52 protein-coding genes and 1 tRNA gene (2 of these 53 cut by a window edge) are annotated in these 56160 nt (G+C 69.9%); 18 read left to right on the top strand and 35 right to left on the bottom strand.

Annotated features, from left to right (window positions below):
• Window positions 1-245, bottom strand: the 5' portion of a protein-coding gene (locus FJ657_RS07865; protein WP_141163135.1) for a hypothetical protein. 55 nt of this gene lie to the left of the window's left edge; only the first 245 of its 300 coding nucleotides appear in the window; the start codon lies at window positions 243-245; its stop codon lies off the left edge, out of view.
• 64 nt (window positions 246-309) lie between these two features.
• Between FJ657_RS07865 and FJ657_RS07860 the strand changes: the two genes are divergently transcribed.
• Together FJ657_RS07860 and greA are read left to right on the top strand one after the other, a co-directional pair.
• Window positions 310-804, top strand: a complete 495-nt coding sequence (locus FJ657_RS07860; protein WP_181408911.1) for a DUF4307 domain-containing protein — start codon at window positions 310-312, stop codon at window positions 802-804.
• Window positions 805-911: 107 nt separating this feature from the next.
• Window positions 912-1403: a transcription elongation factor GreA gene (gene greA, locus FJ657_RS07855; protein ID WP_141163133.1), complete on the top strand. Its 492-nt coding sequence runs from the start codon at window positions 912-914 to the stop codon at window positions 1401-1403.
• A gap of 98 nt (window positions 1404-1501) precedes the next feature.
• On the opposite strand, the gene ilvA is transcribed toward greA, so the two are convergent.
• From ilvA to FJ657_RS07825, 6 genes are all read right to left on the bottom strand, one after another.
• Window positions 1502-2779, bottom strand: coding sequence for a threonine ammonia-lyase (gene ilvA / locus FJ657_RS07850; protein ID WP_141163132.1), 1278 nt, complete (start codon window positions 2777-2779; stop codon window positions 1502-1504).
• The gene (locus tag FJ657_RS07845; RefSeq protein ID WP_141163131.1) at window positions 2769-3929 is read right to left on the bottom strand and encodes an AI-2E family transporter; all 1161 of its coding nucleotides are present in this window, start codon (window positions 3927-3929) and stop codon (window positions 2769-2771) included. Before FJ657_RS07845 ends, ilvA begins: the two co-directional genes overlap by 11 nt.
• 156 nt (window positions 3930-4085) lie before the next feature.
• On the bottom strand, window positions 4086-5171 hold the full coding sequence (locus FJ657_RS07840; RefSeq protein WP_141163130.1) for an ABC transporter ATP-binding protein: 1086 nt from the start codon (window positions 5169-5171) through the stop codon (window positions 4086-4088).
• Window positions 5168-6007 carry an ABC transporter permease gene (locus FJ657_RS07835; RefSeq protein ID WP_255447210.1) on the bottom strand — a complete coding sequence of 280 codons (840 nt, stop codon included), beginning with the start codon at window positions 6005-6007 and terminating at the stop codon, window positions 5168-5170. The genes FJ657_RS07840 and FJ657_RS07835 overlap by 4 nt, the downstream gene beginning before the upstream one ends.
• Window positions 6004-6948, bottom strand: coding sequence for an ABC transporter permease (locus FJ657_RS07830; protein ID WP_255447209.1), 945 nt, complete (start codon window positions 6946-6948; stop codon window positions 6004-6006). Before FJ657_RS07830 ends, FJ657_RS07835 begins: the two co-directional genes overlap by 4 nt.
• A 34-nt stretch (window positions 6949-6982) precedes the next feature.
• The gene (locus FJ657_RS07825) at window positions 6983-8119 is read right to left on the bottom strand and encodes an ABC transporter substrate-binding protein (RefSeq protein WP_141163129.1); all 1137 of its coding nucleotides are present in this window, start codon (window positions 8117-8119) and stop codon (window positions 6983-6985) included.
• A 171-nt stretch (window positions 8120-8290) separates the two neighbouring features.
• On the opposite strand from FJ657_RS07825, the gene FJ657_RS07820 reads away from it, so the two are divergent.
• Complete coding sequence (locus FJ657_RS07820; protein ID WP_141163128.1) at window positions 8291-9514, top strand: winged helix-turn-helix domain-containing protein; 1224 nt, start codon at window positions 8291-8293, stop codon at window positions 9512-9514.
• A 3-nt stretch (window positions 9515-9517) separates the two neighbouring features.
• Here the strand turns inward: FJ657_RS07820 and FJ657_RS07815 are convergent, their stop codons facing one another.
• The 3 genes from FJ657_RS07815 to FJ657_RS07805 all read right to left on the bottom strand — a co-directional run bounded on the left by FJ657_RS07815 (window position 9518) and on the right by FJ657_RS07805 (window position 11809).
• The gene (locus tag FJ657_RS07815; protein ID WP_141163127.1) at window positions 9518-10426 is read right to left on the bottom strand and encodes a M48 family metalloprotease; all 909 of its coding nucleotides are present in this window, start codon (window positions 10424-10426) and stop codon (window positions 9518-9520) included.
• Between the two features lie 128 nt (window positions 10427-10554).
• On the bottom strand, window positions 10555-11127 hold the full coding sequence (locus tag FJ657_RS07810) for a LemA family protein (protein ID WP_141163126.1): 573 nt from the start codon (window positions 11125-11127) through the stop codon (window positions 10555-10557).
• Between the two features lie 73 nt (window positions 11128-11200).
• On the bottom strand, window positions 11201-11809 hold the full coding sequence (locus FJ657_RS07805; RefSeq protein ID WP_141163125.1) for a TetR/AcrR family transcriptional regulator: 609 nt from the start codon (window positions 11807-11809) through the stop codon (window positions 11201-11203).
• 118 nt (window positions 11810-11927) lie between these two features.
• Between FJ657_RS07805 and FJ657_RS07800 the strand changes: the two genes are divergently transcribed.
• The 3 genes from FJ657_RS07800 to FJ657_RS07790 all read left to right on the top strand — a co-directional run bounded on the left by FJ657_RS07800 (window position 11928) and on the right by FJ657_RS07790 (window position 14926).
• Window positions 11928-14264 (top strand): hypothetical protein, encoded by a 2337-nt coding sequence (locus FJ657_RS07800; RefSeq protein ID WP_141163124.1) that lies wholly within the window; start codon window positions 11928-11930, stop codon window positions 14262-14264.
• Window positions 14265-14324: 60 nt separating this feature from the next.
• Window positions 14325-14398 (top strand) — tRNA-Leu (locus tag FJ657_RS07795).
• Window positions 14399-14443: 45 nt separating this feature from the next.
• Window positions 14444-14926, top strand: coding sequence for a GNAT family N-acetyltransferase (locus FJ657_RS07790; protein ID WP_141163123.1), 483 nt, complete (start codon window positions 14444-14446; stop codon window positions 14924-14926).
• A gap of 259 nt (window positions 14927-15185) precedes the next feature.
• On the opposite strand, the gene FJ657_RS07785 is transcribed toward FJ657_RS07790, so the two are convergent.
• Entirely contained in the window at window positions 15186-16367 is a 1182-nt protein-coding gene (locus FJ657_RS07785; protein WP_141163122.1) for an RtcB family protein, read from the bottom strand.
• Window positions 16368-17102: 735 nt separating this feature from the next.
• Between FJ657_RS07785 and FJ657_RS07780 the strand changes: the two genes are divergently transcribed.
• The gene (locus FJ657_RS07780) at window positions 17103-17411 is read left to right on the top strand and encodes a hypothetical protein (RefSeq protein ID WP_141163121.1); all 309 of its coding nucleotides are present in this window, start codon (window positions 17103-17105) and stop codon (window positions 17409-17411) included.
• 57 nt (window positions 17412-17468) lie between these two features.
• On the opposite strand, the gene FJ657_RS07775 is transcribed toward FJ657_RS07780, so the two are convergent.
• The 3 genes from FJ657_RS07775 to FJ657_RS07765 all read right to left on the bottom strand — a co-directional run bounded on the left by FJ657_RS07775 (window position 17469) and on the right by FJ657_RS07765 (window position 21592).
• Complete coding sequence (locus FJ657_RS07775) at window positions 17469-19826, bottom strand: ATP-binding cassette domain-containing protein (RefSeq protein WP_141163120.1); 2358 nt, start codon at window positions 19824-19826, stop codon at window positions 17469-17471.
• Window positions 19827-19944: 118 nt separating this feature from the next.
• Complete coding sequence (locus FJ657_RS07770) at window positions 19945-20328, bottom strand: nuclear transport factor 2 family protein (RefSeq protein ID WP_141163119.1); 384 nt, start codon at window positions 20326-20328, stop codon at window positions 19945-19947.
• Window positions 20329-20392: 64 nt separating this feature from the next.
• On the bottom strand, window positions 20393-21592 hold the full coding sequence (locus FJ657_RS07765; RefSeq protein WP_141163118.1) for a trans-sulfuration enzyme family protein: 1200 nt from the start codon (window positions 21590-21592) through the stop codon (window positions 20393-20395).
• 137 nt (window positions 21593-21729) lie between these two features.
• Here FJ657_RS07765 and FJ657_RS07760 point away from each other — a divergent pair, with 137 nt between their 5' ends.
• Genes FJ657_RS07760 through FJ657_RS07750 form a run of 3 tightly spaced genes read left to right on the top strand, consistent with a single transcriptional unit; the run spans window position 21730 to window position 24186 of the window.
• Window positions 21730-22572, top strand: coding sequence for an ABC transporter substrate-binding protein (locus FJ657_RS07760; protein ID WP_141163117.1), 843 nt, complete (start codon window positions 21730-21732; stop codon window positions 22570-22572).
• A 4-nt stretch (window positions 22573-22576) separates the two neighbouring features.
• On the top strand, window positions 22577-23446 hold the full coding sequence (locus FJ657_RS07755) for an amino acid ABC transporter permease (RefSeq protein ID WP_141163116.1): 870 nt from the start codon (window positions 22577-22579) through the stop codon (window positions 23444-23446).
• On the top strand, window positions 23443-24186 hold the full coding sequence (locus FJ657_RS07750; protein WP_141163115.1) for an amino acid ABC transporter ATP-binding protein: 744 nt from the start codon (window positions 23443-23445) through the stop codon (window positions 24184-24186). The genes FJ657_RS07755 and FJ657_RS07750 overlap by 4 nt, the downstream gene beginning before the upstream one ends.
• 113 nt (window positions 24187-24299) lie before the next feature.
• Here FJ657_RS07750 and FJ657_RS07745 read toward each other — a convergent pair whose 3' ends face one another.
• From FJ657_RS07745 to FJ657_RS07710, 8 genes are all read right to left on the bottom strand, one after another.
• Window positions 24300-25634: an NAD(P)/FAD-dependent oxidoreductase gene (locus FJ657_RS07745; RefSeq protein WP_141163929.1), complete on the bottom strand. Its 1335-nt coding sequence runs from the start codon at window positions 25632-25634 to the stop codon at window positions 24300-24302.
• Window positions 25635-25671: 37 nt separating this feature from the next.
• Window positions 25672-26985 (bottom strand): S8 family peptidase, encoded by a 1314-nt coding sequence (locus FJ657_RS07740; RefSeq protein ID WP_141163114.1) that lies wholly within the window; start codon window positions 26983-26985, stop codon window positions 25672-25674.
• The gene (locus FJ657_RS07735; RefSeq protein WP_141163113.1) at window positions 26943-27473 is read right to left on the bottom strand and encodes a DUF501 domain-containing protein; all 531 of its coding nucleotides are present in this window, start codon (window positions 27471-27473) and stop codon (window positions 26943-26945) included. The genes FJ657_RS07740 and FJ657_RS07735 overlap by 43 nt, the downstream gene beginning before the upstream one ends.
• The gene (locus FJ657_RS07730) at window positions 27470-27985 is read right to left on the bottom strand and encodes an FtsB family cell division protein (RefSeq protein WP_255447206.1); all 516 of its coding nucleotides are present in this window, start codon (window positions 27983-27985) and stop codon (window positions 27470-27472) included. Before FJ657_RS07730 ends, FJ657_RS07735 begins: the two co-directional genes overlap by 4 nt.
• A 117-nt stretch (window positions 27986-28102) precedes the next feature.
• On the bottom strand, window positions 28103-29383 hold the full coding sequence (eno, locus tag FJ657_RS07725; protein ID WP_141163112.1) for a phosphopyruvate hydratase: 1281 nt from the start codon (window positions 29381-29383) through the stop codon (window positions 28103-28105).
• A gap of 67 nt (window positions 29384-29450) precedes the next feature.
• Entirely contained in the window at window positions 29451-30773 is a 1323-nt protein-coding gene (locus FJ657_RS07720; RefSeq protein ID WP_141163927.1) for a histidine--tRNA ligase, read from the bottom strand.
• Window positions 30774-30845: 72 nt separating this feature from the next.
• Complete coding sequence (locus tag FJ657_RS07715) at window positions 30846-31892, bottom strand: EamA family transporter (protein WP_141163111.1); 1047 nt, start codon at window positions 31890-31892, stop codon at window positions 30846-30848.
• Window positions 31889-33079 carry an EamA family transporter gene (locus FJ657_RS07710; protein WP_219995887.1) on the bottom strand — a complete coding sequence of 397 codons (1191 nt, stop codon included), beginning with the start codon at window positions 33077-33079 and terminating at the stop codon, window positions 31889-31891. The genes FJ657_RS07715 and FJ657_RS07710 overlap by 4 nt, the downstream gene beginning before the upstream one ends.
• 111 nt (window positions 33080-33190) lie before the next feature.
• Between FJ657_RS07710 and FJ657_RS07705 the strand changes: the two genes are divergently transcribed.
• Genes FJ657_RS07705 through FJ657_RS07695 form a run of 3 tightly spaced genes read left to right on the top strand, consistent with a single transcriptional unit; the run spans window position 33191 to window position 35919 of the window.
• Window positions 33191-33751: a CGNR zinc finger domain-containing protein gene (locus tag FJ657_RS07705; RefSeq protein WP_141163110.1), complete on the top strand. Its 561-nt coding sequence runs from the start codon at window positions 33191-33193 to the stop codon at window positions 33749-33751.
• Window positions 33752-33778: 27 nt separating this feature from the next.
• Window positions 33779-34864: an ABC transporter ATP-binding protein gene (locus FJ657_RS07700; RefSeq protein WP_141163109.1), complete on the top strand. Its 1086-nt coding sequence runs from the start codon at window positions 33779-33781 to the stop codon at window positions 34862-34864.
• Window positions 34861-35919 (top strand): ABC transporter permease, encoded by a 1059-nt coding sequence (locus tag FJ657_RS07695; RefSeq protein ID WP_255447205.1) that lies wholly within the window; start codon window positions 34861-34863, stop codon window positions 35917-35919. The genes FJ657_RS07700 and FJ657_RS07695 overlap by 4 nt, the downstream gene beginning before the upstream one ends.
• A 9-nt stretch (window positions 35920-35928) precedes the next feature.
• Here FJ657_RS07695 and FJ657_RS07690 read toward each other — a convergent pair whose 3' ends face one another.
• Window positions 35929-36489 (bottom strand): TetR/AcrR family transcriptional regulator, encoded by a 561-nt coding sequence (locus FJ657_RS07690; RefSeq protein WP_141163108.1) that lies wholly within the window; start codon window positions 36487-36489, stop codon window positions 35929-35931.
• Between the two features lie 102 nt (window positions 36490-36591).
• Between FJ657_RS07690 and FJ657_RS07685 the strand changes: the two genes are divergently transcribed.
• Entirely contained in the window at window positions 36592-37491 is a 900-nt protein-coding gene (locus FJ657_RS07685; protein WP_141163107.1) for an SDR family oxidoreductase, read from the top strand.
• A gap of 72 nt (window positions 37492-37563) precedes the next feature.
• Here FJ657_RS07685 and FJ657_RS07680 read toward each other — a convergent pair whose 3' ends face one another.
• A complete protein-coding gene (locus tag FJ657_RS07680; RefSeq protein ID WP_181408910.1) occupies window positions 37564-38214 on the bottom strand; it encodes a TetR/AcrR family transcriptional regulator in 651 nt (216 codons plus the stop codon).
• Between the two features lie 407 nt (window positions 38215-38621).
• Window positions 38622-39320, bottom strand: coding sequence for a nucleoside triphosphate pyrophosphohydrolase (locus FJ657_RS07675; RefSeq protein ID WP_141163105.1), 699 nt, complete (start codon window positions 39318-39320; stop codon window positions 38622-38624).
• 78 nt (window positions 39321-39398) lie between these two features.
• Here FJ657_RS07675 and FJ657_RS07670 point away from each other — a divergent pair, with 78 nt between their 5' ends.
• On the top strand, window positions 39399-39782 hold the full coding sequence (locus tag FJ657_RS07670) for a RidA family protein (RefSeq protein ID WP_141163104.1): 384 nt from the start codon (window positions 39399-39401) through the stop codon (window positions 39780-39782).
• A 112-nt stretch (window positions 39783-39894) separates the two neighbouring features.
• Here the strand turns inward: FJ657_RS07670 and FJ657_RS07665 are convergent, their stop codons facing one another.
• Entirely contained in the window at window positions 39895-41286 is a 1392-nt protein-coding gene (locus FJ657_RS07665) for an MFS transporter (protein ID WP_255447305.1), read from the bottom strand.
• Window positions 41287-41554: 268 nt separating this feature from the next.
• Here FJ657_RS07665 and FJ657_RS07660 point away from each other — a divergent pair, with 268 nt between their 5' ends.
• Entirely contained in the window at window positions 41555-42331 is a 777-nt protein-coding gene (locus tag FJ657_RS07660; protein WP_181408909.1) for a CPBP family intramembrane glutamic endopeptidase, read from the top strand.
• Between the two features lie 58 nt (window positions 42332-42389).
• On the opposite strand, the gene FJ657_RS07655 is transcribed toward FJ657_RS07660, so the two are convergent.
• Window positions 42390-43409, bottom strand: coding sequence for a GNAT family N-acetyltransferase (locus tag FJ657_RS07655; RefSeq protein WP_141163101.1), 1020 nt, complete (start codon window positions 43407-43409; stop codon window positions 42390-42392).
• Window positions 43394-43978 (bottom strand): TetR/AcrR family transcriptional regulator, encoded by a 585-nt coding sequence (locus tag FJ657_RS07650; RefSeq protein WP_181408908.1) that lies wholly within the window; start codon window positions 43976-43978, stop codon window positions 43394-43396. Before FJ657_RS07650 ends, FJ657_RS07655 begins: the two co-directional genes overlap by 16 nt.
• 221 nt (window positions 43979-44199) lie before the next feature.
• On the opposite strand from FJ657_RS07650, the gene FJ657_RS07645 reads away from it, so the two are divergent.
• Window positions 44200-44955 carry an SDR family NAD(P)-dependent oxidoreductase gene (locus tag FJ657_RS07645; RefSeq protein WP_141163099.1) on the top strand — a complete coding sequence of 252 codons (756 nt, stop codon included), beginning with the start codon at window positions 44200-44202 and terminating at the stop codon, window positions 44953-44955.
• A gap of 101 nt (window positions 44956-45056) precedes the next feature.
• Here the strand turns inward: FJ657_RS07645 and FJ657_RS17500 are convergent, their stop codons facing one another.
• Together FJ657_RS17500 and FJ657_RS07635 are read right to left on the bottom strand one after the other, a co-directional pair.
• On the bottom strand, window positions 45057-47240 hold the full coding sequence (locus FJ657_RS17500) for a protein kinase domain-containing protein (protein ID WP_141163098.1): 2184 nt from the start codon (window positions 47238-47240) through the stop codon (window positions 45057-45059).
• A 188-nt stretch (window positions 47241-47428) separates the two neighbouring features.
• Window positions 47429-48112 carry a DedA family protein gene (locus tag FJ657_RS07635; protein ID WP_141163097.1) on the bottom strand — a complete coding sequence of 228 codons (684 nt, stop codon included), beginning with the start codon at window positions 48110-48112 and terminating at the stop codon, window positions 47429-47431.
• An 85-nt stretch (window positions 48113-48197) separates the two neighbouring features.
• Here FJ657_RS07635 and FJ657_RS07630 point away from each other — a divergent pair, with 85 nt between their 5' ends.
• Window positions 48198-48611, top strand: coding sequence for a very short patch repair endonuclease (locus tag FJ657_RS07630; RefSeq protein WP_219995886.1), 414 nt, complete (start codon window positions 48198-48200; stop codon window positions 48609-48611).
• Here FJ657_RS07630 and FJ657_RS07625 read toward each other — a convergent pair.
• The 5 genes in view from FJ657_RS07625 to FJ657_RS07605 are tightly spaced (each overlapping or abutting the next) and all read right to left on the bottom strand, a layout consistent with a single transcriptional unit that may run on beyond the window.
• Window positions 48608-50695 (bottom strand): AIPR family protein, encoded by a 2088-nt coding sequence (locus FJ657_RS07625; protein ID WP_141163095.1) that lies wholly within the window; start codon window positions 50693-50695, stop codon window positions 48608-48610. The two genes, FJ657_RS07630 and FJ657_RS07625, sit on opposite strands and share 4 nt — an antisense overlap.
• Complete coding sequence (locus FJ657_RS07620) at window positions 50692-51651, bottom strand: PD-(D/E)XK motif protein (protein ID WP_141163094.1); 960 nt, start codon at window positions 51649-51651, stop codon at window positions 50692-50694. Before FJ657_RS07620 ends, FJ657_RS07625 begins: the two co-directional genes overlap by 4 nt.
• Window positions 51648-54380: a Z1 domain-containing protein gene (locus FJ657_RS07615; RefSeq protein ID WP_141163093.1), complete on the bottom strand. Its 2733-nt coding sequence runs from the start codon at window positions 54378-54380 to the stop codon at window positions 51648-51650. Before FJ657_RS07615 ends, FJ657_RS07620 begins: the two co-directional genes overlap by 4 nt.
• Window positions 54364-55893 carry an ATP-binding protein gene (locus tag FJ657_RS07610; RefSeq protein WP_255447204.1) on the bottom strand — a complete coding sequence of 510 codons (1530 nt, stop codon included), beginning with the start codon at window positions 55891-55893 and terminating at the stop codon, window positions 54364-54366. The genes FJ657_RS07615 and FJ657_RS07610 overlap by 17 nt, the downstream gene beginning before the upstream one ends.
• A protein-coding gene (locus FJ657_RS07605) for a DNA cytosine methyltransferase (RefSeq protein WP_219995885.1) crosses the window boundary here: on the bottom strand, window positions 55874-56160 show its 3' end. It continues 823 nt past the right edge of the window; only the last 287 of its 1110 coding nucleotides appear in the window; the start codon falls outside the window, past its right edge; it ends in the stop codon at window positions 55874-55876. The genes FJ657_RS07610 and FJ657_RS07605 overlap by 20 nt, the downstream gene beginning before the upstream one ends.

Genomic DNA, 56160 nt, shown 5'->3' with positions numbered 1-56160 from the left:
TCAGCGAGATCCGGGTCGACCGCCTCGCCGGCGGCGGCGGCGCGCTCGGCCTCGAGCTTCTCGCGGATCTCGACGCGGTAGCGCAGGCGTCGCGTGCGCCGCACCATGTCGAGGATCAGCAGGATCGCGGCGATCGCGATGCCCGCGATGGCGATGAAGCCCCACGGTCCCGGGGTGACGAGGACGTCCGGCGGGCCCGACGGGGACGGTGAGGGCGCGACCGCCGTGAGCAGAGCCAGGTGCACCGTGGATGTTCCCCTCGAGCCGAACGAATAACCTGGGTTCCAGCGTAGTCGGACGGAGTTGGACGTGAGCACGGAGCAGGGCGCAGCCGCCGACACCTCGGCGACCCGCACATCCACCCCGTCGGCACCCGCTACGGACGCATCCGCCCGGCCGGCTTCGCCCGCATTCGCGGCCGCCCTCGACGCCCGCTACGGCCGGAGTCCGAACCGACGGACGAACCGCCGCATCCTCGCGATCGTCGGCGGTGTCGTGCTCGCCGTGCTCGTCGTGTCGTGGGTGCTGTGGACGGGCATCCTCGGCGCGAAGGCCCAGCTCGAAGCCACCGACCTCGGCCACGACACCACCGCGACCGAGACGACCGTGCGGTGGTCGCTCACCGCCCCCGTGAACACCGAGGTCAGCTGCGCCGTCGAAGCCCAGAACGACAACCACGGCATCGTCGGCTGGAAGATCGTGCGACTGCCCGCGAGCGATCAGCAGGTGCGGCAGTTCAGCGAGACCGTACGCACCTCCGAGCGGGCTGTGACGGGCTTGATCAACCGCTGCTGGCTCTCCTAGACTGACGCGAATTCAGAGACCGGCCCGCTCGGCCGGTCTCTTGGTTTTGTCAGGGGTGTTCCGCGCACGGCACGGACCCGACACCCCGGTACCAAGGGAGTACTCCTATGACCGACACGGCTCCGACCACCTGGCTCACCCAGGAGGCCTACGACCGTCTCTCCGCCGAGCTCGCCGAGCTGAGCGGACCCGCCCGCGCCGACATCGCCAAGAAGATCGAGGCGGCGCGCGAGGAGGGCGACCTCAAGGAGAACGGCGGCTACCACGCCGCCAAGGACGAGCAGGGCAAGATCGAGGCGCGCATCCGCTCGCTGACGGCGCTGCTGAAGGATGCGACCGTCGGTGACGCGCCCGAAAGCCACGGCGTCGTCGAGAACGGCACCGTCGTGACCGCGAAGATCGCCGGCGACGAGTCGAAGTTCCTGCTCGGCAGCCGCGAGATCGCCGACGACGGCGCCGACCTCGACGTCTACCCGCAGACCAGCGCCCTCGGCCAGGCCATCCTCGGTCTCAAGATCGGCGACAAGGCCAGCTACACCGCGCCGAACGGCCGCGAGATCAGCGTCGAGATCGTCGACGTCGAGACCTACCGGGGCTGAGCCCCCGCGGGGCTTCCCGCACGAACGCGAACGGCGGTCATCCGAGAGGATGGCCGCCGTTCGAGTATGTCCGAACCGCCAGCGAGAGCGAGAGCGACTCAGGCGTCTTCGACGTACGGCCGATATCCGGCCTCGCGCAGCGTCTGCAGCACCTGCTCGGCGTGCTCCTGCCCGCGGGTCTCCATGTGGATCTCGATCGAGACCTCGCTGATCTGCAGACCGAGTCCGTGCCGCGTGTGCAGCACCTCGACGACATTCGCGTTCGCCTCGGCGATGAGCGCCGAGATCGTCGAGAGCTGGCCGGGGCGGTCGGGCAGCGGGATGCGCACCTTGAGATAGCGGGCCGAGGCGGCGAGTCCGCGGCCGATCACGCGCTCCATGACCATCGGGTCGATGTTGCCGCCGCTGAGCAGGAACACGGTCGTGCCCTCGATGCCGCGCAGCGCCCCGGAGAGGGCGGCGCCGACGCCGACGGCGCCCGCCGGCTCGACGACGAGCTTCGCCCGCTCGAGCAGCACCAGCAGGGCGCGGGCTGTGTCGTCGTCGTCGACCGTCACGACCGTGTCGACCGTGCGCTGCACGAGGTCGAAGTTGAGGCGACCGGGGCGGGCGACGTGGATGCCGTCGGCGATCGTCGGCGAGGTGATGATCGTCACCGGCTCCCCCGCCGACAACGAGGGCGGGTATGCGGCGGCGTTGGCGGCCTGCACGCCGATCACACGCACGCGACGACCGATCTCGGGCTCGAGCTGGGCGAAGGCGGTCGCGACGCCGGCGATGAGTCCGCCGCCGCCGATCGGCACGACCACGTTGGCGACGTCGGGCACCTGCTCGAGGATCTCGTAGGCGAGCGTACCCTGGCCGGCCACGACATCCGGGTGATCGAAGGGCGGGATGATGACCGCGCCGGTGCGATCGGCGAACTCGGCCGCCGCGGCGAGCGTCTCGTCGACGACGTGGCCGTGCAGCACGACATCGGCGCCGTAGCCGCGGGTGGCCTGCAGCTTCGGCAGGGCGACGCCGATCGGCATGAAGATCGTGGCCTTGATGCCGAGCTCGCGGGCCGCGAGGGCGACGCCCTGCGCGTGGTTGCCGGCCGAGGCTGCGACGACCCCGCGATCGCGCTCCTCCGGCGAGAGCTGCGAGAGCCGGTTGAAGGCGCCGCGGATCTTGTACGAGCCGGTGCGCTGCAGGTTCTCGGCCTTGAGCCGCACCTTCACGCCGAGCAGATCGTCGAGGAACCGCGAGCCCTGGATCGGCGTCGTCTCGACGACGCCGGCGAGACGCTCGCGCGCGGCGCGGATGTCGACGAGAGTCGGTCCGGGCAGCGGCACCTCGACGGCTGCGGGGTCGACGGCGGCGCGGCTATCGGACATCCGTGGTCACGTCTCTCAGATCGGGGTGGGGGTTCGTGCGCCATTCTCCTCTGGCCACGTACCCGATCATGACGTTGAGCGTGGCGATGGCCGGCACGGCGAAGAAGGCGCCGGGGATGCCCGCGATGAAGCCGCCGGCCGCGACGCCGAGCACGACGGCGAGCGGGTGCACCTTGACCGCGGTTCCCATGACGAAGGGCTGCAGCACGTGGCCCTCGATCTGCTGAACGAGGATCACGATGCCGAGCATGATGATCGCCGGAACCGGCCCGAGAAAGACGAGGGCGACGAAGACGGCGAGAACGCCGGAGACGACCGCGCCGACGACGGGGATGAACGACCCCAGGAACACGGCGACCGCAATTGGGATCACGAGCGGGAAGCCGCCGGTGAACAACCCCAGGATGAAGGCGCCGAGGCCGATGCCCACCGCATCCACGAAGGCGACGAAGATCTGCACTTTCACGAAGCGAGTCAGCGTCAGCCAACCGGACTCGCCGGCACCGCGCACCGCGTCGCGCGCCTTCTTCGGGAACAGGCGCACGAGCCAGTGGAAGATGCGCTTGCCGTCGATGAGGATGAACAGTGTCGAGAAGAGCACGATGAGTATGCCGGCGAGGAAGTGTCCCGCGGTCGATCCGATGTCGAGGGCGCCGGAGAGCAGGTTCGAGGAGTCAGCCTGAATCGCTTTCCAGGCCTGGTCGAGGTACCCGGCGATGTCTTTATCGCTGAGGTTGAACGGCGGCCCGTGCAACCAGTCCGTCAGCGCGTCGTACTGGGACTTCGTGCGCTTCTCGAGCGCCGGATACCCCGATCGGATCTGCAGCACGACGAGCGTGAGCAGACCTCCGATGATCGCGATCACGCCGATCTCGCTGACCGCGACCGCGAGACCCTTCGGCCAGCCGTGCCGCTGCAGCCAGTTCTTGAACGGCACGAGCAGTGCCGCGAGCACGACGGCCACGAGGAGCGGGACCACGATCATGCGCAGCTGCACGATCAGGAACCCGAGCAGGGCGAGGGCAGCGGCGACGACGAGGATGCGCCACGACCAGGCCGCGGCGATCCTCATGCCGGGGCTCACCGAGTCGAGGGTCTCCCGGCGGAGCGCGTCGTTGCGGCGTTCATCACGCGAGCGGAATACGGCCATGCGCACGAGTCTAGGGCCGCGCCCGGCAGCCTCCCCGGCCGCACCGGCGCGCCTCTCGGCGGGCTCGGTGCGCACGCGCGGCGGGCGTCCAGTCAGCCGGAGACCCGGCGCCCGCCGCACCAGGGAGCGGCAGATCGCAGCGCGAGCCGCGAGCCGTCAGACGACGGTGCGTGCCGCCACGCTGACCGGTCGCGCCTCGAGCTGCAGGTGCACGGTCTCGCCCTGCTGCGGCACCGTGCTCACCTCGTGCTGCACCTGCACGAGCGTGCCGTCGTCGAGGCGCAGCTGAGTGCGGCGCAGCGAGCCGAGGAAGCTCGACACGACGACCGTCGCCGGGATGCCGGAGTCGGCGAAGCGGATGTCCTCCGGGCGCACATAGGCGGTGACGGGGCCGTCGGCGGGCCCGGTGCCGAGCAGCGGCAACTCGGTGCCGAGCAGGCGCACGGTCGAGCCGGCGAGCTCGGCGTCGATCGGGTTGCTGAGACCCACGAAGGTCGCGACGAACGACGTCGCGGGCCGCGTGTAGAGGTCTTCGGGGCTGCCGATCTGCTCGATGTTGCCCTCGCGCATGACGGCGACGCGGTCGGCGACGGCGAGCGCCTCCTCCTGGTCGTGCGTCACGAAGAGGGTCGTGATGCCCAGCTCGGTCTGGATGCGGCGGATCTCGTCGCGCAGCGACACGCGCACCTTCGCGTCCAGCGCCGACAGCGGCTCGTCGAGCAGCAGCACGCGGGGACGGGTGACGAGAGCGCGGGCGAGGGCGACGCGCTGCTGCTGGCCGCCCGACATCTGGTGCGCGAAGCGCTCCCCCAGATGCCCGAGGCCGACCATCTCGAGCGCCTCGGCGGCGCGGGTGCGACGCTCGGCTGCGGCGACCTTGCGCATCCGCAGCCCGTACTCGACGTTCTGCTGCGCGGTCATGTGCGGGAAGAGCGAGTAGGCCTGGAACACCATGCCGATGTCGCGCTTGTTCACCGGAACCGGAGCGACATCCACGCCGTCGATGAGGATGCGGCCCTCGGTGATGCTCTCCAGCCCCGAGAGCGCGCGCAGCACCGTGGTCTTGCCGCAGCCGCTCGGGCCGAGCAGGGCGATGAACTCCCCGGGCTCCATGGTGAGGTTCACGCCGGTGAGAGCGCGATGACCCGCGTAGTCCTTGATCACGCCGCGCAGCTCGACACGGGCGCCGCTGCCGGCGGCGATCGCGGTCTCGGTGGCGGGGGTGCCGGTCTCGATGGTCATGCGGTCCTCCGGGTTCGGCGTTCGCGCCGGGTTCCGACCGCGCCCACGCGGCCGATGACGAGCAGGAGCACGAATCCGAACAGCAGCGCCAGCACGGCGAAGATGACGGAGACGTAGGAGTCGGTGTGGTTGATCAGCACGAGCGCGGTCTGGAAGGTGTTCTGCGCCAGGAACGCGGCGATCGTGTACTCGCCGAGCACGACGGCGATCGTGATGAAGCAGGAGGCGAGGATGCCGCGGCGCAGGTTCGGCAGGATCACCGAGAACAGCGTGCGCCCCCATCCGGCCCCGAGCGAGCGGCTGGCCTCGCTGAGCACCGTGAGCTCGACGCCCGCCATGTTCGCCGCGATCGGGCGGTAGGCGTAGGGCAGTACGATGATCCCGGCGGCGAAGGCGATCGTCCACGGCACGCTGCCGAAGATCTGCGCCACGACGCCGTAGACCGGCACGTAGCCGACGACGAGCACGATCGCGGGGATCGTGATCGGGATGATGCAGATGAACTCGAGCACGCGGCGCAGCTTCGGGAAGCGCAGCTCGACGAGGATCATGACCGGCAGCAGCAGCACGAGCACGATCACGACCGTGAGCAGGCAGATCAGCAGCGAGTTGCCGATGCCCTCGAGCAGCCCCTGGTACTTGAAGGAGTTCGCCGGGTCGAAGACGCCCTGCCAGTGCTGCGGGCCGTAGTTCTGCACGCCGTCGACGCGCTGGCCCTGCCGGAACGAGAACTCGAGCATCGCCACGATCGGCAGCAGGAAGAGCACGGCGGCGGCGATGAGTATGATCGAGCTCGTCGCGCGCGACGGCTCGGCGGCGAAGCGGGGCGCGCTCACGAGCGGCCTCCGTTCTGCCAGCGCCCGGTGCGGCGCTGGAGCGCGGCGTAGGCGGTCATCAGCACGACCATGACGATCACCATGACGAGAGCGAGCACGCCGGCGACGTTCGAGACGCCGAGCACGGTCTCGCTCGTCAGCTGCTGGCGGATCGCGAGGGGCACGATGCCGCCCTGCGACACGAGCGCCGCGGCGGTCGCGTACGAGGAGAAGGAGTTGGCGAACAGCAGGATGAGGCTGCCGAGGAAGGCGGGCAGCAGCACGGGTCCGCCGATGCGCAGCCAGTACTGCAGGCGGGTGCCGCCGAGGGTGGCGTTCGCCTCGGCCCAGGTGCCCTTGAGTCCCTGCAGCGCGGGCAGGAAGGTCAACACCATGAGCGGGATCTGGAAGTAGAGGTAGACCACGACGAGGCCGGGGATCTGGTAGATCATGACGCCGCCGCCGTTGAAGCTGTTGAGCGGGTTCTCGATCCACCCCCAGTCCTTGAGCAGGCTCGTGATCAGGCCGTTCGCGCCGATCGTGGCGATGAACGCGAAGGCGAGCATGACGCCGCCGAACTGCGCGAGCACACTGGATGCCGAGTCGACGATCGAGCGCACGGCGCCGTCCGGCTTCATGGCGAGCAGGGCGTAGCAGATCAGCGCGCCGATGACGCCGCCGATGATCGCGGTGACGGCGGAGATCCAGATGGATGCCCACAGTCCCTGCAGGATGTTCGGGTCCGCCAGTGCGGCGAAGTTGGCGAAGGTGAAGCGCCCCTCGTTGTCGGCGAAACCGCTGGTGACAGCGAGGATCGCCGGCACGGCGAGGAACAGCAGCACGTAGACGCCGAAGGGCGCGAGCCCCAGCCACGCCGGGCCGCGGCGCCGGAGGCGGGTGGTGCTGCCTCCGACGCCGCGGTCGGTCACGGCCGGAGCGGTCTGCTCAGCCAGTGCGGTCATACGCGTGATGTGTCTCCGGTGAGGGGTGCGGTGATCAGGAGATCGCCGCGGCCCACTTGGCCGCGAGCACCTTGCCGGCCTCGGTGGCCTGATCGGAGGTGAACTCGACGAGATCCTCCGGCTGTCCGCCGGCGGCCTCGAGGGCCTTCTCGTCGACCTTGCCGCTCTTCACGAGGGCGTCGAGCTCGACCGGGAGGGCACCCGAGCGCAGGCGCACGTTCTCCATGTCGACCGAGTGGATCCACTCCTGCCAGAGTCGCGCCGCCGCGGGGTGCGGGGCGTCGGCGCTGACGGCCTGGATGTAGTAGCTGCCGATCGAGGTGCCCTTGAGCACGACGGTCGTGAAGTTGGGGTTGTTCTCGCCGCCCCACGCCGTGTTGTTGTAGTTCCACTGCAGCACGACCGGGGTCTCGCCCGAGGCGACGGTGGCCTGGGTCGGCGTGACGGCCTGGAAGTTGCCGGCCTTCTTCAGGTCGGAGAAGAAGTCGATGCCCTTGCTGATGTCGTCAGCCGAGCCGCCCTTCTGCACAGCGGCCCAGTAGACGGCCGCGGCGGCCTGGTTGGCCTGGGTCGGGTCGCCGACGATCGCGACCTTGCCCTTGTACTCCGAGCCGAGCAGGTCGTCGATCTTCGTCGGGGCCTTCTTGATGACCGAGCTGTCGTAGCCGATCGACATCACGCCGGTGTAGCCGGCGGCGTAGAGGCCGTCGGAGTCCTTGCGCTCGTCGGGGATGTCATCCCAGGCCTGCACCTTGTAGGGGGTGAGCAGGCTCTTGTTGTCGTCGGCCTCGAGCACGGCCAGGCCCACGTCGAGCACGTCGGGGGCGGTGGACTGACCCTTCTGGGCGCGCACGGCGGCGAACTCCTCGGCGCTCGAGCCGTCGGGGTTGGCCGAGTTGATCTTGATGCCGTACTTCTTGGTGAAGCCCGACAGCATCTCGCCGTAGTTGGCCCAGCTCTCGGGCGTGGCGATCACGTTGAGCTGCCCCTCGGCCTTGGCGGCCTTGACCAGGCCGTCGAAGCCGCCGAAGTCCTCGACGCTCGTCGCCTTGGCGGCGTCGGCCTTGCTGATGCCCGCGGCATCGGTGCTGGTGCCGCCGCTGGCGCAGGCGGAGAGAGAGACGGCGACGGCGGCCGCGATGGCGACGCCGGCGAGAGAGCGGATCTTCATCCTCGGGTTTCCCTTTCGTGCCGCCGGCCGCCTGTGCTGTGGACAGGCGGTCGCCGGAGGCGACGAGGGGCAGGATGGCGCTGTGGGGTATCCCGTTCCGAGCCGCCCGGTGAACACGGGGTGTCCTGGGCCTCTCCACTGTGTCGGGGGCCGTCAGTAGTGTCGGGATCCATGGCTGACGAGATCTCCCCCGCGCTCGCGCGCCGCATCGCCCTCGCCGCGCAGGGCTTCGGCCGCCCGCATCCGCCCGCCGTCGGCACGCGTCAGCTCAACGGGGTGATCGACCGCCTCGGACTGCTGCAGATCGACTCGGTCAACGTCTTCGAGCGCAGCCACTACCTGCCGGTCTTCGCCCGCGTCGGCGCCTACGACAAGGAGCTGCTCGACCGTCTCACGCTCACGCCGCGCGGCACCCGCGCGCAGTACTTCGAGTACTGGGCGCACGAGGCGGCGCTGCTGCCGGTCAGCGCGCTGCCGCTCGTTCAGTGGCGCATGCAGGAGTACCGCGAGCGCTCGCATCGGGAGTCGGACACCTGGGCTCAGGCGAACACGGCGATGCTCGACTTCATCCGCGCCGAGCTCGCCGAGAAGGGTCCGCTCGCCGCCAGCGAGATCGAGCACGACGCGAACAAGCGCAACGGACCGTGGTGGGGCTGGTCGGATGTGAAGCTCGGCCTGGAGGTGCTGTTCCGCTGGGGCGAGGTGTTCTCGGCCGGGCGCACCCGGTTCGAGCGGCGCTACGGATTGCCCGAGCAGACGCTCCCGGCCGGGGCGCTCGACGCCCCGCTGTCCCGCGAGGACGCGACGCGCGAGCTCGTGCGCCGCTCGCTCGTGGCCCACGGCGTCGGAACCGCGAAGGACATCGCCGACTACTACCGGCTCAAGGTCGAGCCGACGAAGCAGGCGCTGCGCGAGCTGGCGGAGGCCGGCCTGGCGACCCCGGTGACCGTGCCCGGCTGGTCGAAGCAGGCTTGGCTCGATCCCACCGCCCGCCGACCGCGCCGCATCGAGGCGACCGCGCTGCTGTCGCCGTTCGATCCCGTCGTCTGGGAGCGCACGCGCACCGAGAAGCTGTTCGGCTTCCACTACCGCATCGAGATCTACACCCCGGCGCCGCAGCGACGCTTCGGCTACTACACGCTGCCGCTGCTCGTCGACGAGCAGATCGCCGGCCGCATCGACCTGAAGAGCGACCGCGCGCGCGGCGTGCTCAAGGTGCAGTCGGGGTGGACCGAGCCCGACGCCCCGGCGGAGGTCGAGCAGCGGGTCGTGCCGCTGCTGCAGTCGATCGCCTCCTGGCAGGGGCTGGATGCGGGAGTCGAGGTGAGCGACTGGGGTGACCTCGCGCCGCGGATCGCCGGGGCGCTCGGCACGCCGCTGCTGCCGCGGAGCTGAGCGTCAGAACTTCGTCGAGTTCTCCAGCAGGCGCTGGATGCGGTCGGGGATCGGCGGGTGCGTCGAGAACAGCCGCGCCATCATGCCGGGCTTGTTCGGGTCGCTGATCCAGAGGTGCGACAGGCTCGTGTTGGTGCGCTGCACCGGGCGGCCGTACTCCTGCAGCTTGTTCAGCGCGCTCGCGAGCGCCTGCGGGTGCCGCGTCGTGAGCGCACCCGTCGCATCCGCCAGGTACTCGCGCTGCCGTGACACGGCGGCCTGTACGACCCCGGCGACGAGCGGCGCGAGGATCGCGGCGGCGATGCCGATCACGAGGAAGATGATCGCCGCGGGTCCGCCGCCGTTGCTGTCGCTGCGATTGCGTCCGCCGCCGGTGAAGAACATCATCCGCAGCAGGATGTCGGCGATGAGCCCGATCGCGACGACGAGGCCGAAGACGATGAGCGAGACGCGGATGTCGTAGTTCTTGACGTGCCCCATCTCGTGCGCCATGACGCCTTCGAGCTCCGAGTCGTCCATGATGTCGAGCAGGCCCGTCGTCGCCGCGACGAGCGCGTGCTGCGGATCGCGCCCGGTGGCAAAGGCGTTCGGCGCCGCGTCCTCGATCACGTAGACCTTCGGCATCGGCAGCCCCTCGGTGATGGAGAGGTTCTCGACCGTGCGGTAGAGCCTGTCGAGCTGCGGGTGCATCCCCTTCTTCACCTCGATCGCGCCGGTCATGGCGACCGTCTCGGCGCCGGCCGCGAAGTACTGGAAGAGCGCGTAGGCGGCGGCGATCACGAAGACGACGATCGCGATCGTCCAGCTCTGGGCGAAGTAGGCCCAGATGGCGCCGAGCGCGCCGATCACGAGCAGGAACAGCACGATGATCAGCACGGTGTTGCGCTTGTTCCTGGCGATCGCGCTGTACATGGGGTGATTATCCGCCCGGGTGAGTGAAGGAAGTCTGGATGCGGCTCATGCGGTCGCTGGATGCGGCCCGGATGCGCGAAGCGGACGCCGGCATCCCGACGTCCGCTTCGCGACTGCGCGGTCCGCGCTCAGAACTGGACGCGCGGCGGCTCGGCGATCGCGGCCGGCTCGTCGACCTCGAAGAAGTCGCGCTCGGTGAAGCCGAGACGGCGGGCGAACAGGGTGTTCGGGAAGATCTTGATCTTCGTGTTGAGCTCGCGCACGCCGCCGTTGTAGAAGCGGCGGGAGGCCTGGATCTTGTCTTCGGTGTCGACCAGCTCGGCCTGCAGCTGCAGGAAGTTCTGATTCGCCTGCAGCTGGGGATAGGCCTCGGCGACGGCGAAGATCGACTTCAGTGCCGACTGCATGTGGTTCTCGGCCGCGGATGCCTCGGCCGGCGTCGAGGCGCTGACCGTCTCGGCGCGCGCCTTCGTGACGTTCTCGAAGACGCCCTTCTCGTGCGCCGCGTAGCCCTTGACCGTCTCGATCAGGTTCGGGATGAGGTCGGCGCGGCGCTTGAGCTGCACCGTGATGTCGCTCCACGCCTCGTCGACGCGCACGTTGAGCGTGACGAGGGAGTTGTAGGTCGTCCAGAGGTAGATGCCGACGATGAGCGCCAGCACCACGACGATGACGACAGGGATGATCCAGCCAAGGTCCATGCGGGCATTCTACGAGGCCTGCTCGCGGTTGACCCCGCGGATTCTGTGCGGCGACCGTGCGGAGGCCGAACGGTCAGACGGTCTGGCGGGACCTCGCGTGCGCGGCGATCGTCTCGGCGGCGAGCTCGAGCGTGCGCTCGGCCGCGGCGTCGTCGCGGTCGACGAGCCAGGCGAGAGTGACGCCGTCGGTGAGCGCGAGGGCGAAGCGGGCGAGCTGGTCGGCCTCGACATCCCAGCGGATGTCGGCGCGACGCGCGACGATCGCGAGCAGCTCGCGCATCACCTCGAGGTAGCGCTCGTACTGGCGCTCGGGCAGGCCGTCGAGATCGGCGCGGCGCAGGCCCAGCAGGGTCACCTCGAGCAGGGTCTGCTCGGCGCCGGGTCGCTGCTGCACCAGGTGGAGGTAGGAGCGCAGGGCCTCGCGCACGATCGCGACGACGTCGTTCTCGGTCGTGATGAGAGCCCAGAGCGCCGCATCCCCCTCGGCCGCGACGAGGTGCTCGACGACGTCGCTCGCGAGCGGCCCGAAGCCGCCGAACTCGCGCTGCACCGCCGCACTCGAGACCCCGGCCTCGCGCGCGATCGCCCGCGTCGACGTCGCCGCGAGACCGTCACGCTCCATCACGCGCAGCGCGGCCTGCACCAGGCGCTCGCGTCGTGAGGGGGTTCCGAGTTCGGTCACGATGACTCCACGCAGTCGGGGATTTCTCCACTTTGCCCGGTCACGATCACCTGAGCAAGACCCGATTACGGCGCGGCTGGGTTGATTACGCGGCGCGCGCGGGTTGGGATGGTCTCGGATGAACAGGCTCGGCACGCCCGCAGATGCCTCGCGTCGCTTCGACGCGGGGCGGCGCAGCGACTCCCGACGACGACTCGTCGCCGGGATCGTCGCGGTCGGGGTGCTCCTGGTCGGGCTCGCGGTCACGGTGTCGCCATCGCTCGGAGCGCATGCCGAGATCGATGGCGCCAGCTCGGATTCGAGCAGCGGCACGCCGGCCTCCGGCGAAGGCCCGACCGCGGAGAGCGACGCCGCCGCGCCGGGAGCGCTCACCCCGCAGGCCGACTCCACGCCCAGCCCGTCCCCGTCGAGCTCGCCCGCGAAGGACTCGGCGTTCCGCGTGACCTCGCATCGCGACGACGATTTCGTCTCGGGCAATCGCCTGACGCTCAGCGGCCAGGGCACGGCCGGCTCCACCGTGCGGATCACCGGCCCCGGCACCTCGGGGGGCGCGACTGCGATCGACGGGTCCGGCGCCTGGTCGGCGTCGCTGGATCTGCCGAACGGGCGCATCCAGCTCAGCCTCGTCGAGTCACCCGGCGGCGGCGACGCCTCCGCCCCACCCGGCTCCGCATTCCCGTCGCCCTCCCCCGGCGACACGACCATCAGCCTCACGCTGCGCGCTCTCGGCGCCCCGGTCATCTCCGGCGGCAGCGTCGTCTACTCGACCGGCATCGTGACCGGAACCGGATACCCGCGGGCCGGCGTCAGCGTGACGGTCACTCCGGAGGGCCGCGGCGCTCCCGTCGCCGCGAACTGTCCGGCGGTCGCCGTCGACGGGTCCTGGAGCTGCCCGATCTCGAGCGGGCCGGGCCGCTACACGATCACAGCGCAGCAGTTCTCGCCCGACGACCGCACCGAGATCTCGCCGCCGAGCGCCACCCGCACCCTCGTGATCGACCAGGACGCCCCGGCCCCGCCCGTGATCGACTCGCCGAAGGACGGCGCGAGCGTGTCGGGGGCGACCGTGTTCACGGGCCGCGGAGAGGATGACGCCTCGGTCGACGTGTTCGCCGAAGGGAACCTGCTCTGCAGCGCGGCCGTCTCCGCGGGCGCCTGGAGCTGCACGGCGGACATCTCGGGCGGCGGCCGCCACGTCGTGCAGGCCGTGCAGAAGGATCGCGCCGGCAACTACTCGCCGCCGAGCGCGGTCATCAAGCTCGTGTTCGGCAGCGCATCCGCCTCGCCGTCACCGAGCGCTCCCCCGTCGACGCCCGCCGCCCCGGGCTCACCCTCGTCTCCGGGCTCGCCCACGCCGCCCGGCTCGGCCCCTCCGAGCTCCCCCGGTGGCCCCGGTGACGGCAGCGGAGGCGGCGGCGCGGGCGTGCAGGGCGATGGCGGACTCGGCGGCGGCTGGGCCGACCCCACGCGATTCGGGTCAGCTCTGCCGACCCTCGCCTCCACGTTCGCCAGCGCGAGCTGGCTGCCGGCGCTGCTGCTGGCGGCGGCGTTCGTGCTGCTCGTCGCGCTGCCGCTGCGTCTGCTCGTGACCACCGCGGGGCCGCGCCTGCGCGTCCGTCTCCCCCAGCTGTTCGGGCGCAACCACCGTGGTGCCGAGCGCACCGCGTTCGCCGCGCCGGCATCCGCCACCGGCTCGGACGGCGACGCGACTGATGCCGGAGATGCCGCCTCGCGCCGGAAGCGGTGGATGCTCGTGGCGGGCCTGGTCGTCGCCGTCTCGCTGATCACGGCGCTCGCGATCGGCGTGCAGGATCAGCAGCGCTACGCGCGCCTGCTGCTCTCGATCGCGATCGGCGTCACCGTCGTCAACGGCGTCGGGGTGGTCGTCGCGAGCGCGCTCGTCGCGAAGGCGGCCGGAGTGCGACGGGTGCTGCGACTCGTTCCGGTGTTCCTGGTCGTCGGCGTACTCGGCGCCGTCGTCTCGCGGCTGCTCGGCCTCGAGCCGCCGCTCGTCGTGGGCGTCGTGCTCGCCGTCGCGGCAGTCGGAGCCGTCGGAGACCGGGCGGGAGCCCTCATCCACCTCGCCCAGGTCGGCTCGCTCGCCGCTCTCGCCGTGGTCGCCTGGATCGTGCACGACCTGACCGGGGGCGCGACGGGGATGCTCGGCTCGGGCCTCGCCGAGGTGCTCACCGCGATCACCGTCTCGGGGCTCTGCTCGGCCGTGCTGCTGCTGGTGCCGGTCGGGTCGCTGCCGGGACGCGTGATCTTCGACTGGTCACCGGCCGCGTGGGTCGGTGCGGCGCTCGTCGCGGTCGTGCTGGCCGCGCTCGCGCTCGCCTCGGGCGCCGGCTTCCCGGTGATGGGCGTGCTGCTCGCGGCCTTCGCGGTCGCCGCCGCCTGTCTCGGCGGCTGGGCGTGGATCCGCTGGGTCGAGCCGGCGCTGCTCGCCCGCTGACGCCATCGACGGGTTCGGAGATCGCGTAGCGTCAGCTGCGAACCCTGCTGACCAGGGCCCGCCCCCGTAGCCCAATCGGCAGAGGCAGACGACTTAAAATCGTCTCAGTCTGGGTTCGAATCCCAGCGGGGGCACGATCAGGCCGACGTCGGTGCACGCGGCGGGGCTACCGTGACCGCATGACCGACGGGACCCCTCTCAGCCCCGGATCGCCGGTGACGCTCTCCGTCGCCGACGCGGGCGAGCTGCTGACACTGCAGCCGGCTGCGTATGCAACCGAGGCGCAGCGCTACGGCGACCCATTCCTGCCTGCGCTGACGCAGACGTTCGATGAGCTGGAAGATGAGCTCGGTCGCGCATCCGGACTGGGGATCCGTGCCAGCGGGAGGCTGATCGGAGCCGTCCGCTGGCACGTCGACGGCGGCGTCGCCGAGATCGGCCGGCTCGTGATCGCGCCCGACCAGCAGGGACGCGGACTCGGAACCCGACTGCTGCGCGCGGCTGAGGAGCGCAGCGGCGCGAGCACCCTCAAACTGTTCACCGGGCACCTCAGCGTCCCCAAAATCCGCCTCTACGAGCGCGAGGGCTACGTCCAGAGCCGGCGTGAACGTCTGAAAGACGGCGTCGAGCTCGTGTTGTTACGTAAGAGCGCGGTGCGCTAGGTCGAGCGCAGCCGACGCGCGAGGTGCCGACCGGAACGCGGGGAGCGGATCAGGCGCCAACCCGCGCCCCGGTCGGGCGGCGACGGGAACCATCCGTCGCGGAGCCAGTATGCGCGCGAATCCGCGGCAGAACAGGACTTGACTTTGCGGGGCTGGCAGAACACCGACAGGCGTCGCGCGGTGCAACGCGCTGTGCGACGCCGCCCGAGCAGAGCGGCGCGAGCCCGGAGCCTACTCCGAGCCCGCGCCGCGAGCGACGTCAGTCGCCCTTCACGTTGACGATCTGCCGCAGCGTGTGGACGATCCGCACCAGGTCGGCGGCATCCGCCATGACCTGATCGATGTCCTTGTACGCCGAGGGGATCTCGTCGAGGAAGGCGTCCGTGTCGCTGAACTCGATGCCCTGCATCGCCTCACGCAGCTGCTCGTGCGTGAAGGTCTTGCGGGCGGTGCTCCGCGAGAACGTGCGACCGGCGCCGTGCGGCGACGACTGCAGCGCCACCGGGTTGCCGAGACCCTCGACGACGTACGACGCCGTGCCCATCGAGCCGGGGATCAGCCCCTTCTCGCCGGCCCGCGCCGAGATCGCTCCCTTGCGGGAGAGCCAGACGTCCTTGCCGAAGTGGTTCTCGAGCTGCGTGAAGTTGTGGTGGCAGTTCACCCGCTCGAGCTCGACGACCGGCTCGCCCATCCACTCGCTGAGCTGACGCACGACCCGATCCATCATCTCCTCCCGGTTCAGAAGGGCGAAGTGCTGCGCCCAGCGCAGCTCCTCGATGTAGCGGTGGAAGGCGGACGTGCCCTCGACCAGGTACGCCAGGTCGGGATCCGGCAGCGTGATCCACCAGCGCTCCATCTCGGCTTTCGCGACGCCGATGTGGTGCTGGGCGATCTCGTTGCCGACGCCGCGGCTGCCCGAGTGCAGGAACAGCCACACGGCATCCGTCTCGTCGAGGCTGACCTCGATGAAGTGGTTGCCGCTGCCGAGCGTGCCCAGCTGCAGCCGCCAGTTGCCGGCGTAGGCGGCCGGGTCGAACCCGGCCTGCGCGGCCTCGGCCTCGAGCTCGGCCACGCGCGGCTCGGCCGTCGCCACGACCTTGCGGTTGTAGGCGCCGGCCGACGTCGGCACGGCCCGCTCGATCTGCTCGCGCAGCTCCTTGAGCGGGGTTCCTTCGGCGACACGGTCGATGTCAGCTTTCGTGAACGTCGTCTTCACGGCGATCATGCCGCAGCCGATGTCGACGCCCACCGCGGCCGGCATGACGGCGCGCAGGGTCGGGATGACCGACCCCACCGTGGCGCCGAGCCCGAGGTGGGCATCCGGCATCAGGGCCAGGTGCGGGTAGATGAACGGCATGGTCGCGGTGGTGCGAGCCTGGTCCTCGGTCTTCTGCTCGAGGATGCTCGCCCAGCTGAACAGCCGCTTCGTGATCTTTCTCATCGTCCTTTCGATTCTCTTCAGAGGGTGGTGCGGATGTGCGCTCGGGGCGGGCGCGTCCGCCGACTCTGCAGCGTCGGACGAAAGCAGTCGTGGCATGCACGACGGAAGGCCCCGAGCGTCGGACAGGCACGGGGCGTCGGGATCGACGTCGCGTGCCTACGCGAGGGGCTGGAGGTGGCGCTGCTCGCGCTTCACGTAGCTGTTGCTCGTGGGCATGCGGCGCTCCTCTCCAGGTATCGGGGTGCGAGCCGTCTCTCGGCTCAGCCTTGCGACCTTAGCGGCGAAGGCGAGCGGATGTCCACTCCCGCGGGTCGACCCGTTGTGGTCAGCGACGCGAATCCCGACGGCGCCCTGTTGATCGCCCAGTTCCACGACCCGGAGGGAAAACTCGTCGGCCTCGCCGGTCCCGGGGGTTAGAGTGAGCCGCGCTCAGGTGAGCGGCGGATCGGAGAAACCATGTCGCGTCGGGTCGTCATCGGGATCGCGGGCACACTCGCCGTCGCCACGCTGCTCATCGGCTGCGTCGGCGCCGACGCGGAACGCGACCGCGCTGCGTCACCGTCGCCTTCGATCTCGGCGAGTCCCCCAGAGATGCCGACGCTCTCGTCCGACCCGTCGGCGACGGGAGCCGGAGATGGCGCGCCGTCCGGCCAGGGGACGGTCCCGCCGGCTCCGAATGCCGACTCCACCGGCGCTTCCGGCGTCGTTCCCGGCGAGCGGATCGGATCGTATGCGGTGCGGATCCCGGTCGACGGCGGCTCGCGCGAGTACGCGACCGGCACGGTCTCGTACGCTCCGGACGGCACTCCGGCGGCGTACCGTGCCGCCAGCGGCGACCTCATCGACTACGTCGCCGAGCGCTTCGGATTCCCCGACTACGCGTACCTCAACATGATCAACCAGGTGCGTCGCGGCGGGTATCCCTGGCCGCTCTACGCCGGCGACACCCTCAATCTCTCCGCGTACCACGTCACCTCGGTAGGCGACGTCCAGGGCCAGGTGAAGAACGAGGCTCCGCCGTCGCCCCTGCCCGCGCAGCGCTGAGTCTGCCGGTTCCACCGCGACCCCGACGCTCCGGATGCGCGCGCGGAACTTCCGCGCTCACGCGCCCACGTAGCGGGCCAGGTGCTCACCGGTGAGGGTCGAGCGCTGCGCGACGAGGTCGGCGGGGGTGCCCTCGAAGACGATGCGGCCGCCGTCGTGGCCGGCACCCGGGCCGAGGTCGATGATCCAGTCCGCGTGGGCCATGACGGCCTGGTGGTGTTCGATCACGATGACGGTCTTGCCCGAGTCGACGAGGCGGTCGAGCAGGCCGAGCAGCTGCTCGACGTCGGCCAGGTGCAGACCCGTGGTCGGCTCGTCGAGCACGTAGACGCTGCCCTTCTCGCCCATGTGCACCGCGAGCTTGAGGCGCTGGCGCTCGCCGCCCGAGAGAGTCGTGAGCGGCTGGCCGAGCGTGAGGTAGCCGAGGCCCACGTCGGCGAGCCGGTCGAGGATCGCGTGCGCGGCCGGAATGCGCGACTCCCCCTCGGCGAAGAAGTCGAGCGCCTCGGCCACCGGCATCGCCAGCACCTCGCTGATGTCGCGCCCGCCGAGCTTGTACTCGAGCACCGCCTGCGAGAAGCGCTTGCCGCCGCACTCCTCGCAGACGGTCGACACGGTCGCCATGACTCCGAGGTCGGTGAAGATCAGTCCGGCGCCGTTGCAGACCGGGCAGGCGCCCTCGGAGTTCGCGCTGAACAGCGCTGGCTTGACCCCGTTCACCTTCGCGAAGGCCTTGCGGATCGGCTCGAGCATGCCCGTGTACGTCGCCGGGTTGCTGCGGCGTGACCCGCGGATGCCGGTCTGATCGATCGTGACGACGCCCTCGCGCGGCGAGACGGAGCCGTGGATGAGGGAGCTCTTGCCCGAGCCGGCCACACCGGTCACGACCGTGAGCACGCCGAGGGGCACGTCGACATCCACGCCCCGGAGGTTGTGCGAGGTCGCATCGCGCACCTCGAGCGCCCCCGTCGACGGCCGCAGCGACGGCTTGAGCGCGGCGCGGTCGTCGAGGTGACGCCCGGTCAGGGTGTCGCTCTCGCGCAGCTCGTCGACGGTGCCCTCGAAGACGATCTCGCCGCCGGCCGTGCCCGCGCGCGGGCCGAGGTCGACGACGTGGTCGGCGATCGCGATCGCCTCGGGCTTGTGCTCGACGACGAGCACCGTGTTGCCCTTGTCGCGCAGCTGCAGCAGCAGCCGGTTCATGCTCTGGATGTCGTGCGGGTGCAGGCCGATCGTCGGTTCGTCGAAGACGTAGGTCACGTCGGTGAGCGACGACCCGAGGTGGCGGATCATCTTGGTTCGCTGCGCCTCGCCGCCCGAGAGCGTGCCGGCCGGGCGCTCGAGCGAGAGGTAGCCGAGGCCGATCTCGACGAAGGAGTCGAGGATCTGCCGCAGCCCGGCGAGCAGCGGCGCGACCGAGGGCTCGTCCAGCTCGCGCACCCAGACGGCGAGGTCGCTGATCTGCAGACGGCACGCATCCGCGATGCTGATGCCGGCGATCTTCGACGACCGGGCCGCCTCGCTGAGTCGGGTGCCGTCGCACTCGGGGCAGACCGCGAAGGTCGCGACGCGCTCGACGAAGGCGCGGATGTGGGGCTGCATCGCCTCCACGTCTTTCGACAGGAACGACTTCTGCACCTTGGGCACGAGCCCGTCGTAGGTCATGTTGACGCTCTCGAGCTTCACCTTGCGGGTCGCGCCGTACAGGAACTCCTGGCGCTGCTTCGCCGTGAAATCCTTCACCGGCACGTCCATCGGCACGACGGCGCCGAAGATCTTCACGTACCAGCCGTCGCCCGTATAGCCCGGCACGAGGATGGCGCCCTCCTTGAGCGACTTCGACTCATCCACCAGCTGGGTCAGGTCGATATCGCTGACGTTCCCCATGCCCTCGCAGCGCGGGCACTGGCCGCCGGTGATGCTGAACTCGCGCCGCTCCTTCACCGTCTGACCGTTCTTCTCGAGCTTCACGGCCCCGGCGCCGGAGATCGAGGCGACGTTGAACGAGAACGCCTGCGACGATCCGATCTGCGGCTCGCCCAGTCGGCTGAAGAGGATGCGCAGCATCGCGTTCGCGTCGGTCGCGGTGCCGACGGTCGACCGCACATTGGCGCCCATGCGCTCCTGGTCGACGATGATCGCCGTCGTGAGCCCCTCGAGCAGGTCGACGTCGGGGCGATCGAGCTGCGGCATGAAGCCCTGCACGAAGGCGCTGTAGGTCTCGTTGATCATGCGCTGCGACTCGGCGGCGATCGTGCCGAAGACGAGCGAGCTCTTGCCCGAGCCGGAGACGCCCGTGAAGACGGTCAGCCGCCGCTTCGGGAGGTTGACGCTGACGTCTTTGAGATTGTTCTCGCGGGCGCCCTGCACCCGGATCAGGTCGTGGCTGTCGGCGGCGTGGCTGGCGTCGGCCATGGCGGTCTCCTCGATCGGCGGGGCGGCGTTCCCGATGCTGTCGATGCTAGAGGCGACCGCCGACGAAGGCTTCTCGGATCCTGCCCGCATCGGAGCGGCCGGGCTCGGCCGATCGAGCTCAGACGGTCGGCTCGGTCTCCTCCGACGCGTGCGCCTGATCCATCCACCACTCGGTGAAGGATGCGGCACGCCCGTCGTCGGCGAAGCGGATCACCCAGAGATTGCTGTAGGTGATCGCGAGCTCGCCGTAGCGCGTCTCCCCCTGCACGAACGCCGTCGCGGTGCCGGCATCGACGCCGGCGACGTGCCAGGAGAAGGTCCAGCCGCCCGGATCGTCGGCCCGCTCGATCCAGCGCCGCACGATCTCGTCGCGACCATGCCACGGCGGAGTCCACGGCTCGGTGCGGTACTCGGCGTCGTCGGTGAACAGCGCGCCGATGTCGTCGCCGTCGTTGCTGCGCCAGGCCGTCTCGTAGCCGCGCATCCACGTCTCGATGTCCATGCCCGGCACGCTACGCCGCACCGCGGACACCATCGGGGAGACTGCGACGACGACCCCGGCCTGCTCAGCTCACGGCATCGAGTGCGGCCGCGAGGTCGGCGATGAGATCGTCGGGGTCCTCGAGCCCGATCGAGAAGCGCAGATGTCCGAGCCGACGGAACGGCTCGGGATAGGCCGCCACGCGGGCACCCTCGGTTCCGACGTGCACGATCAGCGACTCGTCGTGGCCGAGCGACACGGCCGAGGTCACGAGCCGCAGCGCAGCGACGAAGCGGTTCTGCAGCTCGGGCGGGCCGTCGAGCGCGAAGGCGATCATCGCGCCGAAGCCGCGGTCACCGAACTGCCGCACCGCGACCTCGTGCTGCGGATGCGACGCCAGGCCCGGGTAGGCGACGTAGGCGACGCGCGCGTCGGCGTCGAGGAACTCGGCCACCCGGTGCGCCGACTCGAGGTGCCGCGGCAGGCGCAGCGGCAGCGTGACGGATCCCCGCGTGATCAGCCAGGCGTTGAACGGCGAGATCACGCCGCCGACGTCGACCATCGCCTCCTGCTTGATGCGGTGGATGAGCTCGCGCGAGCCGACGACGGCGCCGCCCATCGCATCCCCGTGGCCGTTGATGTACTTGGTCAGCGAGTGCACGACGAGGTCGGCGCCGAGCTCCACCGGCCGCAGCAGCGGCGGCGGCGTGAAGGTGGAGTCGACCGAGAGCAGCGCGCCGACCTCGTGCGCGATCTCGGCCACCGCGGCGATGTCGGTCACGCGGGTCGTCGGGTTCGCGATCGCCTCGACATGCACCAGGCGCGTCTCCGGGCGCACGGCCGCACGCACCGCATCCAGGTCGCTCGTGTCGACGAAGGTCGCCTCGATGCCGTACTTCACCGGCAGCAGCTCGGTGAACAGCTTGAACGTCGCCTCGTAGGTCACGTCGGCGATCACGACATGGTCGCCCGATTTCAGGAACGTGAAGAACACCGCGTGCAGGGCCGCGACGCCCGAGGCGAGAGCGACCGCGTCCTCGGCGCGCTCGAGTGCCGCGAGGCGCTGCTGCAGCCCGAGCTGGTTGACGCCCGAGTTGCGGGTGTACAGCGGCACGTTGGTACCGGACCAGCTCAGCTGCGAGGGGTCGTCGGGCAGGCCGTAGGAGTTCGCCATCGCGATGGGCGTGCGGATGGGATGCCCGGCTCCGTCGACGAGGTTGCCGGCGTGCACCGCCTGGCTCAGCAGCGACAGCGTGGCGGGGTCGTGACGATCGGGCCGGGTCATGCGCCTCACGCTACGACCGCAGCGGATGCCGCCGACGGCGGTCGAGCGCGAGCATGTCATCCGACGCAACATCGGGCGCCGGGGCGCCCGCGAGTCGCGAGAATGAGCGCACCCGAGCCCGCCCGATGGAGACGACCATGCCCGCACGCCGCATCCCCGCCCTGCTCATCGCCGCTGGCACCGCCGCCCTGCTGACCGTTCTCGCGGGCTGCTCGGCCGGATCCGGCTCGGCGTCGCCGAACGCCGACGGCTATGTCGCCGACGGCAAGTTCACCGTCGCGACCGGCGAACCCGCCTACTTCCCCTACGTCATCGACGACAAGCCGCAGACCGGCAAGGGTTTCGAGGCCGCGGTCGCCTACGCCGTCGCCGACGAGCTCGGCTTCGCGAAGAAGGATGTCGTGTGGACGCGCTCCACCTTCGACCAGGGCATCGCGCCCGGGGCGAAGGACTGGGACGTGAACCTCCAGCAGTACACGATCACCGATGAGCGCGCGGAGAACGTGGACTTCAGCGCGAGCTACTACTCGACGCCGCAGGCCGTCATCACGATCAAGGGCAGCAAGGCGGCTGGAGTGAAGGACCTCGCCGGGTTCGCCGCCCTCCTGGTCGGAGCCGCGACCGGCACGACGAGTCAACAGGCCGCCGAGCAGACGCTGAAGCCGAGCGGCGGGGTTCAGGCCTTCAACTCCAACGACGACGCCGTTCTGGCTCTGAAGAGCGGGCAGATCGATGCGCTCGTGGTCGATCTGCCGACCGCCTTCTACCTCACCGGAGCCGAACTCGACGACGGCGTGCTGATCGGTCAGCTTCCCGCCGCCGACGGCGTGAGCGACGACTGGGGCATCGTGCTGCCGAAGGGCAGCCCGCTCACGAAGAAGGTCGACGCTGCCGTGAAGAAGCTCGAGGCCGACGGCACGCTGAAGAAGATCGCCGACGAATGGCTCGGCGCCGACGCGGGCGCGCCCGTGCTGAAATGAGCCGGTGACCTCACCCTCGCCGCTCGCCACGCGGCCTCCGAGCGCGCTCGAGCTGGAGCGCCGCGCGTTCCGACGCCGTCAGAGCACTCGCAGCATCCTCATCGCCGCCGCGAGCACGATCGTGTTTGCGGCGGCGATCTGGCTGCTCGTCATCAACACTCCGGGCTGGGATGCGGTGCGCCGCAGCTTCCTCTCACCCGACACCTTCGTCGCTGCACTCCCCCGGGTCTGGGACGGCTTCCTGCTGAACCTGCGGGTGCTGGTGGTCGCGGCGATCGCGGTCGCGATCGTCGGAACCCTCGTGGCCGTCGTGCGCACCCTGCGCGGGCCGGTGTTCTTCCCGCTGCGCGCGCTCGCCGCCGGATACACCGACCTGTTCCGCGGGCTGCCGCTCATCATCGTGCTCTACGTGGTCGGCTTCGGGCTGCCGGGTCTGCGCATCACCGAGGTGAGGGTCCCCGCCGAGGTGTGGGGCACGATCGCGCTCGTGCTCACCTACTCGGCCTACGTCGGCGAGGTGATCCGCGGCGGAATCGAGGCGGTGCATCCCTCGCAGATGCTCGCGGCCCGCTCGCTCGGGCTGTCGCGGGGTCAGGCGCTGCGCCGCGTGGTGATGCCGCAGGCCGTGCGCAAGATGACGCCGGCACTCATGAACGACCTCGTGTCGATGCAGAAGGACGTGGGCCTGATCTCGGTGCTCGGCGCCGTCGACGCCGTGCGGGCGGCCCAGATCGAGACGGCGCGGGCTTTCGACTTCACGCCCTACGTCGTCGCCGGGCTGCTGTTCGTGCTGCTCGCGATCCCGACGATCCGGCTCACCGACTGGTACGCCGCACGTCTGCGCCGACGGGAGCAGAGCGGGGCGGCGCTGTGAACGACGCGCGCGCGACGGCGGTGCTCACGGTGGAGGGCGTGCGCAAGGCTTTCGGCGACACGGTCGTGCTCGACGGGATCGACTTCGAGGTCGCTCCGGGCGAGGTGGTCGCGCTGATCGGCCCGAGCGGCTCGGGCAAGTCGACGCTGCTGCGCTGCCTGAACCTGCTCGAGCAGGTCGACGACGGCCGGGTGCTGCTCGCTGGTGACGACATCACCGACCCGCGCGTCGACGTGGACGCGGTGCGCGCCCGCTTCGGCGTCGTCTTCCAGCAGTACAACCTGTTCCCGCACCTCAGCGTGCTCGACAACGTCACGCTCGCGCTGCGTACGGTGCACCGCGTCTCGCGGGTCGAGGCCGAACGACGCGGACTCGAGCTGCTCGGCCGGATCGGGCTCGCCGACCACGCACGGCGGCATCCCGACGGACTCTCCGGCGGTCAGCAGCAGCGGGCCGCGATCGTGCGCGCTCTTGCGATCGAGCCGCAGGTGCTTCTGCTCGACGAGATCACCAGCGCCCTCGACCCGGAGCTCGTCGGCGAGGTGCTCGATCTGGTGCGCGAACTGGCCCACACGACCACGATCGTCATGGCGACCCACGAGCTCGCCTTCGCGCGTGATGTCGCCACGACGCTGCTGTTCCTCGACGGCGGGGTGATCGTCGAGCGCGGCGGGCCGGAGATGCTCGACGCACCGCGCGAGGAGCGCACCCGCGCCTTCCTCAGCCGCTTCCGCGGCTGAAGCCGACCGACGCCGCGCCGACCGACGCTCGCGAAGTCACCCGGAGACGCCGAACGGCGCCCCTCCCGCGGGAGAGACGCCGTCCGATCGGTCCGCCGTGGCGGAGCCGCAGATCAGGCCTTGGGGGCCGGGCGCGACGCGAAGGTCTCGAAGGCGACGCGCGGCTCGTCACGCGCCGGGATGGCGGTGAGGTCGCGGCCGAACAGGAACTGCACGATCCAGTTGCCGAAGACGCGGAACTTGCGCTCCCACATCGGCATCGCGAGGCCGTGGTAGCCGCGGTGCATGATCCAGGCTGGGAAGCCGGTGATGCCGAGCTTGCCCTTCTGGAAGGCGCCGATGCCGAGGCCGAGACCGGCGACGGCGCCCGCGGGCTTGTGGAAGTAGTTCTTCGGAGCCTCGTCGCGCAGGACGGCGACGAGGTTCTTCGCGAGGCGCTTGCCCTGACGCACGGCGTGCTGGGCGTTCGGCACGCACGACTTGTCGGGCAGCGGGCTGCCGCCGGAGATGTCGGGAACGGCCGCCGCGTCGCCGGCGCCCCACAGTCCCTCGACCACGTTGCCGTCGGCGTCGACACCGCGCAGGTCGGCCTGCACGGTCATGCGGCCGCGCGGCTCGAGCGGCAGGTCGGTGCCCTTGAGCGCCGGGTTGGCCATGACGCCCGCGGTCCAGATGATGAGGTCCGACTCGAACGACTCGCCGGTCGAGAGCTCGATCTTTCCGTCGACGGCGCTCTGCAGCTGCGTGTCGAGGTGGATCTCGGCGCCGCGCTCGGCGAGGTTCTTGATGACCCACTGGCTGGTCGGCAGCGAGACCTCGGGCATGATGCGGCCCATCGCCTCGATGAGGTGGAACTTGGTGTCCTCGAAGCTCAGCGTCGAGTACTGGCCGACGAGGGCGCTGACGAAGCTGCGCAGCTCGGCGAAGATCTCGATGCCGGCGAAGCCGCCGCCGACGACGACGACGGTCAGCAGACGGTCGCGCTCGGGGCCGGCGGGCAGGTTGGAGGCCTTGTCGACGTTCGCGATGATGCGGTCGCGGATCGAGGTGGCCTCTTCGATCGTCTTGAGGCCGATGGCCTCATCGGCGACGCCCGGGATCGGGAAGGTGCGCGACACGGCGCCGGCGGTGACGACGATCTGGTCGTACTCCTCCTGCCACGACTCGCCGTCTTCCGGCGTGATGGTCGCGGTGCGGCTGGCGTGGTCGATGCCGGTCACCTTGGCGGTGATGACGCGCGTGTTCTTGAGGTGCTTGCGCAGCGGCACGATCGCGTGGCGCGGCTCGACGGACCCGGCGGCGACCTCCGGCAGGAAGGGCTGGTAGGTCATGTACGGCAGGGGGTCGACGACCGTGACGGTCGCCTCACCGCGTCGCAGGTGCTTCTGCAGCTTGAAGGCGGTGTAGAACCCGGCGTAACCGCCGCCGACGATGAGGATCTTGGGCACGAGGGTGGTCTCCTTATGGACAGTGCGCACCTTAAGGCTATCGCGTTCGGCGACTGCTCCTGACCGCGCGCAGGCCGCCCGCGATGAGCGCGAACCAGACGGCGATCAGCCCGGCCAGAACGGCGGCGGGCAGACCCCATCCGCTGAGCTTCCGCGGGTCGGGCAGCAGGGTGCCGACGGGGCTCCAGGGCACGGTGGGAACCGGGACAGCGGCCGGCGGGTTGCGGTCGGCGCGGGTCGCGGGGGCGACGGCGCCGCCGTCGGCGCGGCGGTAGACGCGCACCCAGTCGGCGAGGTCGCCCATGGGGTTCTTGGTCACGGCGGGCACCTTGTCGCTGACCGCCGCCGAGGCATCCACGAGCCCGTAGCCGTAGAGGAAGTCGACGCCGGGCGTGCCTGCGTCGTGCGCGGTCTTCACGACGCGCTCGATCACATTGGCGGCGTCGAGGTCGGGATGCGCGGCCTTCACGAGCGCGACGATGCCGGCGACGATCGGCGAGGCGCCGCTCGTGCCGCTCCAGATCGCGCGGCCACCGCCGGGGGTCGCCCCGACGAGCTCCTCGCTGGGGGCGCTCACGCCGATCGTGATGCCCTGGGTCGAGGCGTCGAAGCTCGACTTGCCGCTGCGGTCCACTCCCCCGACGACGAGCACGCCCGGCATGGTCGCGGGGGCGCCGACGGAGTTGATGCCCGAGCCGCGGTTGCCCGCCGCCGCCACGATCACCACGTCGTGCTCCATCGCGTAGAGGAACGCCTTGTCCCAGCTCTCCGGCCAGTCGGGCGTGTTGCGGCTGAACGACATGTTGATCACGGTCGCGCCGTTGTCGACCGCCCAGGTCACCGCATCCGCGATCTGCTGGTCGGAGTTGCGGGCCTGCGAGCCGAAGCCGATCTCGACGGCGAGGATCGACGCCTCGGGCGCGGCGCCGATGATGCCGCTGTCGGGTCCGGTGCCTCGGCCGGCGGCGAGCGAGGCGACCATCGTGCCGTGCTCGTTGTCGTCGCCGGCGGCGGGCTGCCCGGTCGGGCCGCCGAAGCCGGAGAAGTCCTTGCCGCCGACGACGGCGCCGACGAGGTCGGGATGCGTGGGGTCGACGCCCGAGTCGATGACCGCGATCGTCTGGCCCTTGCCCTTGGTCGTGTTCCAGGCCTGGGCGATGCCGTAGTCGTTCAGCCAGTACTCGCGGCTGCGGATGTCGTCGGCCTGCGCGGCCACCGCGGGCACGAGTGCCGCACCGAGCCCGAGGGCGAGCACGACGACGCCGGACGCGGCGCGGCGCAGGCGTCGACGCGGCGACCCGGCGGCGCTCAGACGCCGGAACCGGTGACGGTGCTCGTGTCGGGAACGCATCGGCAGACCTCCGGGCTCCAGTCTGCCCTCTCGAGCGCACGGTCGCCGATCTTGTTCACACCCGGGCCCGCGGCGAGCGCGTGGGCGACGAGAGCGTGCAGGCATTTCACCCGCGTGGGCATGCCGCCGGCCGAGATGCCGTCGATCTCGTCGACGTGGGCGACGCTCTCGCGGTCGGCGAGGTAGGCCTCGTGCGCGGCGAGGTAGGCGGCGGACTCGTCGGCGTCATCCAGCAGCGCGGCCAGCTCGACCATCACGCCGGTCGCCTCGAGGGTCGAGACCGAGGAGTTCGCGGCCGGGTGACACAGGTAGTAGAAGGTCGGGAAGGGGGTGCCGTCGTCGAGGCGGGGCGCCGTCGCGACGACGGTCGGGTTGCCGCACACGCAGCGGGCGGCGATGCCGACCACGCCGCGGGCGGGGCGGCCGAGCTGGCGGGTGACCGCGGCGATGTCGGCGTCGGTCGGGGCGGGGTAGGGCGGAGTGGTCACTGCTGGTTCTTCGTCGGGTCGTCGATCGCGGGGCTGCCGAGCTTGCTCGCCGGGGCCTGCGTGGTGCCGGCCGTGTAGAGCGAGCTGAGCAGGCTCGACACCCAGTCGATCTGGGTGGTCTGGATCTCGTCGCTGATCGGCTGCGAGTCGGTCGTGGTCGGGGTGTCGGTCGTGCCGGTGACGAGGTAGGTCACGTCGCCCGGGATCACGTAGTAGAGCCGGCCGCGGGCCTGCGCCTCGATGTAGGCCGGGTCGCTCCAGCGATCCACCTCGCCGTTCAGGTCGTCGACCTGACTCTGCGCGTCGTCGACCTGCTTCTGCAGGGCGGCGATCTGGGTGCGCTGCTCGACGAAGGTCTTGAGCCCCGGCGCGAGCACGACGAGCGCCGCGACGATGAGCAGCAGCACCGAGAGGGCGAAGCCGGAGAGCCGGAAGCTGCGCAGCCAGGCCGCCGCGCGGGTCTCGCCCTCCATGGCGACGGGCACGCGGATGATGCGCGGTCGTCGAGTCACGACGTCGATCGTAGGCGCAGAGACGACGAGAGCACGGACCCCGACCCGCAGGGGCCGAGATCCGTGCTCTCGATCAGCGTGACGACGGGCGCTCGCGCGCCGCCGGTCGTGCCGTGCTTACGCCGTGAAGCGCGGGAAGGCGCTGCGGCCGGCGTAGACCGCGGCCTCGCCCAGCTCCTCCTCGATGCGCAGCAGCTGGTTGTACTTCGCGACACGCTCGCTGCGGGCCGGGGCGCCGGTCTTGATCTGGCCGGCGTCGGTGGCGACGGCGAGGTCGGCGATCGTGGTGTCCTCGGTCTCGCCCGAGCGGTGCGACAGCACGGCGGTGTAGCCGTGGCGCTGGGCCAGCGACACCGCATCCAGGGTCTCGGTCAGGGTGCCGATCTGGTTGACCTTGACGAGGATGCTGTTCGCGACCTTCTTGTCGAGGCCGGTCTGCAGGCGGCTCGGGTTGGTGACGAACAGGTCGTCGCCGACGAGCTGCACCTTCGAGCCGAGCTGCTCGGTGAGGGTGACGTAGTTGTCCCAGTCGTCCTCGGCGAGCGCGTCCTCGATCGTGATCAGCGGGTAGTCGTTGACGAGGCCCTCGTAGACGGCGATCATCTCGGCCGCGCTGAGCTGCTTGCCCTCGTAGTTGTAGACGCCGTTCTCGAAGAACTCGGTCGAGGCGACATCCATGCCGAGCGCGATGTCGTGGCCGACCCTGTAGCCGGCCTTCTCGATCGACGCGACGATGAAGTCGAGCGCCTCGCGCGAGGTCGACAGGTCGGGGGCGAAGCCGCCCTCGTCGCCGAGGCCGGTCGCGAGGCCCTTGGCTTTCAGCTCACCCTTGAGGGCGTGGTAGACCTCGGCGCCCCAGCGCAGGGCCTCCTTGAAGGTCGGCGCGCCGATCGGCAGGATCATGAACTCCTGCGCGTCGATGCCGTTGTCGGCGTGGGCGCCGCCGTTGATGATGTTCATCATCGGCACGGGCAGGGTGTGGGCGTTCGGTCCGCCGAGGTAGCGGAACAGCGGCAGGTCGGCCGACTCGGCCGCGGCCTTCGCGACGGCGAGCGAGACGCCGAGGATGGCGTTCGCGCCGAGCTTCGACTTGTTGTCGGTGCCGTCGGCGGCGATCAGCTCGGCGTCGACGAGGCGCTGGTCGTCGGCCTCGAAGCCCTCGATGGCCGGTCCGAGCTCGTCGATGACCGCATCCACGGCCTTCTCGACGCCCTTGCCGAGGTAGCGGCTCTTGTCGCCGTCACGCAGCTCGTAGGCCTCGAAGGCGCCGGTGGAGGCACCGGAGGGGACGGCGGCGCGCGAGACGGTGCCGTCTTCGAGCAGCACCTCGACCTCGACGGTCGGGTTGCCGCGGGAGTCGAGGATCTCGCGGGCGTTGACAGCCTCGATTGCAGACACGATGAACACTCCTGGGGGTTCAGTGGGTGGAACTGGGTGGTGGTGCTGTCAGCCTATGGCTTGCACCTCAGTCGAGCGGACGGAGACCGAGGTTGTCGGGGCCGGTCGCGGCATCCACGAAGGCGAAGCGGGTGAAGCCGTCGGCCTTGAGAGCGTCGAGCAGGTTCGCGACGTTCTTGGTGCGGCGCACGAGGCGCACGCGCGCGTGGGTCTCGATCACGGCGGCCTTGAGCGCGACGAGGGCGGCGGGGTCGAGGTCGGCGTCGTGCACGAGCGCGACTCCCCCGTCGGCGTCGTCGGCGGCCGGCTCGACCAGGTCGACGAGACGCTCGAAGCCGAGCGAGAAGCCCGCGGCCGGCACATCGCTGCCGAGGAAGCGGCCGATCATGCCGTCGTAGCGGCCGCCGCCGCCGAGCGAGTAGCTCACCGAGGGGTGCGCGACCTCGAAGATCGGGCCCGTGTAGTACCCCATGCCGCGAACAAGGAACGGGTCGAAGGTCAGCGGGATGTCGGGCTGGGCGGGGATGTCGCGCTCGGCGTCGGGGTCGCTCTCGCCGGCCTGCGCACGACGGGCTGCCGCGGCGGCCTCGCGCGCGGCGGCGACGGCCGCGCCGATGCCGGCGAGCTCGGCCACGACCGTGTCGTCGGCGCCCGCGGGCAGGAACTTGCGGATGGCCTTCTCGCCGAAGGGCAGGAACTCCATCGTGCGCGGCGTGCGGAAGTACCCCTGCAGCGCCTCGACCGCGCTGGGCGTGACGCCCTTGCTCGTGAGCTCGGCGATCACGCCGTCCTGCCCGACCTTGTCGAGCTTGTCGATCGTGATGAGCACCGAGTCGTGCTCCTCGGGCGTGAAGCCGAAACCGGTCAGCATGCCGATGAGCAGGCGGCGGTCGTTGATGCGGATGCTCGCGCCCTCGAGCCCGAGCGCGTCGAGCGTCGACAGGGTCGCCGTGATCAGCTCGGCCTCCGCCAGCGTCGACGCCTCGCCGAGGATGTCGATGTCGCACTGCACGAACTGGCGGTAGCGGCCCTTCTGCGGGCGCTCGGCGCGCCAGACCGGGGCGATCTGGATCGCGCGGAACACGGCCGGCAGCTCGGCGCGGTGGCTCGCGTAGAAGCGGGCGAGCGGCACGGTCAGGTCGAAGCGCAGGCCGAGGTCGGCCAGCTCGAGCGGCGACGTCGCCGCCTGCAGCTCCTCGGTCGTGACGCCGCGGCGCAGCACGGCGAAGCTCAGCTTCTCGTTGTCGCCGCCGAGCCCCGAGTTGAGCCGCGCCCAGTCCTCGACGACCGGCGTCTCGATCTCGTCGAAGCCGTGCGAGCGGTAGCTGCCGCGGATGACGCCGAGCACGCGCTCACGGCGCGCCTTGTCGGCGGGGAGGAAGTCGCGCATCCCGCGCGGCGGATTCACCTGACTGGCCACGGGCATCCATTATCCCGGGTCGGCCGCCGATCGGATCACGGCTCAGAGGGGCGCGGTCGGCATCCCCGCCTCGGCGTCGGACGGCTTCACGACCGCTCCGGGATCACGCGGCGGCTCGGGGCGGATGAGCGCGACGCCGCCCAGGATCAGCACAGCCCCGACGATCTGGATCGCGCCGAGCGACTCGCCCAGCACGATCCAGCTGATGACGACGCCGGCGATCACCTCGATGAGGCCGAAGAAGGAGGCCTGACGCGAGCCGAGACGCGCCGCCGCGACGATGCCGGTGAAGTAGGCCAGCGCGGTGGAGATGAGCGCCACGGCCGCGACGAGCACGAACCACGGCACGTCGGCGCCGAGGAATCGCACCTCGACCGCCGGGCTCTTCCACGGCAGCACGTGCAGCGCGGCGGCGAGACCGAGGATGAGCGCGCCGATGACCAGCGTCGTGGCGGCGAAGGCGAGGGCCGGCACGCCGTCGTCGGCGACCGCCCCGAGCACGAAGTAGAGCGCCAGGCCGACCGCCGCGATGCCCGCGTAGAGGATGCCGACCGGGTCGAGCCGCACCGAGCCGTCGATGCCGATCACCAGCGCGAGGCCGACGAGCGCGAGCGCGGCGCCGAACAGCACGCCGAGCGCCGGGCGGCGACGGGTGCGCGCCCACATGAAGAGCAGCAGCCCGATCGGCGCGAGGTACTCGATCAGCAGGGCCAGACCGACGGGGATGCGCTGGATCGCCTGGAAGTAGCAGAGCTGCGTGCCAGCGACCGCGAACACCCCGTAGAGCAGCACGCGCACGCGCGCGGCCCAGATCAGCCGCAGGCCGGCCCGGATGCCGGGGCCGCGGTGCAGGGCGACGAATGCCGGGATCAGCAAGGCGAGCGCCGCCCCGAGGATGCGCAGGAACACGACGGCGGTCGGCGTCCAGCCCGCCTCGATGAGCGGCTTGGCGATCGTGCCGCTCGTGCCGAAGGTCAGCGCCGAGACGAGCGCGATGCCGAGCGCGACGGGGCCGCCGCGGTGCGGCGCCGCGACGGCTCCGCCCGCGCCGGTCCCGCCCACGCCGGTCGTCGGTCCGGCCGAGCTCATCCGGCGAGCGCCAGCGGACGGGTCGGCGGGTTGCGGTCGATCGCGGCGACCGGCTCGTCGGCCGGGGCGGGCTCCGCCAGCATCCCGTTCTCGATCGGCGCGAAGCCGCCCTCGTCGGCGGCGACCTGCGCAGCGGCGACGATCGCGATCGCGGCGGTCGTCGCGGCGACCGGCTCGAGCACGGCCGGCAGCGGGATCGTGCCGGTGTCGAGAGGCACACGCGAGACCGGATCGATCGCATCCGGATCGACCGGCAGAGAGACCACAGCCGGGGTCTCCTCCGGGCGGATCATGGCGACGCCGCCGAGCACGAGCGCGACGCCGACCATCTGCACCGGCGCGAGCGACTGGCCGAGGAAGATCCAGCTCAGGGTGACGGCGAACACGACCTCGAGCAGTCCGAGGAACGACGCCGTGCGCGCGCCGAGCCGCGAGCTGCCGATGATGCCGGCGACGTAGGCGTAGGCGGTGGCAAGGATCGCGATCGCCAGCACCGGAAGGAACCACGGCAGGTGCTCGCCGAGCACGGTCACGTCGACCTTCGGCGCCGCCCAGGGCAGCAGTCCCACGAAGGCGGCCGCGCCCGTGACGAGCCCGCCGAGCAGGATCGTCGAGGCGGCGAAGGCGACCGGCGGCACCCCGTCGTCGGCGACCGCGCCGAGCACGTAGTAGACGGCGACTCCGACAGCGGCGGTGAGCGAGTAGAGCAGGCCGATCGGGTCGACCCCGCCCGTTCCCCCGACGCCGATCACGAGAACGAGGCCGAGCACGGCGACGCCCGACCCGGCCAGCACCATGGTGGCCGGGCGGCGGCGCGTGCGCGCCCACATGAAGAGCAGCAGGCCGATCGGCGCGAGGTACTGGATGAGCAGCGCGAGCCCGACGGGGATGCGCTGGATCGCCGCGAAGTAGCAGAGCTGAGTGCCCGAGACGGCCAGCACGCTGTAGAGCACGACCCGCGTGCGCGCCCGGAACAGCGCCCGCAGCGCCCCCGGCGCGCGCAGCGCCAGCGCGCCCGGGATCGCCAGCACGGCGGCGGCGATCAGCAGGCGGAACGTCGCGACCGCGGCCGGACTCCAGCCGGCCTCGAGCAGCGGCGATGCGAAGGTGCCGATGGTCGAGAACGCCAGGGATGCCGAGACGGCGACAGCGAGGCCCATGGAGCTGCGGGCGCGGACAGCGGACACGATTCCTCCGAATCGGGAGCAGGGATCACAGGTGCCGGACGGCCACGACGCGTAATGATCATCCGCGCGTTATGATCCTGACGATAAATGGCCGCCTCGTCAGGAGTCAAGATGCGTTTCACCGATGACACCCACGACGCTCTCGAGTTCGTCGTGGCGCTCGTGAACACGGCGTCCGGAGCGTCCGCATCCGGTGAGGATGAGCTCGCGACCGTCGATCAGCTCGAGTGGCTTCTCGACGAGCACACCTACTCCGGTCGACGCGATGGCGACGAGCCCGAACTGGTCGACGTGCAGGCCACGCGCGATCGGCTGCGCCGGTTCTGGAGCTTCACGCCCGAGACCGCGGTGCGGCAGGTGAACTCGATGCTGACCCGGGCGAAGGCGGTGCCCCAACTCGTGCGTCACGACGGACTCGACTGGCACCTGCACGCCACCGAGCAGGACGCCCCGCTCGCCGAGCGCATCGAGGTCGAGGCCTCGCTCGCCTTCGTCGACGTCATCCGCGGCAGCGCCATGGACCAGCTGCGCCGCTGCGAGGCGGACGGCTGCGAAGGCGTGTTCATCGACTTCTCGCGCAACGGCTCGAAGCGCTTCTGCAGCCTGCGCTGCGGCAACCGGATGAACGTCGCCGCCTACCGCGAGCGGCAGAGCGAGCAGACCTCGGGTTGACGCAGCGGTCGGTCTAGGCTTCGGACCATGACAGCGGGGGCGACGGCGGGGGCCGCGACAGTCAGCGCGGCCGGCCCGAGCGAACTGGGGATCGTCGTCGATCGCGTCGCACGCCGCTTCGGCGCGGTGCAGGCCGTCGTCGATGCCTCGATGGTCGCGCCGATGGGCCAGGTCACCGGGCTGATCGGCCCGAACGGCTCGGGCAAGACGACGCTCATGCTCATGCTCGCCTCGCTGCTCGCGCCCGACCAGGGCAGCATCCGCGTCGCCGGACACGACCCCGTCGCCGATCCGGCGAGCGCCCGCCGCCTGCTGGGCTGGATGCCGGATCAGCTCGGATCGTGGGGCTCGCTCAGTGCGCGCACGACCCTCGTGCAGACCGGCCGCCTCTACGGCATGCACCGGCTCGCGGCCGCGCACCGGGCGGCGGAGCTCATCCACCTCGTCGACCTCGGCGAGCTCGCCGACCGGCCGAGCCGGGTTCTCTCGCGCGGGCAGAAGCAGCGGTTGAGCCTCGCCCGCGCGCTCGTGCACGATCCGGCCGTGCTGCTGCTCGACGAGCCGGCCTCGGGACTCGACCCGGCCGCGCGCGTGGCCCTGCGCCGGACGGTGCGCCGCCTCGCCGGCGAGGGTCGCGCCGTGCTCGTGTCCAGTCACGTGCTGGCGGAGCTCGACGAGATGGCCGACAGCGCCGTCTACCTCGACCGCGGCGTGACGGCCGACGCGGCCCGCATCGCCGCGACGCGCGTCTCGGAGCGGGCGTGGCGCATCCGCTCGGCCGATCGACACCGACTGCGTGACGCGCTGTTCCGCGCCGGGGTGCCGTGGGAGCGCATCGACGCCGACGCCGGCGGACTGCTCGTGCCGATCGCGGGCGAGGATGCGGCGGCGGCCCTGCTGACCCGGCTCGTCGGCGAGGGCCTCGCCATCTCGGCCTTCGCGCCCGCCGTCGGCGAGCTCGAGCACACCTTCCTCGATCTGAGCGGCGAGCGGATGGCCGCAGCGCCACCGGCGGGCGCGGGCGGTCCGGGAGCCCCGGCCGATCCTTCGCCGTACGCGCCTCCTGCTCCCGGCGCCCACCCCGCTCCCCCGCAGCCCGGAGGCCCGCAGTGATCCCGTTCTTCACCGGCGTGCGCGTGATCGCCGGGCTCGAGCTGCGCCAGCGGGTGCGCGGCGTCGCCTGGTACGTGCTGGTCGGACTCTTCGGCGTCGTCGTGCTGATCGTCACCGGCCTGCTCATCTGGGGGTTCCGTGCGCTCAGCGGCGGCTACGACTCGGACCCGGGCGGCAACGCGATCTTCTCGACGATCGTCTACCTCGTGCTGCTGCTGGGAACGCTCGTCGCCCCCGCGTTCAGCGGCAACGCGATCAACGGCGACCGCGAGGCGGGCACGCTCGCGACCACGCAGGTCACGCTCGTCAGCACGCCCCAGCTGGTGATCGGCAAGTTCGTCGCCGCCTGGATCAGCTCGCTCGCGTTCCTCGCGATCGCGGCGCCGTTCCTCGTCGTCAGCCTCGTGATCGGGGGCACGACGGTCGGCATGGTGCTCGTGTCGCTGCTGGTGCTCGCGGTCGAGCTCGCCGTGATCTCCGCGATCGGCGTCGGACTCAGCGGGCTGCTGCGGCGGCCGCTGTTCTCGGTCGCCGTCACCTATCTCGTCGTCGCCGCGCTCAGCGTCGGCACGCTCATCTCATTCGGGCTCGGCACGCTCGTCGCGCAGGAGCGCTACGAGTACCGCTCGGCCACCTACGACTACGACGACAGCACGGGCAACTCGGAGTGCATCGTCTCCGACACCACGACCGAGGGCACACGCCCCCGCCCCGACTACGTGTGGTGGCTGCTGGCCGCGAACCCCTACGTCGTGATGGCGGACGCGGTGCCCACGCGCTACGGAAGCGGTGACGCGCCGAGCGACCTCTTCGGCTGGATCAAGCTCGGCGTGCGCAGCCTGCAGCAGCCGCCGGACTCCTCGCTCGTCGACGACCCGTGCAACTACCGTTCGGACCGATCGCCGTCGCCGCACGAGGTCATCGACCGCAGCGTGCCGAGCTGGTTCGTCGGGCTCGCCATCCACCTCGCGCTCGCGGCGCTGGCTCTCGTCGGCGCGATCCGCGCGACGCGAGCGCCGGCCCGCCGACTCGCGGCGGGCTCGCGCATCGCCTGACGGAGCGGGTCAGGCGAGGGCGCGCTGGGCGGCGAACAGGGCGACCTGGATGTCGCCGATCGAGCGGGTCTCGTCGGCCGCGATCCACTGGGCGAAGGAGACGCGGAACACGGAGATCGCGGCGTCGGAGGCGAGTTCGGCCGTCGGGTCGCCGACGCCGCGGTCGCGCAGCGCGGCGGTGAGCGCGCGGGCGAGCACGCCCATCTTGAGCGATTCGCGTTCGCGCAACCCGGTGTCGGAGTCGATGGCCGCCTGACGTCGACGCGACCACGGGCGGCGCTCGTCGGTGAAGAACGAGCCGGATGCGGCGACGGCCGCCTCGGCGAGGTCGCGCGGGGAGGCATCCTCCGGTGCGGCGACCACGCCGGCGACGAAGGCGTCGACGAGCAGATCCTGCCCGTCGAAGATCACCTCGCGCTTGTCGGAGAAGTGCCGGTAGAAGGTGCGCTCGGTCAGCTCGGCCCGCCGGGCGATCTCGGCGACGGTGGTGGCCTCGAAGCCGTCCTCGATGAACAGCTCGAGAGCGGCGAGCTGGAGTCGCTCGCGTGCGCCCGGTTCCCAGCGTCCCATGGTGCGATCCTACGTCATGTCACACTCTGACATCACTCGTGCTACCGTGATGTCACACCCTGACATCATCCCCGCCGACTGCGACGGGGCGAAGGAGGAACCATGAAGGTCTTCGTCACCGGAGCATCCGGCTGGATCGGCTCGGCCGTCACCGACGAGCTCGTCGCGCACGAGCATGAGGTCATCGGCCTCGTGCGCTCCGACGCCGCCGCCGAGCGCGTGCGCGCGGCGGGAGCCGAGCCCCTGCTCGGCGGACTCGACGATCTCGACTCGCTGCGCCGCGGCGCCGAGCAGGCGGACGCGGTCGTGCACCTCGCGAACAAGCACGACTGGTCGAACCCGGCGGAGTCGAACCGCGCCGAGCGCGTCGCCGTCGAGACCCTCACCGAGGTGCTCGCCGGCAGCGATCGCCGCTTCGCACTCGCTTCGGGAACCGCGTTCTGGCCCGGCCGCCTCGTCACCGAGAACGACGCCGTACCCTTCTCCGGCCCGGACGCCCCGCGCGGCGGCACCGAGGCGCTCGCTCTCGACGCCGTCGACCGCGGGGTTCACAGCGTCGCGCTGCGCTTCGCGCCGACCGTGCACGGCGAGGGCGGAGAGCACGGGTTCATCCCACAGATCGTCGCCGCCGCCCGTCGCAACGGCGCCGCCGGCTACATCGGCGACGGCGCGGCGCGCTGGTCGGCCGTGCACCGTCGCGACGCCGCGACCGCCGTGCGCCTGGCGCTGAGCGCCGCCCCCGCGGGCTTCCGCGCCCACGTCGTCGGCGAGCAGGAGGTCGCGACCCGCGACATCGCCGCGGCCATCGCGGAATCGCTCGGCCTGCCGACCGTCTCGGTCGACCCCGCCGACGCCGCCGAGCACTTCGGCTTCATCGGCGCCTTCTGGGCGATCGACATGCCGGCGTCGAACGCGATCACGCGCGAGACTCTCGGCTGGACGCCGACGCACCCGAAGCTGCTCGAGGACATCGCCGCGGGGCACTACCTCCACGAGGCCTGAGCCCGATCCGTCGAAGCCGGCATCCGCTCCCGAGGGAGGGATGCCGGCCTCGGCGTGCCAGCATCGAATCGTTCAGCGCGCGGCTGCGGCCTTCGAGACGCCGGATCCCGATGTCGTCTCGCGCGCCGCGATCGCGGCCCGATGCGCCTCGATCCGCGCGCGGAACTGATCCAACGCGAGAGCGAAGTTCTCGTTGACCCGCTCCGTCTCGCCGGTCAGCACCGCATCCAGCTGCATGCCGTACACGAGCGCCATCATGACGCCGGCCTCGCGCCGCGCATCCTCGTCGCCGAGTCCCAGCGTCACGAGCGACTCGGTCGCCGCCGCCCGGTACGACTCGTTGGCGGTGCGGACGATCGGGATCGACTCGGGATCGAGCGCCTCGACCATCGCCGCCTCGATCTCGAGTCGCCGCAGCCGACGGTTCCGCTCGCTCTGCGACTGCTGCCAGTACGACGCGAATCCCTCGAGGTAGCTCTCGAGCGAGGCGGTCGTCGGCGGATGCGCGTCGAGCAGCTCCTGCTGGCGTCCGGTGATCGCGCGCACGATCTCCTGCACCAGCTCGGCGCGGGTGCCGAAGTGGTACACGAGCGAATAGGTGCTCACGCCGAGGGCGTCGGCGAGCGTACGGAAGGTCATGCCGGCGAGAGAGCTGCCGAGCAGATACTCGATGATCTGCTCCAGCAGCTCCTGCTTGCGATTCGGGTCGGGTCGTCTCGGCATCGGCGTCTCCCTCGCGTGCTCAGACAGGGTCAGCTTATTGCCAGAACGAGCGTTTTGATTACGACCGTTATGCGAATACACTGACGGCGGTCGTCGTGCGTCCCCACGGCAGAGCCCGGACCGGTCCCGGCCGGGCCATCTCCCCACGCCGTGCGCGTACACGACCATCGCGGCACGCGCAGGGGCGCGTCCGCGGGAGCATCGGAGTCGTCGAGGGCCCCGATGTCTGTGTCACAGCGCTGTCGGGTTCCCTATTTCGGGTGGGTGCCCGGCCACTGTGAGCGGCGCACCGGGGGTGTGCCGTGCTGCGGCGCAGGGTCCGCCACGCTTCGCGCTGGCGGACCGTCCCGCCCGTGCGGTGCGCCGCGCTGCGGCAGTGTCCTCGCCGGCTCGGCCGACGGCCGCGTTTACACCGAGAACGTCGGGGGTTCACCGCCGGCTTCGACCGCGCGGATGTCGTCCTTCAGCCCGCGGATCGCCCCGCGCAGGGCGCGCTCCGCATCCAGCCCGCTCCCCCGCGCGACCGCGACGAGCTCGAGCAGTCGACGCCCGAGCTCCTCCTCGTCGACCGGTGCGTCCGCGGCGAGCGCCGCCGACACGGCGACGTCGTGGCCGACCTTGTCGGCGCGCCCGAGCAGCTTCTCGGCCAGCGCGAGCGACGGCATCGCGTCGGGAACCCCGTCGAGCACGCTCGTGCGCTCCGGCTTCTCCTGCGCCTTCCACGCGTCCCAGTTGCTCGCGACCGCGTCGGCCGTGTCGGCGACGACCTCGCCGTCGCCGAAGACGTGCGGGTGCCGGCCGACCATCTTCGCGGTCATGTGCGCGGCGACGTCCTCGATCGTGAAGCGCCCCTCCTCGGCCGCGATGTCGGCGTGGAAGACGACCTGGTAGAGCACGTCGCCGAGCTCCTCGACCATCTCCGCATCGTCGCCCGACTCGATCGCCTCGACCAGCTCGGCGCTCTCCTCGACGAGGTAGCGCACGAGGCTCGCGTGCGTCTGGTCGCGGTCCCAGGCGCATCCGCCCGGCGCCCGCAGCCGCTCCAGCACGGCGATCAGCTCATCGAGACGAGGATGCGCGGCCACGGCCGCCACGAGCTCCGACATGCGTCCATCCTGCCGTCTGGTGGATGCGTGTGCCCGCGCTGGTCGTCGCGCCTTCGCCGCGCCTGCCACGATGAGCGCATGACACGACGACTCATCTCCAGCGGCTCCGACTTCGAAGCGCAGATCGGCTACTCGCGTGCGGTCGTCGACGGCGACTGGGTGTTCGTCTCGGGCACGACCGGCTACGACTACTCGACCGGTGCGATCTCGAGCGACCTCGGCGAGCAGACCGCGCAGACCCTGCGCAACATCGGCGCCGCGCTGACCGACGCTGGCGCCTCCTTCGCCGATGTCGTGCGCGTGCACTACCTGCTGACCGACGGCTCGCGCTTCAGCGAGTGCTGGCCCGCGCTGCGCGAGGTGTTCGGCGAGGCGCGACCCGCCGCGACGATGATGCAGGTTCCGCTCATGGAGCCGGAGATGCTCATCGAGATCGAGGTGACGGCGCGCATCCGCGCGTAGCTCTGCGCTCCGGAGTCGCGCGGCCTGACGTCATCGCCGCACGATCTCGGTCGCGCGCGACGATACCGCCGCGCGAATCCAGGATCGCGCGGCGATCCTGCCGAAACAGCTCTCAGGCGGCCTGCTCGACCTCGCCGGCCGGAGTCGCGGGGGCCTCGCGCTGCGCGACGGGGGTGCGCGGCATGACGAGCGCCGCGATCAGCGCGACTACCGCGACCACGACGACCGAGACGAACACGGCCGACGATCCGGCGATGACCGACGAGGGCACCTGGGCGCCGTCGGAGCCGGTGCGGATGATGCCGTTCGCGATCGCGCCGAACACGGCCACGCCGACGGCGCTGCCGACACTGCGCGCGAACATGTTGAGCCCAGTCACGACTCCGCGCTCGCCCCAGGTCGCGGTCGACTGGGCCGCGAGCAGCGAGGGCGTCGCGATGAGCCCGCAGCCGAGTCCGGTCACGAAGGCGGTGATCGCGACCGTCGCGACGCTCGGCGTGCCCGCGGTCGCGACGAGCGCGAGCGTGCCGATCAGCAGGAACACCATTCCGGTCAGCACGGTGCGCTTGAACCCGAAACGCAGGTAGAGCCGCCCCGAGAGGGTCGCGGCGACCGGCCAGCCGAGCGTGAGCGCGGCCAGGGCGGCGCCGGCGAGCAGCGGCGGCGTGCCGATCGAGCCCTCGAGGTAGGTCGGCACGTACGAGGTGAGGCCGAGCACGACGGCGCCGAGCGCGAGCGAGATGAGATTCGTCGTCACGAGCAGACGACGGCCGAGCAGTCGCAGCGGCAGGATCGGCTCCGCGGCTCGGGTCTCGACGATCAGCGCCGCCGCGAGCAGCACGGCGCCGACGCCGAAGACGACGAAGCTCGGCGTCGATGCCCAGGCCCACGCCTGCCCGCCCTCGAGCACGCCGAGGATCAGCAGTGCGAGCGCCCCTGTCAGCAGCGCCGCGCCGAGGTAGTCGATGCGGTGCCGCCGCTTCTCGACGCTCTCGTGGAAGTTGCGCAGGATCAGCACCGCCGCGAGCACGCAGAGCGGCACGTTGATGAAGAAGATCCAGCGCCACGCATCCAGCTGGGCGAAGACGCCGCCGAGCGTCGGCCCGACGACCGACGAGATGGCCCACACGCTGGCCATGTAGCCCTGCGTCTTCGCGCGCTCGGCGAGCGTATAGATGTCGCCCGAGATCGTCATCGCGAGCGGCTGGATGGCGCCGGCGCCGAGTCCCTGCACGGCACGGAACGCGATGAGCGAGGGCATGTCCCAGGCGACGCCGCAGAGGATCGAGCCGAGCAGGAACAGCGCGATTCCGGCGATCATGACGGGCTTGCGGCCGAGCGTGTCGGCGAGCTTCGAGTACACCGGAACGGCGACGGCCTGCGCGAGCAGGTAGATCGAGAACAGCCAGGGGAACTGGGCGAATCCGCCGAGCTCGCGCGTGATCGTCGGAACGGCCGTCGCGAGGATCGTCGAGTCGATCGCGATGAGGCCGGTCGCGAGCATCAGGGCGAGCAGGATGGGCCCGCGCTCCGAGCGGAGTCCGACACCGGCGGCCGGGGCGGCGGCGCTCACTGCTCTGCTCCGATGTTCGCGGCGGCGACGAGACGGCGCGCGGTGCGCGGTAGTCGCGGGGACGCAGGAGCGGCGGGAGAGCTGGTCATCACCTCGATGCAATGCGGAGCCCGCCTCCGGCATTCCCGCGCGAGAGCCCGTCCTCCCTCTCGGGCACCCCACCCACTCCTTACGGCCACGACCCGGCAGGATGATCACGATGGATGCCGTCTTCGCCGCCCGGCTCGCGCTGCTGCTTCTCGTGACCGCCGTGCTGATCTGGCGCGGCGTGCTCAAGGACCGCGAGCAGTATGCGCGGTTCCGCCGCCTCACCTCGACGTGGGCGCGGCAGCGCGTGTACCGACGCTGGCTGATCGAGGGGTTCGCCGTCTTCGCGGGCCTGACCGTCGTCATCCTGCTCGCCGTCGCCGGCGAGGTCGGCGCGATGCTGGCCGAACTGCGCGCGTGGGGTCCGTTCGGCGCGGCGCTGCCCGCGCTCGACGGCGCGCTCGGCACGACGGTCGGGATCGCTCTCGGGGTCGCGTTCCTCGTCGGGCTCGTGCTGCCGGCGATCCTGCTGCGCGGCAAGGTGGAGGAGATCCCCGCCGTCGGCGACGTTCGTGCGCTGCTGCCGCGCAATCGCCGCGAGCTCGCCTACGGAGCCGGCATGTCGCTCAACGCGGGGGTGATGGAGGAGCTGCTGTTCCGCCTGGCCGTGCCGACGCTGGTCTTCAGCGTGCTCGGGGCGCTCCCGGGCCTCGGATCGGCCGCCGCTCCCCTGTCGGCGCTGCTCGCCATCCTGCTGTTCGGATGCCTGCACGCCTACCAGGGCTGGCGCGGGATGCTGACGGCGACCGTGCTGGGGCTGTTCTTCTTCGCGCTGTATGTCGCGACCGGCATGATCTGGGTGCCGATCGCCGTGCACGCCCTCTTCGACCTGCGATCGATGGTGCTGCTGCCGATCGCGCTCGCCGGAGCCTGGGGAGAGCGGGCGTAGTCGGGTCGCCGGGCCGGCTGGTTGTTCGTCCGGCTGTCGCGCAACGGACCGAGCCGGCTCAGCCCGTCAGCGGATGCGCGGCCTCGCGCACGATGCGCACGCCCGTCTCGCGGTAGCCACCGCGGGCGAAGGTGCGGCGCATGGGCACGTTGTCGGCATCCGTGAGCGCCGTGATCTCCGGCTCGCCGGCCGCGGCGTGCACGCGCGTGATCTCGTCGAGCAGGTCGAGGCCGATGCCGCGACCGCGCGCTTCGGGCACGACCCCGAGGTAGCTGACGCTCGCGGAGTAGGCCGACCGCGAGGGGATGATCACGCCGATCGCATCCTCGACGGAGCCGGCGTCGGCGTCCTCGTCGACGGATCCGCCTGCGCCGGCCGCACGGTCGAACGCAAGGCGCCAGTCGTCACGGCGACCGGGCAGTCCGGCGTAGAAGTCGAACTCGTCACGGGCGTGCTGCTCGGCTCCGACCGCGGCGATCTCGCGGTGCGTCGTGGCGTCGAGCGAGCCGCGCGCGACCCGGGTCAGCACGCCGATGACGTCCTCATCCGACGCCGCGCGGAACTCGACCCGCGCCGACGCCGGCGGCACCGGGGCGCCTTGCTGCCAGAGCAGTTTCACCCGCTCGAGCCGCTGCCCGAGTCCTGCCCGCTCAGCAACCCGCTCCCGCCACCCGACGGCCGCGGCGAGGTCGGCGTGCTCGCGCCAGTCGGCCGGAGCCTCGATGTCGAAGCCCGGCATCCGCTCGACGCCGACGGCACGAAGCGCTGCATGACCCGCCTCGAGCAGTGCGATGCCGACCTGCTCGGCGTCGAGGCCGGCGTCCGGCGCCACCCAGATCTCGTCGAGAGCGACCGGATGCGGCTCCCCCGGCGGGCCCCACCAGAGGGCCCGGCCCACGATGCTCCCGCCGAGCTCGGCGATCCAGATGCTGTCGAGGCGGAGTCCCCCGGCATCCAGGTCGCCCCGCAGACGGTCGGCGTCGATGAACCGGGTGCCGTCCGCGGGCTCCAGTGCGAGCAGCCGGGGAACGTCCTCGGCTGTCGCCCTGCGCGTGTGCGGGGTCAGGACTTCGGCCACCAGGCGGGCTGGATGACGTCGAGGATGCCGATGAAGTCGTCGGGGTCGCGCGGCTCGGGCAGGTCGAGCCAGACGGCGATCGCGCCGACCGCGCCGTCGGCGTGGTGTCGATCGGACGCCGCCTGCACGTAGGCGGCGTCGAGACCGGCCGGAACCGGCGCATCCGTGACCCGGCCCTGCTCGCGCAGCAGTTGGATCGAGGTGAGGAAGTGGTCGCCGAGCATGCGGTGCAGGCTGCCGCCGCCGCTCTCGGGTCCGAGTCCGCGGCGGTAGACGGCCGCGTGGTGATCGATGTGCTCGATGACCGCCCGCGACACGGCGACGATCGCCTCGACCGGGGCCGCGGCCGTGTCGGTGAGGGTGCGTTCGCGTGCCTCGTCGATCTCGGCGCCGAGGGCATCCAGCAGCAGGTCGACCGGCGATGCGGCGTGCTGGTAGAAGGTCGTGCGGTGCACGCCCGCGGCGGCGGCGATGTCGGTGGCGGTGATCTCGGAGACCGACCGTTCGGCGGCGAGCTCGAGCACGGCGCCGCGGAGGGCGGCGCGGCTGCGGCGTTGACGTGCATCCATCATGCGGAACGTTAGTGGACGAGCGTCGTAGTGCAGCCCTTGTCCGCACATTTCGCACGGGCGCGTCGCCGAGAGTTCGCTCTCCTGGCATCCATGCGTAAGCATGAACTGGAGAACGGGTGTAGTTTTTCCTGCGGCGACAGACCCGCCGCCGTCACGAAAGCCGACGCCTCCCGGCCACCGCCCTGCTCGCGTCAGCGCATTCCAGGAGGTTCAGCACCATGGCCCAGTACGACGTCTCCGGACGCTCCGCCCTCGTCACCGGAGGCGGATCCGGCATCGGCCGGTCCGTCGCCCACACCCTCGCCGCGAGCGGAGCCAGCGTGCTCGTCGCCGATCTGCGCGCCGAGTCGGCCGAGGCCGTCGTCGCCGAGATCACCGCCGCCGGAGGGACCGCCGCCGCCTTCGTCGGCGACATCTCCGACCCCGCTGTCGCCGAGAAGTCGGTCGCCGCGGCCGCCGCCCTCGCGCCCTTCGGCATCGCCGTCAACAACGCCGGCATCGGCGGAGCCGCCGCGCCCGTCGGCGAGTACCCGATCGACAGCTGGCAGAAGGTCATCGAGGTCAACCTCAACGCGGTCTTCTACGGTCTGCGCTTCCAGATCCCCGAGCTCGTCAAGAACGGCGGCGGCTCGATCATCAACATGGCCTCCGTGCTCGGCTCGGTCGGGATCCCGATGTCGTCGGCCTACGTCACCACCAAGCACGGCGTCATCGGACTCACCAAGAACGCGGCGCTCGAGTACGGCGCCGACAAGGTGCGCGTCAACGCGGTCGGCCCCGGCTTCATCCATACCCCGCTCGTGGACGCCAACCTCACCGCCGAGGCGCAGAAGGCGCTCGCCGATCAGCACGCCCTGGGCCGCCTCGGCCAGCCGGAGGAGGTCGCCTCGCTCGTCGCCTTCCTCGCCTCCGACGCCGCGTCGTTCATCACCGGCAGCTACCACCTCGTCGACGGCGGCTACGCCGCGCACTGACGCTCGTCGTCGTCTCTCGGGCCCGGTTCACGCGAGTGGATCGGGCCCGAGCCGTCTCCGGACCCGAGCGCGGCTTGGACGCCGGCGCCGCGAGGAACGCGTCAGCTCGTGGGGATCGTCGTGAGGGCGAGTAGAAGGATGAAGATCGCCCAGAGCACGCCCGAGATCAGCGAGATCGCCCGCAGCATCCCACGGCTCGACTCGGGGGCCACGAGGCGGCGCCCCTGTCCGTCGCTGAGCACATCCCACGACAGCAGGATGAGGTCCATGATCGCCCACACGCCGATGCCGCCGGCGGTGATCAGCTTGAGCACGCCCGTGACGGGGCGGCCGACGTAGAAGCGATCGGCGCCGACCACGCCGAGCAGCCAGGAGAGCAGCCAGACGGCGAAGAAGGAGCGCGGGGCGCCGGCCGGGTCGACGGCCGAGCCCGCGGCCGGATCGAAGGTCGCCGCTGGCGGGGGTGCGCTCGTGAAGCGGTGGATCGTGGCGTCGCCGCCGTCGAACTCGCTCGGCGTCGACGCGGGCGGCGAGACCGGGGCCGGGCGAAGGCCCGGGGATGCCACGGGGCCGGCGAGGGAGCCGCCGACGAAGGTCGCGGGATGCTGAGTCGCCGTGTTCATGGGAGCCGCGGCGCCGGGCGCGACGGGCTGCGGCGGCGCGAATCCGGCGGGCGGGGGCACCGGCGCTCCGGGCGTGCCGAGCAGCGGAGCCGACACGACGGGCGGCAGCGACGCCGGGGCGGCGTTCCATCCGGCGACCGACCGAGCGTCACCGGGGGTCACGAAGCCAGAGCCGGAGCCGCCCGTGCCGAAGCCGCCGGTTCCGGGACGATCCGACCCGGGGTTGCCGGCGCCCGGCGAAGCGGTGGGACCGTCCGTCCTTGGAGTGTTCGCGCCGGGACCGTTCGTCCAGGAGCCGTGCGAGTCGGGGCCGTTGGTTCCCGGGTTGCCCCCGTCGGGGCCGCCGGCGCTCGGCGCCCCCGGAGCGCCCAGGCCGGACCCTGTGCCGGATCCCGTTCCCGACGATCCTGCTCCGCCGAATCCGAAGCCGCTCGGGTGCTGCGCGGGGGCGCCGAAGGAGTCGGCGGAGGAGCCGAGCGCGGGATTCGACGAGAACGATCCGGGCTGCAGGGATCCGGGCTGCAGCGATCCCGGCTGCTGCGATCCGGGTCCGTTCGACGGCGCGTCGCCGGAGTGCGATGAGAACGATCCCGACTGCAGCGAGCCGGGCTGGTGGGATCCGGGCTGCAGCGATCCCGGCGCGAACGAGCCGACCGACGCCGGGCCGGATGCCGGACCCGGAGCCGACGGGGTCCCGGGGGCGCTCGGCGCGCCCTGCAGCACCGATCCGGGTGCTCCTCCCCCGGGCTGGGCCGGGAAGGCGGGGTGCCCGCCGAGGTTCGTCGCGGCCGAGCCGAAGGCGGCGCGGCGGTGCGCTTCGCGCTGCTCGGCGACGAACTCGAGGGCCTGCTCGGCGCTGGGACGCTTGCTCGGATCCACCGAGAGCATCGGCGTGAGCAGCTGCACCTGCTGGGCGTCGAGTCCGGTCAGATAGGGCGGGTCGGTCGTCAGCGTGCGGTGCAGCGCGGCGCCGAGCTCGCGGGCGCTGACCTTGGGCACACGCCACGGCGAGCGTCCGATTCCGGCGAAGGTCAGCGTGCAGGCGGCCGCGAACAGGTCGGCGGCGTAGTGCAGATCGGCGCCGTCGATGCGGCCGTCGACCTGCTCGGGTGAGCAGTAGCCGGGCGTGCCGCCGCCGACATCCCCCGGGTCGGAGACGGCGACGAAGGAGGCGATGCCGAAGTCGACGAGCACCGAGCGGCCGGGCTGGCGCATGACGTTGGCGGGCTTGACGTCGAGGTGCACGAGGCCGACCTGGTGGGTGGCGTCGAGGGCGGAGAGCAGGTCGTGAGCGAGCGTCCACCACTCGTCGCGGGCGAGCGGGCCGCCCCTGCGCACCTCGTCGCGCAGATCCTGTCCGCGCACGAGCTCGGTCGCGATCCAGAGCAGGGCGGTGTCGTCGTCGTTCTCCTCGATGCCGCTGTCGAGCACCTTGACGACGTAGGGGCTGTCGATGCCCTTCATGACCTTGAACTCGTGGGCGAGGTCGAGAACCATGTCGGGGTCCTGCTGCATGACCTTCATCGCCGCTTCGACGCGGGTGCCGTCGACGCGCAGCCGGCTCGCCTCGACGACGTAGCCGAAGGCTCCCTCGCCGAGCTTCTGCCCGAGTCGCCAGCCGGCGATGCGGGCGGGCATCGCGGGGCGGGGGCGGGACGGCATTCGGGGCTCCTCGGCGGTGTCGTCGCGGATCCGCGCCGGCGGGCGCGGGTGGCGGGCGTCGTGGTGGTGCGGCTGCCGGGCGCGCGGTGTCGCGGGCAGACTGAGGGAAGTTTAGCGGTGCGGGTGGATGCCGCGGCAGGTCGGGCGCATCGGGTCATTCACTCGGTGGACAGCCCCGCAGCCGGCGATCAGGACTCCGCGGTGGCGGCCTTCGCGTCCAGCTCGACCGCCGCATCCGCCTCACCATCTGCCTCGACCGCACGACGCGTGCGCCGGTCGAGCACCCAGGCGCGGATGCCGGCGACGATCGAGATGGCGATGACGACGCTGGCGACGGCGTACGCGATCGGACGCACGGCCGGGTTGACGGCGGCGAAGTAGCCGATGACGGTGATGAGCACGCCCCAGCTGAGGGCGCCGACGATGTTCGCGGTGAGGAAGCGCCAGTACTTCATGCCGCTGATGCCGGCGATCGGCGGGATGAAGACGCGACCCCACGGGATGTAGCGGCTGATGACGACCGACCACCATCCGAAGAGCTCGTAGAAGCGCTCGGCACGTCGGATGCCGCCCTGCACCCACCGCCCGTTCCGCTTCGTCAGGTACGGCCTCCCGAATCGCCGCCCGAGCCAGAACCCGACCTGGTCGCCGAGCACGGCGGCGATGCCGACGCCGGGCGCGAGGATCCAGATCGACAGGTCGTCGTGGGTACCGGTGAGGATGCCGGCGCCGAACAGCAGCGAATCCCCGGTGATGAACGGGATGAACACACCCACGAAGAGTGCCGTGCCCGCGAACACGAGCCCCCACACGACGAGGTAGAACACGATCGGCCCCACGTCGCCGAGCAGATTCGCGAGGTCGTGGGCCATGTGCTCCAGGCTACCGCCGCGAGTGAGGTGAGGCTTGCCTCACAACAATGCGGCCGAGGTCAGTAATCAGACGTACTGTCGGATCATGTCGTGGGCCTCGACTCCTGGATCTCGAAAGACGATGCTGGCCAATCGCCGGCGCGACACCTCACCCGAGCTCGCGGTTCGTCGGCTCCTGCACGCCCGTGGCTTTCGATATCGAGTCGACTTCCGCCTGCAACCGCCGCTGCGGACGCGGGCCGACATCGTCTTCACGCGCGCGCGAGTGGCCGTCTTCATCGACGGATGCTTCTGGCACGGCTGTCCGGATCACGCAACGGCGCCCAAGCGGAACAGCGACTACTGGATTCCGAAGCTCGCCCGCAACGTGGAACGAGACCGAGAGACCGATGCGGCGCTGGCCACGGCACACTGGACCGTGCTCAGATACTGGGAGCATCAGCCCGCTGACGAAGTGGCCATCCAGATAGAGCGGTGCGTCGGATCAAAACAGATCTAGCCCGCGCGCGCCTCGACGACACCGACCGCAGCGGCGCGCTCATGGACACGCATAAGGACCAGCGCCTGACGGTGAGAAGGGACACCGCCGCTCCCTCCTGAATACTTTCGCAGCAGCTCCGCTTCTACGGGCGACACGAGGACCCGACTCGTCGAATCGAGAATTCGGCGCCAGACCTGCGAGTCGACAGCAACGACCTTGCTGATCACCTCGAACTCGTTGTCGACCTCGCGCTGCTTCTTCTCGTCTCGGTCCACAGCTCGAGCGGTCTCCGCGGAAACCAGATCGTCCGCGACTCCCGGCTCAAGCACCACGCGGGTCCTGGTGAACCTCTCCCAGCACGCCGACTGCTTCGCCCATTGAGTGACGTTGGCCTGTGGCCGGTCGGAAGCCATGAGAGCCGCCCGCGCCTGCTTTGCGATGCCGAGCAGCGATTCGAGCGTCGCCGCAGAGATTCCCTGCCGGCGCCACACGCTCTCGAAGTCGAACCGCGCGCCGTCATGCTTCGACTCGAGCTGCAGCGAGAAGCGCGCTATCGCGTAAGCCACGATGTTCGCCAGGTAGCCCGGCGACTCCTTGTACCAGTCCTCCCGAATGACGGCGGAGCGAAGCGTCTCGTACATGATCGCCTTGCCGATGTTCGTCCGGAAATAGCCGTCGTTGAACTGCTCGTCTGACTTCTCCCACTGCGTGTCAACGGCGGTCGCGTACTCGGCGAAGACGCTCTGAGCGCCCTTGCTGACGAGGTGCGGCTTCTTGCCCCAGCAGAAGGCGTACTTCGCCCAGTCGGTCTTGGTGATCCGCTGGCCTTTCGGATACTCGAGCTCGAACTTCTTCTGCTCTCCGAGAGGCCCACGTGCGGCGCGGTCATTCTCCCACTGACCTCTCGCGCGCTCGTAGTACCACCCAGTGCGGTATTGCTGACCTTCTCGCGCGTCAGCCCGAATTCTTCGGCTGATCTGCTCCATTCGAATATGGAACTCGTGGGTGCTGAAGAGATCAGCGCCGCTGATTCGGTTCTGACTGTTGGCGTACTTCGCAACGGACTGAACGACACCTGCCGCATCGTCGTCGTTGACGATCACCAGCTTCATCTGAACGCTGACGCGGTCAACATCGGACTCGCGATTCGTCCGGAGGAAATGAGCGATCGATGCTGTCGTCTGCCCGCCGTTTACGATCTGCCAGCGGTTGATCGACTGAATGAACATGCCTCGTCGCTCGTCGGAAACGACGGCATCGATCCCGGTCGTCGTCAGCCCGTTGTTGTAGGCGAGGAAGCGTTGTGGAGCATTCGCCAGCGTCGACTGGATGCCTTTGTTGACCGCACCACGCGCGCTCAGGAACGTTCGCACGTTGGATTCGAGGAGGAGACTGCCGTATTCCTCGAACACATCGGCGAGCACTCGTCCCGGGATCACCGCGATGTAGGTCTGCGTGCCGTCCTCTCCGGATTCGGCAGGCAGACACGGCAGGCCTCGCTTCATCCAGCGGGTGAAGTCGACTCGGATGTCCTCGCTCCCGACAGATGGGCGAGCAGCAGCGGTCAGGCGTCGCTGATCCCAGATCTCATATGTGATCTTCGCGCCGCAGAGAGTTCCGGTCTCGATCGAGCGGATCCGGTCGCTCATCACCCCGTCGGTGATCAGAACGGCGCGAATGCGCGACACCTTGCCTCGCCGGAACTGACCCGCGAAGTATTCCGCGTACTCGGCCTCGCGCGACGACGCCTCGAGGTTGTCGCGCACCCAACCGCTGACGGCGAGCTCCAGGAACTCCGCAGAGCGCTTGAAGACCTCGGTGGCATCGGATAGTCGCAAGGTCTCATCGGTGCCGAAGTACTTTCCCGCCAGGATCGTCAACGTGCCGTCAGTCTCGTCTTCCGCGTAGCCGAGCAGTTCGACCCTCCGACCACGCGGTCCAGAGCACCGCAGAACCTCGACGTTGAGGTCATAGACCTGCTCGGCCTCTTCGAGGCGAGTTGCATACACGCGCGCGAAGGCCTCGATCTCGAAGCCTGCGCTGCCCGCGGCTTGAAGGCTGATCTCGTTTCGAAGATCGTCAAGTTGATTGGCCTCGGTCATTTGGCGCCTCCTGACGCGATCGCCCGCGACGCATCCACTTCGAAAGCCTCGGCAGCCGCCAACGCGATCGAGTAGCCCACCCCCGACACCCCCGCTGGCAGATCCCTGACGCGCAGGGCAGGGAATTCATCGGTCACTTCGAACGCCACCCATGACTCAGGGACGAAGCTCCATTGCTCGTAGTAGACGTCCGATGTATCGAACCCGAGTGTGTCGAGCGCTTCGAACCACCGGCGAAGCGCCAGCGGGTCTCCCGCAACGCGCGCGGAGACTTCGCCGACGAGGTCCATGAGCCTGGCGGATCCAGTCGCAGCGGGGTCGGCGTCAGCTAGCGGAAGAACGAAGAGGTGCATGCCTCCGGAAGGCACCTCGAGCTGATACTCCGACGACACGCGAACACCCGTCGCAGAAGGGCGCACACACTTCACCTCGATTGCGCTGTCGTCGGCGAACCGAAAATCAGCTGCTCCCCATGGGCCCGACCATGCCGCGAGCGCCGTATTCGGCGACCTACCTGCGTCCATGAGCTCGACCAAGAGCAAGAGCTCGCTGAAGAGCCCGCGGACTTCGGCCTCGCTGAGCCGTTCGGACTTGCGCCCGAAGAACCGCCGAAACTCTTGAATCGAATCCACCAGGGCCACGACCGCAGCCGGCGGCGTGTCCACGCCCGCGGTCTGCCGATAGAGATATTCGACGAGCCCGACGAACGCCGCGGACGGATCGCCCGGAATGGTCGGCTTGATGAGCAGCGACGACTTCCCATTTCGTGCGACCGGGGCGACGTCGAAACCGCGACCATCTTCGATGACGACGCCCGCTGGCAGGGTGACATCCACCAGCAGACCGGGGCGATCACCCAGATTCTGCGCCCACATCGACAGATGCGGGTGGTCGACCAGGCCAACCGTGCGACCCGGTACACCCCCCATTGCTGTTTCGATCGCTGTCGCGATCATCCGTCGAGCTCCTCGTTGTAGTCGTCAGATTCCTGGTCCGTGCCGAAGAACTGCTCCTGCCAGACGGTGTTGACCAGGATCTTGACTCCGCCGCCGGCGGCGATGTAGTCCTGCTCTTCCTCCGGCGTCAGCCTCGGGAAGGCGACACGAACCGCCCACAGCGGGTCGGATTCATCGATGACGAGGCCGTCACCCTTGTCCTCGCGCGTGACCGCGTACAACATCAGAATCGGGCGTTCGATGTAATGGCGAAGATACTCGCCCTCATTCAGCTTGGCGCCCTCAGGCGCCGACGCCTTGATGCGCACGACCTCGCTCTCTTCAAGAGCACCTCGCACGTCAGACGGGCTCGCGATCTGCCGGTTTTGGAAATGCAGTTGGCTGTCGCTCGCGATGTACCTCAGCTCATTTCTCACGCTCGCCCGGGAAGCGTCACCTATATGCGGGATCATCACACTCCTGCCGCCTCCACTGACGAACACGACATCCCATCCGTCGCTGTTTCGGGCTTCAGGTAGGAACTTCGCGATCTGGGGACGGCCGTCGCGACCTGATCGTGAAAAGAAGGGATCAATCGAATGGCCCTGGAACGAGGCGATGAATTCGGTCACGGCCTCGAGCGGAACGCCGTGCCACCCATATTCATGGCCCGACGGCTTGAATCGGATACCGGACACCTCAAGTCGCCTGGCCAACCTGTCGACAGCCTCGGCGTTGGCATTGCGAACCCCCACGTCGCTTGACAGGTCGACCGACTGACGAATCTGCCCGTGAAGACTGACCCTCACTTCCGCAACTTCGGCGGCGCGACGCTTGTTCGCAGCAACAATCGCGATCTCTGGGATCAAACGGATCTTGAGCCCGAACTGCCGCGGCGTCAGCTCATTCGCCTGCATCTCCATGAGGTCTTCGCGAAGATCGCGGTTCATCGCCGCCACGTTCCCGAATATTTCTACAACCTTTCGGGGAATCCAGATTCTGACGAGATCTTCGTAGCCGGGGCGATATCCGAACCATCGCCCCATCTGGAGCAGCGTGTCGGCAGATCCCGGCTGACGAACGAAATAGCTCACCTGCAGACCCTCGAGCGTCAGTCCGCGCGACAGCACGTCGCCTCCGATGAGAATCACTGGCTTCAGGTCCTCAGCGACGCGTTGTTCATGCGACATCAGTCGACGCGTCTTGGCGCGCTCGGCCGCGGTCTGATTGTTGACCACTTCTACGCGCATCTCCCGAGCGACGTCGATCAGCTCGCGCTCGATCTCAGACCAGTTCGAATCCAACGGATACAGCTGCGCCATCGAACGTTCGATCCGCTCGGCCAGCTGGCTTCGTCGTGTGCCGCCGATGCGCTCGAACTCGGTGGCGATGACACCCGCGACCTCCGAGACAAAGTCCTTCACGAGTCGGCTCACAACGATCTGAACGAGATTGAATCGAGAGACGTTCACCATCATCGAAGCGGGCACGGTCGCGCCGTCACGGATCCTGCGAATCGCCGTGCCCAGGAAGAAGGCGATCAGCGCGTCTTCAAGGCTCGACGGCAGCGACGCGAGCTGATGATCCTTCTTGTGCTTGAGCGGAAGGACCGCGAGACAATCGTCCACATCCGTTCGGATTGCAGAACTTCCAGCTCCGAAATACGTGTCGACACCGGAGTAGTTGCTCGGTGCTCCCAGCGCGCGGATGTAGTCGCTCGGGAAGAGATCGTCCTCGATCGTGTGATCGATCAGCACGTTAGCGAACGGCGTCGCTGTGATCCCGACGTAGGTGTTCCGAGACGACACGTCCAGCAGACTGCGAACGGCCTTGTTCACCCGCGTGGGATCCGTATCCGGGTCGTTGGTATTGGGACTGCCCCAGTCAGCTTCATCGTCTACCACAACGAGTGGAAGGTCCAGGCCATCCGGTCCGGCCTGAGCGGCAATGTACTTCCGCACGTTCTCAAGCATCTTGACGTTCTTCTTCACCACAAAGACCGTCGGCATGCCAGAAGAGACCCAGACCATCCCCGCGAGCTTCGACTCGGCACTGAAGTCGCGGCGAACCGTGGTCATGCTGTTCGCCGTCAGAGTCGGATTTACAAGACCGATGCCGATCCGGATCTGTTCCCCGGCCACCGATATGTTGTCTTCAAGGAACGTCGAGTTGGTTCCCGTGAGATCAGTGTCGACACGACGTTGGGTCTGACTGCGCAGATCGTTCGTGTGACCTCCGAGAATCACGATCACGCGATATCCGTGATCGATGGCCTTGTTCAAGACCCCGAGGTATGTGGCGGTCTTGCCAGATTGCACCTCTCCCATGAGTAGGCCGCGGCGCGCCCACGGACCAGTCCGATGAGGGTCACCCATTAGTTCGACCACGGCATCTGTTTGACGGCCGAGAGCATCGATCACTGCGGGAGCAAAGCCGCGCGAGATCAGGAGACCTTTGTAGGCCTCCCAGCGACTCTCCTCGACCTCGGCTTTGCGTGCCTGAATCCATTCTTCGAAATCGGCCCCGACTACTCCTACGTCAGCGGCTTGTTTCACATCTCCCTTGGTCGTCACCACGACGACGACCTGTGCGATCTCGTGTTCGGTAAGGTCGGGACTGAAGATCGAAGCGACGAGGCCGGCCTTCTCTTCAAGGGCCGCAAGATCAACGGACCGACCCCGCTGATTTTCACCGAGAACCCACGTCGTGAGTTGGGCCTCGACGGACTTCTGGTCAGGACTCAGTTGCATCGGGGCTCTCCATCATCACGGCGCGGATCAGCTCGAGAAGATCGGGTACGGCATTGAACGGCTCGATCTCCACGAGGCGAGCCGTAGCCTCTTCGGCACTGGTGCCCAGCATCCCCGCGTCTTGGAGCAGCTGGAGCTTCACCCTGGCTCCATCGATATCGGGCAGAGCGACACCGGCAACCTTGCTCGCAGCCATCTCGGCGTAGAGGTCATGAGTCGGGTAGGTGTCTGATAGAAGTCCGATGACACTCTCAAGGAGGTCTCGCTCTTCCTCGCCAATTCGGCTCTTCAGCAACACGAGCAATGGATGGTCCTCGTTGACGACGTACTGCACGTTCCCGCGCACGTCGAGCTTGTTCCACCCTCGTACGATCTCAGCTTCACTCGTCTTGCGGCCGCGGTATGTATGCACCCGACGTCCCTTGTCGAGCAGCGGATCGATGATCCGCTTGAGGTGAGCCTTGAACGACGCGGGCGGCTCCGCCCGAGACTTCTTGATATCGAGTTGCCAGAGACTGTCGACGGTGTTCGGGAGGTCGACTTGGATTCGCGTCTGTTTGGTCAGCTCACTCCGGGACGCGAGGCCGAACCAGTTGCCCCGGGAAATCAGTCGCTGGTTGCGATAGATGTAGAAGCCTTGGGCCTCGCGCATGCCTGTCGACAGGTCGGTGCGCGCTCGCTCAGCCGGGGTCATTCCACTCGGGTGGGGAAGTGTGTACGCCGTGACCGACACCTTCTCACCGGCAATCGTCAGTTCGTCGGTCGGACTGATCTGGGTCCGAGTGTTAGACGTGACGAACGGATCGATCGGGGACAGCTTCGCCCCGTTGACTCGGATGACGATCCTTCCCGGACCCGCGAGAAAGCGATGAAAGACAAGCGCCAGAGCGCCCGCGGCATCCAGAACTCGTTCTCGGAGGAAGGCTCCACGATCCGCAGCATCGCCGATGAGCAGATCCAAGTACTCCCAGACGACAAGGGTTCCTGATTGCTGACTTTGGAGGGCGGACACGAGGGGCAACCCCTGAATCTCAGGCTCGGACAGAACCAGCAGGCTCCACTGGCGTGATTCGCGAACATGATCGATGTCCCAGCGCAAAGCGGTAGTAACGCCATCGGACTTGGTGACGACGGTCAGGCATCGCGCCTGCGATAGTGATGCGGTCTTGAGCCCGAGCCCGAAGCGCCCAAGGTCAGCGGTGGACCTCGAGTCGACTGAGCCGGCCAAACGCAACGCCTCTCGCGCTCTTGTTGGGCTCATACCGGTGCCGTCGTCGAGGATCGCGACGAAACTTCCGTCGACGACGTCCGCGTCGATGTCGATTGTCTTCGCGTCCGCGGTGATGCTGTTGTCGATCAGATCCGCCAGCGCTGCATCGAGCGAATAGCCGACAGAGCGCATCGACTCGAGCAGATCGACGCCAGGTTCGACGATCTCGTCTTGCAAGTTCAGGTCCCTCTTCTGATCGCCAGGCGGCGACTTTGAGAAGACCTTACTGATCGCCTCCGACATCTGAACGACACTTGGCGGGCACGTACCCCAGACTGGGGGCGATCGACGGGTAACCGACGCCCTTGAACGAATTGAACAGCGCGGTGAAGACGGCCTCAGCGCCCTTGACTGGCACGGCCATGCCGACCTGCTTCCGCACGCTCTCCTTCTGGCCGATGAACTCGTAGTCATCGGGGAAAGACTGCAGCCGAGCGCGCTCACGATTCGTAAGCGCGCGGGACTCGTCCCAGTGATAGACGTGAGTTCCGCCACCACCGGACCCGGTCA

This window comes from Schumannella soli (genome assembly GCF_006517435.1).
Taxonomy (GTDB): Bacteria; Actinomycetota; Actinomycetes; order Actinomycetales; family Microbacteriaceae; genus Schumannella; species Schumannella soli.
Note: the sequence above shows the minus strand (reverse complement) of the source record. Positions and strands in the feature narration are given on the sequence as shown.

What these genes read in the sequence shown, in the direction of transcription:
- greA (WP_141163133.1), top strand. Translation starts at nt 912, where the DNA reads ATGACCGACACGGCTCCGACCACCTGGCTCACCCAGGAGGCCTACGAC.
- ilvA (WP_141163132.1), bottom strand. Translation starts at nt 2,779, where the DNA reads ATGTCCGATAGCCGCGCCGCCGTCGACCCCGCAGCCGTCGAGGTGCCG.
- FJ657_RS07845 (WP_141163131.1), bottom strand. Translation starts at nt 3,929, where the DNA reads ATGGCCGTATTCCGCTCGCGTGATGAACGCCGCAACGACGCGCTCCGC.
- FJ657_RS07840 (WP_141163130.1), bottom strand. Translation starts at nt 5,171, where the DNA reads ATGACCATCGAGACCGGCACCCCCGCCACCGAGACCGCGATCGCCGCC.
- FJ657_RS07830 (WP_255447209.1), bottom strand. Translation starts at nt 6,948, where the DNA reads ATGACCGCACTGGCTGAGCAGACCGCTCCGGCCGTGACCGACCGCGGC.
- FJ657_RS07825 (WP_141163129.1), bottom strand. Translation starts at nt 8,119, where the DNA reads ATGAAGATCCGCTCTCTCGCCGGCGTCGCCATCGCGGCCGCCGTCGCC.
- FJ657_RS07820 (WP_141163128.1), top strand. Translation starts at nt 8,291, where the DNA reads ATGGCTGACGAGATCTCCCCCGCGCTCGCGCGCCGCATCGCCCTCGCC.
- FJ657_RS07815 (WP_141163127.1), bottom strand. Translation starts at nt 10,426, where the DNA reads ATGTACAGCGCGATCGCCAGGAACAAGCGCAACACCGTGCTGATCATC.
- FJ657_RS07810 (WP_141163126.1), bottom strand. Translation starts at nt 11,127, where the DNA reads ATGGACCTTGGCTGGATCATCCCTGTCGTCATCGTCGTGGTGCTGGCG.
- FJ657_RS07800 (WP_141163124.1), top strand. Translation starts at nt 11,928, where the DNA reads ATGAACAGGCTCGGCACGCCCGCAGATGCCTCGCGTCGCTTCGACGCG.
- FJ657_RS07790 (WP_141163123.1), top strand. Translation starts at nt 14,444, where the DNA reads ATGACCGACGGGACCCCTCTCAGCCCCGGATCGCCGGTGACGCTCTCC.
- FJ657_RS07785 (WP_141163122.1), bottom strand. Translation starts at nt 16,367, where the DNA reads ATGAGAAAGATCACGAAGCGGCTGTTCAGCTGGGCGAGCATCCTCGAG.
- FJ657_RS07775 (WP_141163120.1), bottom strand. Translation starts at nt 19,826, where the DNA reads ATGGCCGACGCCAGCCACGCCGCCGACAGCCACGACCTGATCCGGGTG.
- FJ657_RS07770 (WP_141163119.1), bottom strand. Translation starts at nt 20,328, where the DNA reads ATGGACATCGAGACGTGGATGCGCGGCTACGAGACGGCCTGGCGCAGC.
- FJ657_RS07765 (WP_141163118.1), bottom strand. Translation starts at nt 21,592, where the DNA reads ATGACCCGGCCCGATCGTCACGACCCCGCCACGCTGTCGCTGCTGAGC.
- FJ657_RS07760 (WP_141163117.1), top strand. Translation starts at nt 21,730, where the DNA reads ATGCCCGCACGCCGCATCCCCGCCCTGCTCATCGCCGCTGGCACCGCC.
- FJ657_RS07740 (WP_141163114.1), bottom strand. Translation starts at nt 26,985, where the DNA reads ATGCGTTCCCGACACGAGCACCGTCACCGGTTCCGGCGTCTGAGCGCC.
- FJ657_RS07720 (WP_141163927.1), bottom strand. Translation starts at nt 30,773, where the DNA reads ATGCGCGACTTCCTCCCCGCCGACAAGGCGCGCCGTGAGCGCGTGCTC.
- FJ657_RS07715 (WP_141163111.1), bottom strand. Translation starts at nt 31,892, where the DNA reads ATGAGCTCGGCCGGACCGACGACCGGCGTGGGCGGGACCGGCGCGGGC.
- FJ657_RS07705 (WP_141163110.1), top strand. Translation starts at nt 33,191, where the DNA reads ATGCGTTTCACCGATGACACCCACGACGCTCTCGAGTTCGTCGTGGCG.
- FJ657_RS07700 (WP_141163109.1), top strand. Translation starts at nt 33,779, where the DNA reads ATGACAGCGGGGGCGACGGCGGGGGCCGCGACAGTCAGCGCGGCCGGC.
- FJ657_RS07690 (WP_141163108.1), bottom strand. Translation starts at nt 36,489, where the DNA reads ATGGGACGCTGGGAACCGGGCGCACGCGAGCGACTCCAGCTCGCCGCT.
- FJ657_RS07685 (WP_141163107.1), top strand. Translation starts at nt 36,592, where the DNA reads ATGAAGGTCTTCGTCACCGGAGCATCCGGCTGGATCGGCTCGGCCGTC.
- FJ657_RS07680 (WP_181408910.1), bottom strand. Translation starts at nt 38,214, where the DNA reads ATGCCGAGACGACCCGACCCGAATCGCAAGCAGGAGCTGCTGGAGCAG.
- FJ657_RS07675 (WP_141163105.1), bottom strand. Translation starts at nt 39,320, where the DNA reads ATGTCGGAGCTCGTGGCGGCCGTGGCCGCGCATCCTCGTCTCGATGAG.
- FJ657_RS07670 (WP_141163104.1), top strand. Translation starts at nt 39,399, where the DNA reads ATGACACGACGACTCATCTCCAGCGGCTCCGACTTCGAAGCGCAGATC.
- FJ657_RS07665 (WP_255447305.1), bottom strand. Translation starts at nt 41,286, where the DNA reads ATGCTCGCGACCGGCCTCATCGCGATCGACTCGACGATCCTCGCGACG.
- FJ657_RS07660 (WP_181408909.1), top strand. Translation starts at nt 41,555, where the DNA reads ATGGATGCCGTCTTCGCCGCCCGGCTCGCGCTGCTGCTTCTCGTGACC.
- FJ657_RS07650 (WP_181408908.1), bottom strand. Translation starts at nt 43,978, where the DNA reads ATGGATGCACGTCAACGCCGCAGCCGCGCCGCCCTCCGCGGCGCCGTG.
- FJ657_RS07645 (WP_141163099.1), top strand. Translation starts at nt 44,200, where the DNA reads ATGGCCCAGTACGACGTCTCCGGACGCTCCGCCCTCGTCACCGGAGGC.
- FJ657_RS17500 (WP_141163098.1), bottom strand. Translation starts at nt 47,240, where the DNA reads ATGCCGTCCCGCCCCCGCCCCGCGATGCCCGCCCGCATCGCCGGCTGG.
- FJ657_RS07635 (WP_141163097.1), bottom strand. Translation starts at nt 48,112, where the DNA reads ATGGCCCACGACCTCGCGAATCTGCTCGGCGACGTGGGGCCGATCGTG.
- FJ657_RS07630 (WP_219995886.1), top strand. Translation starts at nt 48,198, where the DNA reads ATGTCGTGGGCCTCGACTCCTGGATCTCGAAAGACGATGCTGGCCAAT.
- FJ657_RS07625 (WP_141163095.1), bottom strand. Translation starts at nt 50,695, where the DNA reads ATGACCGAGGCCAATCAACTTGACGATCTTCGAAACGAGATCAGCCTT.
- FJ657_RS07620 (WP_141163094.1), bottom strand. Translation starts at nt 51,651, where the DNA reads ATGATCGCGACAGCGATCGAAACAGCAATGGGGGGTGTACCGGGTCGC.
- FJ657_RS07615 (WP_141163093.1), bottom strand. Translation starts at nt 54,380, where the DNA reads ATGCAACTGAGTCCTGACCAGAAGTCCGTCGAGGCCCAACTCACGACG.
- FJ657_RS07610 (WP_255447204.1), bottom strand. Translation starts at nt 55,893, where the DNA reads ATGTCGGAGGCGATCAGTAAGGTCTTCTCAAAGTCGCCGCCTGGCGAT.